Here is a 57,301-nt window from a genome sequence, read left to right as displayed (position 1 = left end):
AACAAAGGGCAACTTGAAAGATAACAGGTATACACAGCTTTTATTTTTCCTGGGTAGGAATACCGAGATTTTATTACAGGGCTATATAGCCCTGATTATATTATTATGATTTCTCCGGTAGTTGCACGCGAATATTGATTACTCTTCCGTCTGGAATATCGCATGGTTCACCATCATTGTAATAAATGACTTCTCCTGTGGCAGTTACGCTTTTGACACGCTTATTTTGAGCAAATTCTGGCGCGTCGGTATTTTGACGGTGGTAACATTCGACGGTTATATCACCGTTGGATGTGTCTACTGATTCACGAACCCAAATAAGATTTAACCCGTTACTGTCGGCTGGAATGACAGTGCCACCGTGAATTCCCCATGCTCCATCTTTGGCGAAACCGTTGCAGCCGCTGATACGATATTTTCCGGTATCTACACGCTTAACAATTATTCCCTCAGCTTCACTGGTTAACTCGTAAGTTCCGTCTGGATGAATATCTACAACTGGACTGGCTCTTCTAAGAATGCCGTTAGCGTCGGGGTGTGCATTTTTATCTGTCCAAAGTTGGCTAACTTTTGTATTTCCGCCCCCATCATTTCCGTGGATAAAGCTAATACCGGAATAGTTATAATTCGCGACAAATCCTGCCCATATATCATGCATTCTTGTTATATAGCCGCCTGACCAGGGATAGCCAATACCACCATGATTATCGCTAAATCTGAATGCATGACCGCCCTGCGGCAATGATTTTATCCATGCTGTAAAATCAGTTATATTCTCTTGAGTCACATATTTTGGCTGGATAAATTCAGATCCTTCAGTTTTTGTATATGCTCCGATATCCGCCGCAGTCGGTTTATGTTTTGTTGTGTAAATATAAGTCCAATCCTCCTCAAAACCATAACTATCACGGGCAGAGCGATAAGCAATCCCTCCATTTCTGTATTGCACTTTCAATTGAAAAGCCGGGCAACTTCCAATGCCATTATTGAAATGAGCGATATGCGAAGAATCTATTCCAGGGTTGAGCAAATCATATAACCCTGTGTTTGCGTTCCAGGGAACTTGATTATTAACAGTGTATCTTTCTGTTAATCCGAGCTTAAATGCTCCCACATCCCCGGCATTCAGAATGACATCCCCGGTCAATGCCTTACCGTTAATTTTTCTACTATTCGGCACGGCATTAACGGCCTCAACTAGACCGAGGTTTTTCACAAATGCATTTTTATCAGGAATGTCTGCGCCATTTTGGTTTTTTGCTAGTCTGTTGTTAGCATTATCATTGACATCAGAAACAAGTTTCTGAGTGACTGCAAGTGAATTACTGTTGCCTAATTTGTCTGTGAGTTGAATTCTTCCTTTCTGAGTTAATGAAGCACTGGGAACTTCTGTTGTAATCTTTTGTTCTAAGGCTTTATTTAATTGAGTGGTGAGCTTGGCTATATTTCCATCATCTAAAACATCGTTGCCAGATTGTGTCTCTATAAAACTAGCCACGACAGATGATATGGTTGACGATTGACGTAATGCTTTATTTAACACATGAGTGGTAATATGCTCTGGGGGAAACCCAGTTTTCAAACTTTGCTCTTCTTCATATCTTTCCTGGCTTACTACGTTAGCATTATTGCTAATAGAAAACGCCTTAAAATCATTTTTAGTACTCATATATTCTCCTCAAATTAAATAATGCCGTTTTATATTAGATTATTATAAAGATAACTCTCTGAGATTCACATTAATTACAGTTTAGTTCGAGGTGAAAATAATGAAATGTTCTTATAACTTAGATGGATAACTATTTTTGTATAATTGGTGGAAATAAATAATTTCATATTTTCAACCAGGAATATATCAAAGCTATTTATATTTTTCATGGATATTTAGTAAGAGAAAATATATTTCATTTGTTCTAAGTAATACGTTTTTTATATCATTGAGTTCTGCTCTATGCGAATTTCTATAATTTCCTGTTACCAGGAATTAAAGTGACAGTAATGATGGATAATAGTGTCGTCCATGGTCAGTAGCATGGCAATGATTGGTGGGCCGGTGAGATAATGGCTTATATACCCAGCGGGTGATATTGCTAATTATTCGCCGTTCTCTTGTACCGGAATAGGCATGATTTTGAGGTCATGAGCAATGCTAAATTCAGCGTCGGTTTTTTCCCGCAGAACCTCTAGTGTGACGTTTGGCGCATGTTCTTTCAGGATTAATTGGCCTTGTTCAAAGTAGAAGACGCCCAGTTCAGTGACAATCATGCTGACTTTGTTGATGGCGGTAAGTGGCAGCGTACACTGCTTGAGGATCTTTGCAGAACCATCTTTGGTACAGTGTTCCATTGCAATGATGACTTTACGGGCGCCAGTGACAAGATCCATTGCGCCTCCCATTCCTAATACCATCTTCCCCGGTATCATCCAGCTGGCCAGATTGGCATGTTGGTCAACTTGAAGACCACCCAGAACACAGGTGTTTATGTGACCACCGCGGATCATGGCAAAAGAAAGGGCACTGTCAAATATGGCACCGCCGGGCAGGATACCACAAGGTTTTCCGCCAGCGTTGACTAGATTGGGATGTATTTCTGTCATGGGTCCAAGTCCCAAAATACCGTTTTCTGACTGGAGAGTAATGTGAATGTGATCAGGCAGGTAGTTAGGGACTTGCGTGGGAATGCCGATGCCAAGGTTGACAACGTCGCCGTCTTGTAGTTCGAGAGCAATGCGGTGAGCAATAAGTTGTTTAGCATTCATTATGGTTTTCTCCCGGATAAACGATGTAGTCGATTAATGCGCCAGGTGTTATAACGCAGTCTGGTGCAATCTCACCGATTTCAACCAGCGTGTCTGGTTCGGCAATCGTGATGTCTGCTGCCAGGGCAATCAGCGGGTTAAAATTTCGGGCGCTTAACTGGTAGGTCAGGTTTCCTTGATAATCGGCAAGATGAGCTTGAATTAACGCAAGATCAGCGCGTAGCGGAAGTTCCAGCAAATAATCTGTTCCGTTGAGGGTGATTTTTTGTTTTCCCTCTTCGACAATAGTACCCACTCCGGTTGGTGTCAGGAATCCACCCAGACCGGCTCCTCCGCAGCGAATACGTTCAATTAATGTACCCAAAGGAACCAGTTCTACTTCTATTTCTCCAGCAAGTAGTTGGCGCCCAGTTTCTGGATTAGTGCCAATATGTGAGGTGATGACTTTTTTCACTCTGTTATTAGTCACAAGAGGGCCAATGCCGATATCAATACGGCCAGTATCGTTGGCAATCACGGTCAGATTTTTTACACCGGAGTTTAGTAATGTGGTGATTAAGTGGGGAGGTGTGCCTACGCCCATAAAACCGCCCACCATGATTGTCATTCCATCATAAAAAAGCTTTGCGGCTTGCTGAATGCTAATGCATTTGTTTTTCATATTTATTCCTTTATATGATGCACAGAAGCTGACTTATATCAGGAATAGCAATGGTTATGCCAGTCGTCGTAACACGTTGGATTTAAATGAAATATTTTTTTAATTGATTGAAATTTAATGAATTGTATTTCTCTGACTGAAGGACAACTCTGTGAGTTATATGAGCAATAGGGAAGAGATGTGCAAAATTTTGCACAGGTGTGCACGTTTTGTTTCATCTTTTTTTGGCATGATAGAAATGTCATTGCCTGATAATCAGCTTTTCTGCTCAATCAGCGTTTGGCCTTAATCGGTGTTAAGGCCATTTATTCTGGGGTCGATACGGTATTCCTGAAGTTTATACATCAGCGCCCGGCGACTTATCCCTAGCATCCGAGCGGTCTGTGACCGATTACCTTGATTGTTTGCTAACGCAGCACTAATCAGTTTGCGTTCATAGGCTTTAATGCTTTCTTTCAGACTGTGACCGTGTTCCAGTGTATGTTGGTGTTCAGAACTTAAACTTAGAGATAAAGGTGGTTTGAATAACAGATGTTCTGGCAGATCGTCGGGGAAAATAACGGATCCCGTACTCATAATGACGGCACGTTCAAGAGCATTAGAGAGTTCCCGAACATTACCCGGCCAGTGATACGCCGCCAGGATTAACAGGGTACCGGCATCTAATTCGATGGTCTCTTTATTGTTTTCTGCACTGAATTTTTGCAGGAAATAATGAGCCAGCAGGGCGATATCCTCAGGACGTTCCCGTAGTGGTGGGAGTGAAAGATGAATGACGTTAAGGCGGTAAAAAAGATCCTGACGAAATTCTCCTCGTTCCACCATGGCAGCGAGATCACGGTTGGTCGCTGCAATCAAACGAATGTCGGTTTTAATGGTTTGGTTACCTCCAAGGCGTTCAAATTCTTTTTCTTGTAAAACGCGTAGCAGTTTGGCCTGTAGATTGAGGGACATTTCTCCCACTTCATCAAGTAGCAGGGTGCCCTGATTGGCGCGTTCAAATAGCCCCTGACGTTGTATTTGTGCGCCAGTAAACGCCCCTTTTTCATGGCCGAACAACTCACTTTCCAGTAAGGACTCGGGTAAAGCGCCACAGTTAATTTTGATGAACGGCCCCTTAGCCCGCGGACTGTTATCATGAATGGCTTTAGCGATGAGTTCCTTACCGGTACCGCTTTCGCCGGTAATCAATACCCTGGCGTGGCTACGGGCAATTTTCGCTGTATCATGGCACAGGGCCATCATTTTCGGACTGTTAGTTAAGATCCGATCCCAGCCGTAGCTGTCGGATGAGGCATGGTGTCGTTGATTGACTTCCTGCTTCATCAATTAGCCTCCGAAAAACCTCACCGTTTAGTTTAGGATAGGGGAAAGCGGTGATTGGGAGTATAGAAAGCGTTGCCGAATGGGGGCAAGGGCGAAAATGGGTAAGTGTGAGGGGCTTCTAATGGGTTTGGTTCACTTTAGCCTTATAGGTGTATACCTGTTATCTTTCAAGTTGCCTCTTTTTTGGCTGCACTCACTCACCCCGGTCACATAATTCTCTATGTGCCCGGGGATTCGCTCCCTTGCCGTCGCGATCCATCTTGAAATCTATTGGGTATATAACGTAGTGATGACCTGTTGGTACTGAGAAGTACGGCATTGTATTTAATGCCGTACCTTGAGTCTATTTGCTAAGATAATTTTAGGAGAGGATTTCTAAGAGAAATAGTTATTGTTCCGACTTGATTACCATTGCGGGTATCTTGTCCATAACTAAAATCAAAATATTTCATCTGGTCTCCGGTTTCTACCATTGTTCCATTAATTGCCGTGAAATTTTTGCGGAGCATTGTATTAAGTCCATAGGCATTAGCATCTTTTAGTGCAACATCAATGACGACTTTTCCTGTATTCTTTTTTCCTTCAGCTATGAAATTGAGCACACCTTTAGGATAATCTTCTCTGTGAATATCTAATGGGAAGTAGATACCATCCAGGGAGTTGAGATTTAATGAAGTCGTTCCGGCTTTTAGGATGAAATTTGTGTTAGATAAAGGGTCACCTTTTTCATCCAAATCAGTTTTTATCTCTAATCTTTGAGCACTTATAAACACCTGTGCATTATCTTGTAAAATAATACTGCCACCATCTATATGAATATGATGACTTTTAAGCATAGCTATCGAGGATTCAGTAGTAGAGAAATAACAATTTAGTGAAATAATACCTTCTGTCTCTCCACTTTTTTGTTCTTTCTTTTCTGTATCGATAGTAAAACGGCTCTTTCCTGACAGAGTTACTGCGGGTTCTTCTGGTTTTTTGATGCCTGCTATTCTTACAGTGTTTGCCTTCATTATTTCAAAGGTGCTTGAGTTTTGTAAATTTATTCTATATTTATTGAAAGTATTATAATTTAAATAAAAATTAACGTATTTTTCTTTGTTTCCTTGTATTTTAAAATTACCTGACGATATGTTTATTATTTTACCCAAGGTTTTCTCTGTATTTTCTTGAGCAGTCAATTGTTGAATAGGCCAGAAAATTTTGTAGTAGTCAGGATTATCGTTTTCATTAAAACACAGTGTTAATGTATTTTCTCCTGCATCCATTGTAAATATGGAATGAAAAGATTTATTGAATGAGTTTATTGGGTTAATAGCCTGGGTGCCATGTTTATGACTGTATGATTGATCTTCATCAGGGGCCCAGATAAATTTTTCGTTCATTGTTCTATCCTTTTGGTTATTGATATTAATTTGTAATTAAACAAATGTGAGTTAATGTAAATATAGTTTAAAATTGGTGGGTTTCAAGATAATTTCAGCCTATTTTGTTGAGGTTTTTTTATTTCTGAATGAAACTTGATATCAGCATTTTTTCCTGTTTTTGATAAAAATATTTCAATTATTTCTTTATATATACCCAATAGATTTCAAATTGCAGCGCGGCGGCAATAGAACGCATCCCCGGGAGCATAGATAACTCTGTGACTGGGGTGAGTGAGTGTAGCTAACAAAGAGGCAACTTGAAAGATAACAGGTATATATCGTTTTATTATCTTCTGCCAAAGATCTTCATTGGAAGTTTAATTTGTTTGTTTTATTGGATAAGTCTGTGCTAAGTAGGCTTACTGTGCATTTCAGTAGTCTGTTATTATCTTATTGCTTGTTATATAGACAATTAAGATAGCTGATTGAACTAATCGGTTTGCCTGTATGTGATTTAAATCTCAAAAAAGAAAATTTCTAATTCACATGTGATTTATTATCAATTGTCAAATGAAGTGATTCTCCGAAGGGGATTTTATTATGGAATCATATGCTGAGTATTATAATGCATTGTAAATACTGCAATAATCTCAAAATTAATTGCGAATACACCTGAGTGTGATGATTTTAGGATGGTTAATTCTCTTATGAAATAATAATAAACATGAGCATGATATTATTCTGTCTTATATTGTTTGTTGGCATTCAGATAGGAATAATTAACTGATTTTGTTTTTTGATGTAAATTATTTTGTGGTTTTTAATGTTTTAGTGTGAAAATGGGTAAGATGTCATGAAATAATTTTAAAATTTAGTGGAAAGGCGTAGAACTTTGGCTATATTTAATTAACAACGTAACATGATAAATAAAAATGGTAACGCTTTAGTGGGATAGAAGAGAAAGTTTATTACTAGAAATAAAATTAAAATTCAAGGAGGTGCTCAGAGATTAGTTCATCGATTTAATTAATTTTGAATTTATATTGTGTTTTTGAATGCAAAGATTGGTGTTATTCAAAATCTTATTATACCTTTTAATTTATTAATAATATAGGTGAATGAAATGAGAGAAGAAATAGGTAATGTTGACGCTCAGAAAATTCTTGACTCGATAAAATCAACAACTGTTAGAGAGATCAACAATGCTCTATCATGTGATATGCAAGCGAGCATTGGAGGCAATGTCATACCACCAGATATTAATCAAAGCATTAATTACCGAAATACATTAATTCCATTTGCAAATAGCACCACTCATCATAATGATATACTTTTATATACTACTCAGCCAGATGATGAAAGTGATTCTCAAAACATCTGGGTGTTTCAGGATACAGGGAGTGATGGAAATTTAGTCAAATATTACGTTGGTTCTTCATTTAGTTACAAAAATGCAGTATTGGCTAGAGGTGATAATGGTGGTGGTGGGAATAAGGTATTGATGTTTACCCCAGATCCTTCAGGAGATAAACCTATTGCTCTGACAATATACAAATATAAATAAATATAAAGTTAGATGATTTTTAATCTTTTGTCAAAGGTACGCTTCATGAATTGATTCCAAAAACTTGGGAAATTTAAATTTAAGCGGCCATTAAAGTCTGAGTTTTATACTTGGATAGGGCTCAGACTTTTCATTTTTCTCTAATCAAATTGTGATTTAATAAAGAATTTTTTCATAATAGTATTATCTAGGCAGGCTTTGAGTTATTTGATTGATGTTGATATCTCCCTATTTTGGATTGTCAATTTTATATACTTTTTGAAAAGTTGATTCATTTATTATCCTTGATAAAATAATTGTAAATTTAGGTTATCTAATATAACGATTAGATTTATATGTTAATATATCTAATTCGTGATGTTCATGTGTAACTACTCAACAGAGGATTCTTGGCTCTTTGCCAATTGAATTTTCCAGTCGTAGTCTTTTTTTGCCACGGTCATCCAGATAATAATGTACATTAACTAATTTACAACAACTCTTCTATAAAAATAGTTTCTTTGTGTGAGTTCTTTCTAACATTTTGGGATAAATTCACAATATTTTTAATCTATCAAAATGAGTAGTAAAAATAATTTGATAAGAAGGGAAGATGTTTGGCATTAATAGATGTCACTGGGAGTCTGTTTTGGTATAATATCAGTATTATTAATGGGGGTAGAATATTATAAATTTACATTATTTATGTTGAACGGTACAATACCTTATTCGATATTGTACCATAAATATGAAAATCAATTCTGAGTTACTACGCATTTTTTATATTTACTTTATGAGGTGATTGATATTCTGATTTGAGTGATATTTTTATAGTTGTAATTTGATTACCTTGACGGATTACAGTTCCATAGCTAATGTTAAAATATTCTTTACTGCTTGTTTTCTCATTGAGGGCTATAAGATTTTCACTAAATATCTTATCTACAAATTTAGTATCCTTAGTGTCCGGACTTGGGATGTCAATTATAATCTGGCCTTTATTTTCTCCTTCTGTAGTAACGAAATGGAATAAACCTTCAGGATATTTTACATTATCAAGATCAATTGGAAAATTTATTCCATTAAGAGATGATATATTTAATAATGGAGCGCCAGCATTGAGATTGAATTTTGTCTTTTCTCTGTCTATGCCATTTCTTAACATTATACCGTCATTAAATAAATGTACTTTTGAGTCATTATATATGTTTATATTACAATAATTGAAATTTCCATCTCCCAAGTAGAGATCACTACTTTCAAGAATAAATTCAGATGACCCATGAAGAAAAATATCACCAGCCAAAAAAATAAACGCAGGAGAGTTTGGCTGTATTTTCTTTATTTGTCTTATTTCAAACTGGCTGTTTCCTGACATAGTTAATTTAGGATACTTGTTTTTATCTAGAGTGACATAATCGATAAATATAAATACAGTTCCTGGATTTATGATTTTTAATATACCTGAATCTTTGAGATTAAAACTAGCGTTTTCAGCACAACCTAAATAAGCAACTGTATGATTCCTATTCTCTGATGTATAGTCTACTTTTAATGTTCCTGCGGATATATCCAGGTTGAATATTTTACCGTTGTCAGATTCATTTTTATGAAATATTGGCCAATAGATAGATATTTTATCAGAGTCATTTTGTAACGTTAATATTTCATCTAGAGCTTCCATTGTGAAATTAGTATCATCCTCTTTATCAAAGGAGTTGGATGGTGGTAGTTTTATGGTTTGTGTTCCGTATTTTTTAGTGTATGTTTGGGATATATTAGGGTTCCAAGTGAAATTTTCGATCATTTTTAACTCCTCATAAAATTAAATTTTTTCATAATTAAAAGCAGCTAAAATAAATATAGTTCAAAACGGCTGAATTTCAAGGTAATGAATAACTCATGTTCATATTTTATTGATTTATTTCTCATTAAAAGAATGCAATTTTAGGGAATGGTTTAGTTACTTTTACTATTAATGAGTTTGTTTGAAGCATAATATTTTTGTAATTAGGTTACTGTTTAATGCTGGAATTAATTATTATGACTTTTAAATTTATTCTATAAGATCAAATTGAATTAATAGTTACTTTCAGTAATAATTAATAAGAATAACATTTTATCTTTGAACCTAAATGTTAATCACAATTAACTTTAATATTTTATTCTTTGAATGGTTTAGTTTTATATCTTGAATTATTTAGATTTTAGAATATGTTGATTTGATTGAAAAATAAATTTCTATGTCGTTTGAACGGTAATTATGCATATTAATCTATCTGGTTAATATTTAATTAAATTCATATTTAATTCATTGTGATATTGTAGGGTAAATAATATCACGCTATTGCGCAGTGGGGTATATCTGGTGCTTCCCAGACTTGTGATGTATTCATCGCGAAAATCGGAGATGGTTTTTGCTCTATTTCAGCACAATGTCGTGCTATTAAAGGAAAAGTTATCAATAACGGTACTCAGTTTTTCCCGTATTCTAAGGTATTACAGCTCGTTAACTGCGATGGTTATTTAAAGACTTATGGATGTTGACTTTGTTTTCATTAATTTCAGGCTATGAATTGTAGCCTGATTAGGGCGTGGGGGGAAATTTTTAAATTCAAATCAGTGCCGTAATCCCGGCAAATAGAGATTGTGGATAAAAACTTTTATAATGAGTTAGTTATGGTAAAGCATGTAATATTGGTAAAGCCGAAATTTAGGATAAAGGGGAACACCCACCAGGAAAAAATAAATGAAATTAAGATTTGCTAATAACCAATCAATGTGATTTAATAGCGCCACTGGTTTGGAAGTACAGACCTATTTATGAAAAAGAAAGTTAAAGCAGTTCACCATTTAGCGTTATCCCTGATACCACTTCATTGCGAATTCCTTCTAATTAGTACCCATAAGTAAAACTGAAAAACAGACCTCATATGCCTTATGGCAACTTAATAAAATTAAAGGAAAATTCTATGTCTAATACAATGACTGGTTCAGTAAAATGGTTTAATAACGATAAAGGTTTTGGATTTATTGCTCCCAAAAATGGTAGCAAGGATGTTTTTGTCCATTATTCTGCAATTCAGAGCAATAATTTCAAAACATTGGAAGAAGGTCAGGAAGTCTCATTCTCTGTTGAGAATGGTGCTAAAGGTCCATCAGCAGTAAATGTTATTGTATTATCCTGATTTAACTGAATTGCTTAAATCTATACCCAATAGATTTCAAGATGCATCGCGACGGCAAGGGAGCGAATCCCTGGGAGCATAGATAACTATGTGACCGGGGTGAGTGAGTGCCTCCAACAAAGAAGCAACTTGAAAGATAACAGGTATATTAGCGACTTTACGATAGCGATGAAGATAATATTCTGAGTAGTTAAAGTTGTTAATAAGTAAAAAACCCGCGCTTAGTTGCGGGTTTTTTGTATTTCATTAACTTTTCCATTTGCTATTAATCGCGGACATAAGTGCGTCGAGTTGGCTATCTAAGCTGGCATCAATGATTCCGACTTCTGTTTCCAGAATACAACCGCCCTGATCAAGGCGAGCATCAGCAGTAACTTCCAAATAGCCGATTTCAGGAAAGTCTTTATGTACTCGAGATATCTGTTCGCGCACTGTTGCGGCCTGTTCAGGATTGACTCGCAGGATGACCTGTTTTTGGTTGCTGACTAATGAAAGTGCTTCTCGAACTACCTGTAAGGTAAGGGAAATCTGATCGTAATTCTTCAGAATTTTTCGTACAGCCTGTAATACCACGTTGGTCATTTGTTGTTCTACTTGTCGGTAATATTGCTGGCATTGCAACTGAGTTTGATGAATCAGGCTGGCTTGTTCTGCACGAGCGGCATCAATACCTGCCTGCCAACCCAATTCTTTTTGTTGCTCATAAACTGTTTGAGCTTCTCGTTCAATTTCCTTCGCCTGGGCTCGAGCGGCATCAAGCAGTGATTCAGCACTGAGACAGGTTTGATAGTCTGCTTTACGTAGTATCAGAAGTTCAGGAGACAGTTGAAGGTGTTCTTTTGTTATTTTAATAAAAGGTAACATTCTATATTCACCTGTTTAGCTAATTTGAGACACAATGCTTGTGCCAATAGTCGTTCTGTCTGGCTGACAGGCCAATCTGGGTGGTTTTCATGGGGAGGAAGTCGCAGGCGCAAACGCTTAGCGAAATCGACCGGAAAGGGGTTTATCGCCATTAGCCAAAATTGTAATGCGCTGGTACGAAAATAGTTCGCAGTAATCGTAGGTGGTAATGGACGTTGCCAACCAGTCGGCCAATTGCCGATGATGATATCGAGGTACTTTAAGCAGAAGCGATGTCCCTCTTTCCCAAGCGAGTTGTGCAAATGGCGCAACTCTGCTGCCAGCAGGCAATGGCGAATAGCTTGTCCATGAAGTAAGGCGCCCAGCCAGGTCAGAATCTGCTCTAAACAGGATTGCTCTAATAGGGCGATGTTTCCCAACCCGGTTGGCAGTTCATAGTCTACGTTTAGACTAAATTGCGTTAACAGTAGCCTGTTGATCCTGGGAGAGCTACGCCATTCAGGAAGGCATGACAGGACTGAAAGCCATTCTGGTGGCAGATGGTCAGAATGGATATAACTGGCAGGGCAGAATTTGAACTGGTAGGGCGTTAATCCTGTTGACATTACTGCACCTTGCTTCGGTGCCACAGGAACTGAGCCAGGTTGCTGATAAATAGCAAGGCTAATAATAGAACCAAAAGTCCAACCAGACGGCCTTGTGATTCTTCAGTGACCTGGATAGAGAATAAAGTCGTGTACCTTGGTGCTAATGGCACCTGGCGCACGCCAGCTGCGGGAACTAATACAACGCTGATACGATCATAGCTCAGCCCTTCGATACTGTTATTGACTAATTGCTTTATCTGCGGGATGTAGGTATCCAATTGAACGTCAGCAGCGTGTTTGATAAACACGGAAGAAGAAGCTGGCGATAATTTTTTACCCAGTCTGTCTTGCTCTTCCGGTAAGACCACATGTACTCGTGCCACGAGTACTCCGTCGATCTCAGAAAGCGTTCGGGCGATCTCTTGCGCTTTGGCGAAGTTGAGTCGCGCACGTTCTTCCACCGGGGAGGAGATAAGTCCATCTTTGGGGAAGACATCTTGTAGCGAAGAGAAGTTTTCTCGTGGATACCCTTTACTTTTGAGTATCTCAACAGCTTGTGCGACATCAGATTCTTCTACCAGCAACTTGATATTGCCATCTTTATCTGGCTGCTTATCAGAGGAAATGCCCGCTTCCCTGAGCAAGGCTAACATTTCGTTGCCTTCTTTTTGGCTAACTCCGGTGTAGAGTTCGATTTTACAGCCAGTTAGCATCAGGACAGCGAGCAAAACGCAGATTATATAGGGCTTATTCACGACTCCTCACTGGGCTTTCATTAAAGTTTCAACGTTTTGATTGAGTCGTCCTACCGTTTTGGCAATCAGCTCTTCTTGCAGAGTGATGCGCATCAGGGACCACTGCATTTGCATCAGGCTATTGGGATCACTGCCAGGGACGGCTAGTTGTGTTTCCAACTCTTGTTTAGCCTGAGTGAGTTGTTGTCTGATCTGACCCAATTCATTGATTAGATCGTTTCCGAGTCCCTGCTCTTGATTGGACATAGCATGTTCAAAACGTGCAATATTTTCGGCACTGGCCTGGAGTTTGTTAAGTTCATCCAGGTTGGTTATCAGTGTTTCTCTTATCTGTGGTAGGTCCATTATTCCTCCAAATCGAGTTTGTGTGAGTTTCGTAATAGGTTATCTACCATACCGTTACGGGGGATCAATGTTTTCAACTCACGTCGAATCAGGTCACTCAGGTACTCATTGCCAGAAATAGGTTCAATCTTGCCAAGTACCTTAAGTAGTACGGTTTCTTGTTGTCGGCCTGTAGGGGCGAATTCACGGACAATTGCTCTAAGCTCAGGTAGATCCAGTTGGGGCTTGACTGGCAATGTCAGGCGACCAAACTGCGACCACAGATGCTCTTGTACGGGGGCAATAAGCCTGGTCTCTAACTGAGCACGTTGGGAAGCGGGGCTGTCAGATGATAATGTCTGATACCACTGCCAGAGCGTTTTGTGCTGTGTTGTTGGATCTAAGTCGCCTAAAACGTTTTCCAGAGGTTCTCCCTGTAGCCAACGTTGCTGTCGTTCTTTCAGCATTTGTTGATCGGGCAAGATTTCCAGTGCTTGCTCGAAGCTGTGCTGATGCCCAGAACTGACCGAAGGCTGTGCCGTTGGTTGCGACACAGTGTTATAGGTCGGTCCTTCAACCCTATTCATGAGACAGCTGTTCCCGCATGCCGTCAACAAAGGAGAGCAATTGTGGATCATCACTGCTTGCCATTCGCGTCAGTCTTTGCTCCAGAGCTGATGCTAGCCCCAGACGCCATTCGCACAAAGCTAACCAAGGTTCCAGATTAGGCCAGGGTAGATCTCTGCCAAAATCTAAAGCTTGTTGATATTTACCTTGATTTGTCAAAGAAGAGAGCCGAATCAGGTTTGCGGCTTCTTGCCCTTCGTCGCTTGACATCAGCCAATCAGCAATAATATTGGCTTCGTCATGGCAGTGATGGCCGCTTCCAACCAGAGCAATATCTGCCAGTAGCCCTTTGAGTGAACGAGTCATGATTAGATCTTCTGTAATATACCCTGCATCAGGTCTTTCATGGACCGGGTGACAGTAGAGTTAATGTTGTAAATGACTGACCACTTGTTAATCGTGTGTTGCAATTCAGCCAGTAATGCGGGGTTATCAGGACCATCTTTGAGAGCGACGATTGCATTATTGACGTTTTTGTTGGCTGCGTTAGCTTGTTCGCTTAATTGACCAGCAACCTTATCAAGTGTGTTTACTGTATCTGCGGAAGTAAAAATTTTAGTGCTAGCATCAGGTCCAGGCATGATTGTTTCCTTCTATTGTGTTAAGTATTGTCATTGCAGCTTGGATGGCTTCAGCTTCCAACTGCCACTGTTGGTATTCTTGTACCGAGCCGCCATGTCTCAAGCGTTGTTTGATATCGTTTAGCGCCTGAGAGAGGCGGTGTTGAAGTTCGTTGACATAATTGGGATCAGCACCGAACAGTCGGGCCTCCAGGGATGTCATCATAAAGCGGGGCTCCTGTTAAGTTTGATGATAAATTGTTGTTCACCTTTGATAATGACAATGGCATCCTTGCGGATTGCTTCGATCCTTAAACCATTTTCTGTTGTTGCTCCGACGGAGTAGCGCAGGTTGTTTTTTAGTACCACATAGGGTACACGCCCCAGGGAAACTGCCCGGACATCGAAATTGAGTTCATCATTATTGCGGGCTAGCCGGTTGTTGTTTAGCAGTACCAGTTCTGGTCGGTTGCCGAATTCTTGTTTAAATATTTGCTGTAAGCGGTAGAAGCTGTGAGTTTGGTGTTCATCCAGTTGGCCTGTGAACTCGATACGATCACTTTTATCCTGATAGGTCAGTGTGTGGGGTAAATCATGTTTAGCCAGTAGCATATCTAGTCTTTTGAGATGGCCACCGGTTTGCATTGTTTGGTTTTCTATACCCAGTAAGCCCGGAACGTCGCGTTTAAGTAATGATTCGATATCATTCCAGTTTTGGTCAGAATCAGTTAATTCTCCGGTAAGGCGGATCCAGCCAGGTTGTTTGCCATTGCTGCTTTGGATTTGGGTATAACCTAATTTCTGTAAGATAAAATCTACTCCCTGAAGGAGTTCCTCCATGGTACGCAACTCCAGGCGGTAATTAAGTGGGTGAGTATCAAGATATTGTTGTAGTACCAGCCGATGGTGGTTGCGATCCACATAACCCTTGATCAATAAAGGGCCATTATCAGGCATCATTTGCACACTAACCTGACGATAGGCTGAGTCGTCATTGATAAAACGGTGTAGCTCTTGCTCGGCCATACCATTGGACATGTTGCTTCTTTGCCATCCTTCATGTCCAAGTAACGCCAGAAAAACAAGTGCGACTACCAGACAAAATATTAACATCCAGCCAGCAACCCAGCTGCGATTTTGCCGGGCTGGGCGCTGGTGTGGTGTTATCACCGGCTCGGCAAGTTGGTCGGGGAAGGTATGTTGTTGGTCGCAGAAAGCCCATAGCAATGGACCGGCTTCCTGACGGGCCAGCGCTTGCAATAAGGCATTTGGCGACAGCAGTTCGCCATTCTGACTGGGTGCTGTTTCACCCGCCCATTCCAACAGGCGGACTGAGTCTGGTTCTACTTCTAAGATGAGGTGCACGGGGGCAACGCCTTCATCTACCAGAACGATGTCTGCTTGTAAGGGGTCTGAGCCGATGGTTAAACGCCCTTCAGCCAAATTGATCTCAATACTTTTATTGAGTCCGCGGTAAAAGCGAATTTTCCAACTCATTTGTTCGCCTTGTTTTGTGCACGAACACACCAGGTATCCTTAAGTGAACATTGCTGTTCGATGATTCGCCACCCATAAACGTTACCCATTCGGCATGAAGTCAGAAATGAGCTTTTACCCGCTTGCCGTAATGTTTCTTGCATTTGACGAGCTGAGGATAATGGTTGGCATTGTGCACTACTCAGTGCTTTACTCAGGGAAATGCTCTGATTAGAGATATCTTGTGTCGCCAGTAATCCGGTACGTAGATCTTGACCGTTCCCCAGAGCCAGATAATTGGCGATTCCACTATCAATTAGGCGTGGCTCAATAATGAACAGTCGTACTGATCGTCTAACTTGCTCAGTGGTAGTACGGAACAAGGCGCCTAGGTAAGGTATATCTCCTAAAAATGGCACCTTGCGTACAGTTTCACTCATCTCATCACGGTAGATGCCGCCGATCAGCAGGCTTTGACCATGCCCAACCCGGGCAACTGTATCGACGATGGTTCGGTTAATGGTAGGAATGCCACCTAAACCTGAACTGTTCGGCTTCTGATTACCATCCTCAATATGCAGGTTTAAACTGATTTCAGGGGTATCGCCTATTTTGATGACTCTGGGAGTCATGCGTAGCATGGTGCCATAGGTAAGACTCTTAAGCTCCGCAACCCGTTCACCTTCAATTTTTACGTAATAGGTTTCATTGTGGTCAATAACTGCCTGCGTGTTCTCCTGAGTGAGCAGTGTCGGGCGGGAGACTACCTGAGCACTACCTTTGCTTTCCAACAAGGTTATTTTGGCTAGCAGATAATCCAGACCACGGCGGTCAACTAAACTACCCAATGCAGTTGAACCGATGCTTTCGCCCTTTCCCCCGTTCTTCTCCTTTTCTCTGGCTGAGGTTGTAATATCAATGATATGACGTGGTCCGGTATTGATACCTACCTGCCAGTCAACACCCAACTCTGAAAGATTGTCAGCATTGATGTCAACGATGGAGAGGGCAACTTCAATACGCGCTGATGGCTTATCCAGGGCGTTGATCAAATGTGCATACATAGACATCCTTTCAGGATTATCCCGTACAATGATTGCATTTAGAGAGGGTTCTGCTTGTATGACAGCACGACTTGAGTGGCTTCCTCCCGCAGATGATGACGTTTCACCAGTGACAGTTGTCACGTTGGCATCACTAAGCAAACGGGAGAGGATAGTAGCGATGCCGGGTGCTTCGATATTAGTATCACGATACTGGATCTTGCGATCGACAACTGAGGCATATTTAAGTGGGAAAATTTCTATTGTTAATGCGCCGGTTTTTTCGCTACGGAGTAGTGACTGCTGCTCCAGTGCAGATGCGGTCTGATCGACCAGCTCGAGATAGCGCGGAGGACCAGATACATAAACCAGTTGGTTGTTTGAGTCAGGACGCCAGCCAAAACGTGACTCCCAGATGCCAGCACGTTTTAAAACCTGTTTTAACTCTGTTGCGTTGGTCTGCTCAAGCTTAAGGAGACGCGATTGTATTTCGCTATTTTTGAATACATAAAGCACACTTCCATCGTAGTACCAGACCAGATTATAGAGAGAGGATAAATGTTGCAGGAATTCCTGAGGCCCTTCATGTTCGAAATGGCCACTAACCTGATCAGTCACCTTATCACTGACAATCACTGATGCTTCGTAGTTAGCACCAAAATTAACCAGTACATCCCGTAAACTTTCTCCTTTAGCCAGATAGTCATAAGGCGTAGGCAACCAGTCTAGATCCTGGCTAAACGCAGAGGAGAGCATCATCGTGCTGATACTCAACGATAACAGTAAATAACGGCACAGCCGTTGGAACTGTTTCATGGCTGCCATATTACCTGTTTCCATTGCGGAGCCGATTGAGTTTCTGATAATAAAGTTATTACCTGTTCCAGGAGATCGATATGTATGCCTATCATCTGTTCCAGTATTTGAACATCCAGATTGTCGTGAGCAAGGCGTGCTTCCAGAATAAGATTCTCTGATTCATCCAGGACGATGGCTTGGGGCGCATAGCGTCCCCATCGAGTGACTTGTTGAAGCAATATTTTTAGTGATTCAGTACTTGACGGATCTTTTAGGTTATGACGCCAGTTTAGTGGGCTGGATAATACAAGTTCGGTCCCCTGTTGGCGCAGAAACAGGTTGTAGTTATCAATGTGCAGATGATAGTGCCCTTGTCTATCGGGAACAAAAGGTTTCCGGCCCAAGCGACTGGCCAAATAGTTGAGTAGAGTTTGCATGCTTCCTCTAAATGATTAGGCCATCGTCGATTGCCAGTGAAAACTATCCTGTGGTAGACATAAAGCCCGAGCACAGAGCCATTGTTGCAAATGGTTGGCCGCCCTGGAGTCATATTCTATGGCGGTTAACCAAGCCCAGCATGATGACAATGCTTCTGGAACGGGCATAAAAGCCATCAGGTTGCCTTCGGACTGGAGTGCATCTAGCCCAATAAACCAATTTGGCCACGCTTCGCGGGCATGAGTTTCAGTTGTAACCAGCTGTTTTTCTAACTGATGTTTGCGTTGGTTGAGCGCTGCTTGTAAGGATATAACCTCTTGCTGATGTTGTTCCCGGCATTGAGGCGGTACGTTTTCAGCTTGCTGCCAAAAGTGTGCTTTAGCATGTAATTGTCGTTCTTGAATCTGCAATTGTTCAAGTTCGGTGAACCAGAGTTCAATTTCTGGTTCTAACAGTCGTAACCACCAGTTAAACAGTGGCTGTAGTACCCAGTGTTGTAAGAGACACTTGTCTGCTAGATTAATGTGGTCACCCAGTACTAGATTCCAGTCACACTCTGGTTTTGCTGCTGTTCTGATTAGCTGTTGTAGTTCATCACGTCTTAAAGTTTGCCCACAATTTAATCGTCTGCGAAACCAGACCGATTTCATCAAGCTTTCCAAACGGCGTCTTGGTAAGAGACGTTGTAACAAAACAGACTGCTGGCTATTGATAATGCCTGTATTCTGATATTGGACTGACTGTGATTTTCCGAGCAACTGATCCCGGCGTGGAATCCCAGACTGCATGACAGAGATTTTGCGGCCAAGAAACATGCTGGTTCGAGTCTGATTATGGTCTTGCTGGCTCATGCTATGCTCATCTTGCTGCTAGTCACTCTTATCGATTAAATTAGAAATGGCTTTATTTTATCTGTCAGGCCACTTGTTAACTTGTAAAAAACGTCAGATTATTTTAGCCAATCGTTACTCTTTGCCATACCTGGCCCGACTGGGTGTGCAATCGAAACGTCGCCGGTAGCTTTGAGTAAAGTAGGATTGGCTGGAGAATCCAGCTTCCATAGAAATATCAACAATACTCATCTCGCTATTGAGTAGTAATTGGTGCGCATAGAGAATACGGCGTTCACTGATCCAGGCCCGTGGTGATATTCCGTATACCGAACGGAACAATTCCTTGAAAGTGGTTAGCCCCATGCCGAATTCCTTAGCGAATTCGCTGAGCTTCCACTCTTTGAGGTAGTGAGTTTCCATAAAGATCTGCAAACGTTCTACCTGACGATTGCTCAATTGTCGTAATACTGACATGAGCAATGCACCTTGCTCCCCGAATGCCATCAGCAATAGCAATTCTTCCATTCTTAGCTGACCCAAGGCGGCAGGGTAATCATGAGCTAATAAATCGACCAGTCCGTTAATACTTTGAGACAATAGAGGTGATGAGGTAAATGCAATCAATTCGGGTGCGGGTACATTGTGTCGCTCGACTTCACTAAGTAGAGTACCAAAACGTTGCAGAAAACCGTGAAGAAAAGGTGTACTTAGGGGCAACCAAAGTAGCTTACAAGTATCACTGCGAGTTTTTGCCACATAACTGCCACGACGAACAAAAAGCAGCTCGTTATGGGAGATATCGTAGCTATTGGTGTTGTCCTGCCATGTCATTTCACCTTCGAGCAGGATATATATTCCTTCCTGATGATGCTCTATAACGTTGAAGGCAGGCATGCTACTCTGGAATAGAGTGATGTCCATTCCTTTCCCTGATGTTGTGATGCCATTCATTTTATTGTCCTGGATCTATTGATGTTGTCTTAAAAAAATATAAATAACGTTATTCTTATTGATATTAAATATATGTTTTGTTTGGTTTTACTACCTGCAATAGACAGGAAGAATAATTTTACGTACTTAACTGGATGGTGAGTTGCAACGCTTTTTGATTAAAATGTTTTTCTTCTGGCAGGTACATTATCCCTGTCTGAATAATAGTATTATTTTCACGTTTTATAAACGACAGATGAGAAGTGATAAATTTTTTTCATAAAAACAAGTACCTGTCGGTTTTGTATTCTTAAAGCCTATCCCAGTATGTATAATTGTCGCAGGCTATTCTTGTGAATGACATGCCTATGAATAATAAGCACTATTCATATTCATGCTGTTATTACAAAATAGGCAGTGAGTCATGAACCAATCTTATTATCCAGACTTAAATTTTCTCCTTTATTATTCAAGTAATGTATGGGTGGTTCAGAATACGTCAATTATTGTAATGAACCACTGAATATTAATTGATTAAAAGTATATACCTGTTATTTTTCAAGTTGCTTTGTTGACTGCGTTCACTCACCCCGGTCACCTAGTTATCTATGCTCCTGGGGATGCGTTCTCTTGCCGCCGCGATACATCTTGAAATCCATAGGATATATTGCATTTACTACGTTAAACAAACATCATCTCTGAAGGTTTAGTGATATCGTCGTCAGGTGGATTTAGCATAGGACTTAGAGCTTGATGGCCGTCAAGTAATTTATAATAAGCAGAGTCACATTCGTCTTCTGTTGCTTCTGTGGAAAGCGGTAACCATAGCAGTAAATCCCCAGCAACATCAGCAGTTAGCCGTACAGGGTATAAAGCTGAAAAGGGATTATTCACTTGCAATAATTGCAGCATGACGCCTTGCAGAACTTTACCTGGATAATCACCCAATTTTACTGCCAGTAAATAATTCTCATCAAATCTTTCTAGCAAGACATCGGGACTTTGCTTGTTTTTGATGCGCAGTGTTTCTCCTGCTAAAGGCAACTCTAGCTGATATTTTTTTAACCATTCTTGTAACATATTCTATTCCTATACTGTTTTGATCATCCAAGCCTTAGCCAGTTCTACTGTTGTTGAAGAGAACGGTTTTTTCCAAGGTTTCATTCTTGCGCCATAATTATCCGCCAGCTCTGTCAGTGCCTGATTGACTTGCTCGGCAGTCGTTGCTCTGGCAAGGCTGTGTTCGACTTTACGTAGTAGTGCGATGTTAGAGGCAGGTTGTCCCATCCGGAATAATGATGGATAAACGACTTCACGTGTAATATTCAACGCAATATTGGCGATATCTCTGCGCCTTGCTTCTGTCTGGGCTTGTCCTAATACAGATGAGTCAATTTTTTTCCCGGCACTGGCACTGAGTAATCGCTGGAATATTGGGTTATCACTCTGATTCAATTCTCCTGCAATCCATGCTTTACGTTCAGGAGTTGTCGCTAAGGCATCCAACTTCTGTAATGCAGATTGCATGAATGGGGTTATGGTTAACTTGTGATCGTTCTCTTCACTGATAATCGCAGCAGCTAATTCAGACAATGCTTCCCGGGCTTCCGTACGGAATTGAGCAATGTTTGAGGTTGTCTCTCTGGATTGTGTCGCAACAGCAGAGAACATTTCATCATCCAGAGATAGCAATGCTTGTTCCAGGTTATCAAAACGGTGATGTTCTATTTGTTGTTGCCGATTCTGCAAGTGTTCTGTGACGGCGGAATCCAACTTTTCTTGTAGCTGGTTTTTGATTTCCCCGCTCATGGTGAAATTCAACGTACCGCTGAGCGTATCGCTGAAATCACCCATCTCTGTTTTTAGAGGAACTGTGATTGTTTGTTCTTTGTATGCTTTCAGCTCGTTGGCCTGTAGTGCGCTTCTGGCGGTGACTGGGGCACCTACGATCCAGTCCACTATTGTCGAACCAAGACTACCTTTGTCTGGTACCGCTACCTTCTCTCCTTCAAATTCCAGGATCAAGTTGTCATTTTGCCGAATAGGGGAGTGTTGATGATGTGGATTAATCATCTCAGGAACAGGTACGTTTAGCATCACTCCTCCGTCCTGGAATTGGGTAATTTCTTGTTCTGACTGGAAAGGTTGACTGTGTTCTTCAGGTTTGGAAAATACGATAGGGAAAGAGCCTGAAATGTGGGCAGCCCGCGCAATTTCCATGTAAGGAGTGAGTGTTGAGCTGAAAACGACCATTTGTGGTTTGCCATCAAACATTGCAGTTCCGGTAATGTTTAATGCTTTTATCTCGGGAATGTGTTTACTCAGAATATCTAAATCCTTAAATGTCACTCCACCTCCGTTGTTGAGTCGATCGCGGATGGACATAATGTCAGCTTTATTGGAAAGCTCTGGATGGGCAGCTATCTGTTTTAACATCGATTTAGCGGATTCCTGGCGGATAACTTTTTCCAGTGGTACAGCCTTGGACTGTATACGCGGAAGTAACTTATAAAGCAGGTCAACCAGTTTCCCTACTGCGCCAAAAGGACCCGCAAACTTTTTACCAGAGCGGGTGATGGGAGGCGGGTTTAATTGTGCTTTGCTGTTGGGTTTATCTAGCAAGGAAATGAGGTCCATGTCATCAGAGAGTTTTTTAAAGCCCGCAGCATCCATACCCGAAGCCAATAACGCGGCAGTGATTCCGCCCGCAGAAGAGCCTGACATAGTGCGGATGCCTTTTAACATTCCTTGTTCTTCTAATGCCTTGATAGCGCCGGGGTAGGCGGCGCCTTTAGCTCCTCCGCCACTGAGTACCAGGCTGGTTAAGGGGGGACGATTCAGTTCCAGGCTGACACTACCATTTTCAAATTGTTTTAATGTAATGTTTCGTTTTCCGGCACCTTCTGCCATAACGGTGGCATTGCCTGGTGTCTTTGGGGACTGGATTTGGTTACGAATGACCGGTTCTGTCGGTAGACGTAAAGCCGTCACTGCACTTTTCAAATTACTAGTGAGACTTTGAACTATGGTCTCTTTGGTGACGTTTGTTGGGGACGAATGACTTTTTGTTGCTTCATAATCAGGAGAAGAAATTTTTAAAGGATTAATGTGAATTTGCATTTTAAATATTCTCCGAAAGAATTTTAGGGAGATACTAATGCAAGGACACGCAAATCGTTTTACGTAATTAGTCGGGTTTTTATCAAGTTGTTTTGTTACTTAAAAGAAAGGTAGTCTAACAAGCAATAAGTTGAACAAACCTTAAATAAAGAGTTACCGGTGATGATTGAAACATAGTGAATGTTTGCCTGTGATGTTATCAATATGAAGAAGGTTATAATTCAGGAGAACGATCTTGCCATTGATCTAACCAGCGTAAAACCTCCGCGGTGGCTTGAATTAGATCAGCAGGAATATAGTGGTCGATGAGACCATCTTGATAAAGTGCTCTGGCGAGAGGAATTCGCTGTAACACCGGGATGCCTTCTTCTTCAGCAATGCGTCGAACCTGGAGGGCCTGCGCGTCGGTGAACTTAAGCGTGATAAGAGGCAGTGGGGTTTCGCCTTTCTTATAGCGGATACCAACGGCAATGTGGGTTGGATTGGCAACGATCACTGATGAATTCTTGACGCTGGCGCGCATATTGCTTGATTGTAATTCTTGATGGAATTGGCGTCGTTTACTTTTGATTTCTGGGCTGCCTTCACTTTCTTTATATTCCCGTTTTATTTCGTCTTTGCTCATCCTAAGCTGCTTGATATGTTGGTAGTGTTCAAAGGCATAATCGGCGATGGAAATGATAATAAATCCGATACCGCATACAGTCATTAGCTGGGTTAGCATGATACCAAGGACAGGAATAATACATCTTGAACCGCATTCTGGTAGGTTTAGTAGCCCCTGTAGATTGCCTTCCAGAGTAACCCAGATTAGGGTGCAGAGTAGACCTACCTTGAGTATTGATTTAATGAACTCCACTAAACTCTTAATAGAAAAAATTCTCTTAGCACCTTCAACCGGGTTGATTTTTTTAATATCAGGCTTGATGGAATGCCCACTCAGCAGGAAACCGTATTGAGCGAAGTGTGATGCCAGCGATAGTGAAACGGAAACGCTCAGAATTGGCAGGCAGAGGTAGACCAGTTCCTGCATCAGGTTTTCAATGACGTGATTGAGGGCTTGATGGAACGGTTTCTCCAGTAGATTCGCTGGGATCAACATCAATTTACTCAGATGTTCCAAATAGTAATCAGACATCACCATTATCGTACCAACCAGCCCCAGGATTAAGGAGGTAGAGACTATTTCAGTACTCTTAGTTACCTGACCCTTCTTGCGGGCATCTCTGAGTTTCTTAGGGGTAGGTTTTTCAGTCTTCTCTCCACTCATGGGGCCTCCAGGATAGGGGTTAACATGTGCAGAGGGGAGAATATTAACAATACCTTATCATAGGCATAGTGCATCAGTAACTGGATATAGATAACCAGTAATAGGCTGGCGATTGCGCTTTTGATCGGCATTGCTAACACGAAGACGTTAAGAGAGGGAGCAAAGCGGCTAATCAATGCTAATCCAAATTCTGCCAGAAACATGGCTATCAACAAGGGAGCAGCCATTAGGGCACATAGTTGCAATAAGTGGCTGAACTGACCATAGAAAAAACTGATCCATTGATGGGTAATTGTGGGGAAAAACTGAGTTACCGGCCAACTGTTATAACTCTGAAATAAGGCACCAAGTAAACTAAGAAAAGCGCCACCGGAGAAAAAAAGTGTTATCAGGGTTTGAGTTAATAACAACCCGGTAGGCGAGGTTTGGCTTCCCAGAGAAGGATTAAGTACTGAAGCCATTGTTGCTCCCCGCTGGTTATCCACGATAAAACCCGTTGCTTCCATGGCCCAAAATGGGATAGAAGCGATAAAGCCAATTAATAGACCAAGCAGAACTTCCTTACCTAGCAATAGCATCAATTCCAGACTGCCAAATGTGGGCAGCGGATTACTTGCTACTGTTGGGTAAGCATAAAGGGCTAACGAACAAGCCACACCGTTGCGAATCATTCCTCCTCCCAACATCTGTTTGCTGAGGACAGGAAATATCACAAAACAGCTCATAATGCGGGGTAACAGCAGGGTATAAGCAAGTATGTGTTGCTGTAGCTCTTGTAGCGTCATTTGATCAGAGGCACCTTGGAAAAGGCCATGTTGGCGAAACTATAGAGTTCGTTGCCAAGCCAGGTAGCAGTGGCAAACAGGGTGATGATAACCGCAATTAATTTGATGACAAAACCCAGCGTTTGTTCTTGTATTTGGGTGAGTGCCTGGATCAGAGAAACTAATGTTCCCACCACGGCAGCCATCAATACAGGTGGCAGGGAAAGGATTAACACCAACCAGAGGGATTGGCTGGTGAAATGTAAGATGTCGGCGTTACTCATGTTTAACTTCCATAACTGATGACAAGGCCATGTGTCAGGCGTGTCCAGCCATCAAGCAAGACAAATAGTAGTAACTTGAAAGGGAGAGAAATGGTCATAGGGGAGACCATCATCATCCCCATTGCGAGCAGAATGTTAGAAATAATGAGATCTATCGCAATAAACGGCAAATAAAGAAGAAACCCAATTTCAAATGCCCGGGTTAATTCACTGACTGTAAAGGCGGGTAGTAAGATTAACAGGCTATCTGGTTCCAGCCGGTCCGCATACTTGCTTGGCCAAATTTGTCGGGTACTATCGATAAAAAAAGTTCGTTCACTGGGCTTGATATGTTGTTTGAGAAAGTTCCGGTAAGGTGCCATGCCTTCCTCCAGGAATTTTTCTACTGATTGGGCATTGCTGAATGAAACTTCATTTTGGCGTAGGTAATCCTGAGTAGCGAAACCTACCGGAGCCATCACGTAGATAGTAAGGATGATTGCTAACCCATACATGGCCATGTTGGGTGGGATTTGTTGTACTCCCAAGGCGTTACGCAGTAAGGAAAATACTACAGCTAGTTTAAGAAAAGAGGTGGCCATTACTGCGATAAAGGGAAGCAGAGAGAGGAGAGCAAGCCCGATAATGAGGTCCAGCTCGTTCGGTAGCTGGATCATGACTCTTTCTCCATAGTAAGGCACTCAACTCTTACTCCCAGACGTCCCTGAATATCCACCAGCCGCCCTAAGCCGAGACATTTTTGATTGACGAGAATACGTACTTCACCATCTGGCGGGACGCCAAGATCGAGTAATGAACCGGGTTGTAGACTAGTGAGTGTATGTAAATCCAGAGTCTGGCGACCTACTTCAAAACTGACATGAATCTCTAAGCTGTTTAAGTCCGGTACGAGTGAAGTGTTGTTGGGACTGTCAGAAGAGAGAGTGTGCATAGTGATTAACTCCAGTTTATGTTCATGATATTTAAAGTAGGCCCAGAGGTGTCCTTCCAGATACCCTAACAGAGGAGTATCTGGTTGCTGTTGGGGAGACAATAGCAGTACATCCCCGGATTCCAGGGTACGAAATTCGTTCAAGGTCAGCTTTATTGATCCCCATTGCAGAGAAAGAAGTAATGGAATGGTCAGGTACTCTCTCGGTTGACGTTTGGGCAGTATAGCAAGCAGGGGATAGGGTTCCGTTAACCAGAGTGGTAATGTGGCACCTTGCCGCTCAAAGCGCAGTAGTAAGCAGGCTGACGAAGAGGGGGCTGATGTGGTACGCAATGCTGACCATGATAGATCGGATAGCATCTTACTCTGGTGCTCTAGCAGTGATAGCAATAGATCCTGAGGAAGTGAAGATAAGTCTGCTTGTTGCAGATCAGGAGCGAGCCATAGAGCTAGCTCAGTTGCATGGCAATAAAAAGAGAATGTATGTCCTTTCCAATGGGCGAGTAATACTCTGTCTAGCGTTTGGGGAGGAGAGATGACATCCAGGGAGAGGTGGCCACTAGCCCAGCTAAATTGTTGTTGATAACGACTTAGGGTTTGACGCAAGGTCAATTCTTCTAATGAGACTTTAGGTAAGGTCAGGCTATTCATACATCATCTTTCCATTCTTCATATATGCTGCGACGTTGGCGTGAACCATGTTCGCTATCCGTTTGAGACGGAAGAGAAAGATCGATAGTTTGTGTTGGGTAAAGATGTTGTAGACGTTCAAGTAGTTCAGAGCGTGTCTGCTTCAGTAGTTGTTGGGTTATCGGATTTGCCAAAATCTCTATTTGAAGTTTGCCATTCTCATTGGTGAGTTGGATCTCAAGAGCACCCAGATTAGGTAGTGTCAGATGCAATGTTGTCGGGCGCTGCTGTTGAGTTAATGTGATGCTGATCTCCACACTCAATTTATCGATTAGCGTAGCCACAAGAGAAGCAGTAGCTGAGGTGGTTTGCATCGTAGCCAGTATGCGCTCTCCTGGCAGAAGTTGTGCTTGTGGTAAGAAAACCCCTTTTCCGTCTGATTCATTAGGATAAGACGGTGGAATATCAGACTCTTTTGGCCCTGACGTTAACGAAGGATGTATCTTTGCTTCGGCAAGAGCCTTTCTTTCCCCAATTCTGATTTCGTTGGAATGGCGAACAGGCATTAAAGTTAAGTCTTCCTGTTCGTGAAGGGGTGTTCTTTGCTGTGTATTTTGATGGTATGCCAGCTCATTATCTGTGTTTTTTCGTACAGGAATAGATGTTATATCAGGATTAGGGGCTGCAAAAGACATAGCGTTAATTGACGTTAAGTCCAGGTGAAGCTCTGGGATACTTGGTGTCGCCAGAAAATTTGTTTGTTTATGCGCCAGTGATTCTTTTATCTCAGTAATGGCTTCAATGGGCCTGTGAGCAAATGTTGGTAAGGTTTCTCTCTGATTCGGATTAGCCGGGTTCTCTTCTCTGCTGTATGAAAAGGAAGGAATGCCAGGGGATGTCTGTGGTAAGGCATGTATATTAGGGTTATCAGTTGCCAGATGTATGGGATCGAATGAAGAAAGTTCCTCATTTGAGTCATCCGTGGAATACAAATTCGTTGTTTTGTCGTTTGCCTTTGGGTCATTTAACGGCTGTTCCATCCGCGGTGTTGTTAGCTGGTGTGTATTAGCGGTGTGAGAGGCGATAGCCTGTTCGAAACGGCGTTGCAAGTCTGCGTCTGCTGCCACAGGGGATTCTGGGGGGGAGGAAACGCCTTTGCCGATAGCTGTCAGTGGGTTCATACTCTTACCTGGCGATGGAATTCTTCTTGCTCCAGCTCTTCTTGGTATTCACCTTGGATACGGAGCGCCTCTTGCTCTTGGCGACCTAATTCATTAAATTTTTCTTGCTGTCGGCGTGCGTGGTGTAATACGCGTTGGCACTCTTGTAATTGATGGAGTTCTAGCTCTACTTGTTCGAGTATTTCAGCGGCTTTTCTCTCCAGTTGTGCTTCATTTTTGCGCAACAGAGCAACTTGTTGCTGCCAACGTTCAAGCCCTTTGCGGTCAATGGGCTGGCCTTGGCACAGTTTAAAAAGGCGCTGCTCTTCTTCTATTCGCCACTGACAGTAATTTTGCACATTTTGTAAGGCTTGTTGATGGTGCAGATGAGCCGTTTGAAGCTTCATTTTTTGTAATGACAAATGTTGTTCAGCGCGTTTAACGCGCAGTGCTTTTATACGTTGCAAACGGCTAATCATTGTTTTGTTATCTGCTGTAAGAGCGCCAGAGTTTGTTGCAGATCACTTGGCTCATGAGTGCCTTGACGCAACCAACCACGTATCGCTTCAATATGCGCAATAGCGTTGTCGGCAACAGGATCTTGCCCTTTTTGGTACTCTCCAATCTGCAACAGAAGTTCAACCTCTTCATACTTGGCCAGCCAGTGACGTAATAGGTTGGCCTGAGCTTGGTGTTCGGGGGTGATAATTTGATTCATTACCCTGCTAGCGGAACGTAACACATCAATGGCCGGGTAGTGATTTGCAGCGGCTAACTTGCGTGACAGAATAATATGGCCATCCAGGATAGAACGAGTCTCATCTGCTACGGGTTCAGTCATGTCATCTCCTTCTACTAATACGGTGTAGAGTGCAGTGATCGAACCCTTGTCAGATTGACCAGCACGCTCCATTAACCGCGGTAAGGCCGCGAAGACGGATGGAGGATATCCTCGTCGGGTCGGTGGTTCACCAGCCGCCAGACCTATTTCTCGTTGAGCCCGGGCGAAACGGGTCACGGAGTCCATCAGCAGTAGTACACGCTTGCCATGATCGCGGAAATATTCAGCTATTGAAGTGGCTACGAATCCTGCTTTAGCTCTCTCCATCGCTGGACGATCTGAAGTAGCGACCACTAATACTGAACGTTGCAGCCCCTCATCGCCCAGATCAGATTCGATGAATTCTCGCACTTCCCGTCCACGCTCACCGATGAGTGCCAGCACGGTAACATCGACTTCGGCATTACGAATCAATGTAGATAACAGCGTACTTTTTCCGCCACCTGCGGCGGCAAAAATCCCCATACGTTGCCCTTCACCACAGGTTAACAAGCCATCAATGGCTCTTACGCCAAGTGAGAGAGGGTGTTCAATCCGTTTACGACTCATGGGGGCTGGAGCATCTCGATAAACCGGATACCAGGCTTGTGGTTCCGGTAATTGGCCCCCAGAAAATGGGTTACCCAACCCGTCAAGGATTTGTCCTAATAGATAGTCACCTACACCAACCTGATGCATAGCACCGGTTGGACTCACTTCTGTATTCGAAGAGATACCAAACATCTCACCAAGTGGTGTCAACAGAGCTTGATGTTGTTGGAAGCCTATAACCTCCGCCAAAAGCGACAATGTGTTGTCAGGATTGCGCAAGTGGCAAAGTTCACCTATCCGTACACCAGGAATGACAGCCTTAAGTAGAGTACCTGTAACCTGGGTAACCCTGCCGCGAATCTGGATCAATCGACATTCACTAATAGCGTGGTGCATTTGGCCGGGAATATGGTCTAGGGAAAGCTTCATGATCGTTATATATAACCTCTGCTTTAAACACTATAAAACAGGGAATAGCAGAGAGATTGTAGTTTGAGTCGGGAGTTTTTAGAAAATGGTTGGAGTTTACGTGACTATTCTACACTCCCATTAGACGCAGTTTCCGGCGGATTTTGCTAAAAATTCACGACTGATTTTGGCATAGGCACCGGGATGGTATCTTTATAATTTGTCCATTATTAACTCTGATATGACAGGATAGACTATGGATATCATCCAGAATCATCTTCATTCGGTGACTTTGTCGGAACCTGGTGCCGAAATTACAGCACAACAGGAGCAGGCTAAGGTCGGTCAGTTTCAGGGAGAGAAAGTGGTGTTGGTTGCTGCATCCCAGTCTTTAGCTGACGCGGCTGAAGAGATGACCTTTGCATTTTCGGAACGTAAGGATATGCCGCTCTCCAAACGTAAAGTGAGCGATGGATATGCCAGGGTGCGAGAAATTGAGGCGCTGGTGGGTGAGTACTTACAGAAAGTGCCGGATCTTGAGCGTCAACAAAAGATTAAGGCATTGATCTCTCACTTAAATAGTAGCCAGTTGACTAATATCTCGCAGCTACAGGCTTATCTGGAAAGTTTCTCTGGAGAAGTGAGTGAACAATTCTATGCGCTGAGTCAGGCCCGTGATGCGTTGGCAGGCAGGCCAGAAGCCCGTGCTATGTTGACATTGATTGAGCAGGAGTTGTCACGCTTAGCACAAGAGCAGGGAATCGCTATCGAGTTGGGGGCTCGCATTACGCCTGATGCCACGGTAGCAGCCAGAAATGGGATTGGCAATTTGCAGGCATTGCGTAACATCTATCGTGATGCTGTTATGGATTATCAAGGGTTGTCAGCAGCCTGGCGAGATATCCAATCCAATTTCAAGAATAGCCCCCTGAAGGAAGTAACAGGATTCATCATGAAAGCCTTGGTTGCTGATCTGGAAAGCCAACCGCGAAATATTGAGTCTGCTAAGTTGCAATGTGTGATGGATGATATGAAGAAGCTACGTTTGGTTAACACTGTGTCGGCTAAGGTTGAGTTGTTATATAAAAATGTGGTGAAGGGGGAAAGCAAGTCATACGGGTCTTCTGACCTTATGAGGGATGTTATTTCCCTGATTGAGAAACGCTGGGCTAATGTACGGGATGTCGAAATGCTCGGTAATGCTTTGGAATTGCAGGATAGTGAAACTCAAATTTATTTTTTCCGGGAGTTGAAACAATTGATTCGACTGATTCCGGTGGAAGTGTTTAGTGATGAGGAGCAGCGCCAAAATCTGCTTAATTCCTGTCAACTGGTACTTGATACAGCCATTGAGAGAGAAGAAGACGAATTGTGGTCGGGAGAAGGAACATCATGAATTGGATAGAGCCACAATTGCTCCAGTTTTGTCAGGATTTGGGTATGGAAATGTCTGATGTTCCCAGCTCTTTGATTCAAATCGATTTTGAGTACTCTGGCATGTTACAGATTGAACGCTATGGCGGGTTATTAACGCTTTGGCTAGCCCGTGAAATTTCCTGGCATCAAAGGGGAGACGTGATGATTAAGGCAATGTCGCTTACTTTTAGCGGGTTGGGTCCTGAATTGCCTCTGCGCTGTGGTTGGTTGGGGGATGATCGTTTATTGTTGTTTGTGACATTAGATGAACGATGTGTAACGTTGCCTTTGTTGCATCAGGCATTTAGCTCTTTGCTGAGAGTACAGCGTGAGGTGCTCGCTTCGTGAGTAGAATTGCTTCCGCTCATATAGGAATTGAGCAACTGACGGCGATCAGCCAGGAAGAGATAGGGATTGGTTTGCCCGAGCGCTATGCGTTATTGCCTGATGGTCAATCTGTTGAGACGCATTCTGCACGTCTTTATCCGGCTAACAAAGCTGATCAGACTTTATTGGCCTTTGCTTGCCCAAAAGAGGGGTTTCATTCCCTGTTACGCCCGCATGACTTCCGTCAGGCTGTCAGTAGCTTGCGTGAAACTTTACAACAAGGTGATGACATTCGAGTACGGAGTGCCGTTTCCTTATTGGAAAATATGAATCAAGATGAACAGTTGTTGCAGATGGCTCTGCATCTGTTACACAAGGTATGACCATGACTCTTAGTTCTAAACAGCAGAGTGCTTTGCTGCTGCTCGGCTGGCTTCAACTCCAGTATGGTCACCCTGACCGAGCTCGTGTTTTATTAGATGCATTACTGGTCTTGCATCCTGAACACCAAGAGGGGCGTCGTGCCCTGGTGGTTTCGCTACTTAAGCTAAAACAGGGGGAAGTAGCGAGAGAACATTGTACGTTTTTACAGAAACAGGGAGATCAAAGTGCTGATCTTTGGCTTTGTGTCAGCCGAGCCTGCCAACAAGAGGGAAATTTAGAAGAAGCACGTAGTGCTTATCAGCGTTATCTTTCCCTGGGAACTCCACGATGAATCGCGGGTTTGAGTTATTACGTCTGATCGGCGAGCGCAAAGATATTATGCTGGCAATACTGTTGCTGGCCGTTGTCTTTATGATGGTTTTGCCGCTTCCTCCAGTCCTGCTTGACATTTTGATCGCCATTAATATGACTATCTCTGTCGTACTAATGATGATGGCGGTCTATATAAACTCCCCCTTGCAGTTCTCGGCTTTCCCTGCTGTCTTGTTGGTAACAACCCTATTTCGCCTGGCGCTTTCAGTGAGTACCACCCGAATGATCCTTTTGCAGGCAGACGCCGGGAAGATTGTTTATACCTTTGGTAATTTCGTTGTTGGTGGAAATCTGATAGTAGGGATAGTGATCTTCCTGATTATTACTATTGTGCAGTTCATCGTTATAACCAAAGGCTCGGAACGCGTGGCTGAGGTCAGCGCCCGTTTTTCCCTTGATGCGATGCCCGGTAAGCAGATGAGTATTGACGGAGATATGCGTGCTGGAGTTATTGACGTCAATGAAGCCAGAGAGAGACGCAGCATTATCGAAAAAGAGAGCCAGATGTTTGGTTCGATGGATGGTGCAATGAAATTTGTCAAGGGGGATGCCATTGCTAGTCTCCTCATCATCTTTGTCAACATCTTGGGGGGAATAACAATAGGTGTGACTCAGAAGGGGATGGCAGCTGCTGATGCATTGCAACTCTATGCCATTTTGACCGTTGGTGATGGCATGGTTGCTCAGGTTCCAGCACTGTTGATTGCTATCACGGCTGGTATCATTGTTACTCGGGTTTCATCAGAAGATTCTTTGGATCTGGGTAATGAGATTGGCGATCAGGTTGTTGCTCAACCTAAAGCGCTGCTAGTTGGTGGTGTTTTATTGGTGTTGTTTGGCCTTATTCCAGGGTTCCCGACATTAACCTTTTTAATGCTTGCACTGGTGGTCACTGGTGGCGGTTATTTTTTGTTCCAACGTCAGCGGCAAGCTAACGCTAACCAGCAAACTGACCTTCCCAGCTTATTAGCCCAAGGGGCGGGTGCCCCAGCAGCTAAACCTAAATCTAAGCCTAAAATTGGTAGTAAGGCCAAAGGTGGGAAACTTGGGGAAAAAGAGGAATTCGCTATGACGGTTCCTTTACTTATTGATGTGGATGCTGGGTTACAAGCTGAACTGGAAGCGATTTCGCTAAATGATGAGTTAATACGGGTACGACGCGCCCTCTATTTGGACTTGGGAGTCCCATTTCCGGGTATCCACTTACGCTTTAATGAGGGTATGAAGGAAGGGGAATACTTGATCCAACTGCAAGAGGTGCCTGTTGCCCGTGGTCGATTGCGTTCGGCACATTTGCTGGTACAGGAACCAGTCAGTCAGTTGGAATTGTTGGCTATTCCCTACGAGGAAGGTGAACCACTGTTACCGAATCAACCTACTTTGTGGGTAGCAGAAACACATCAAGAACGTTTATCTAAGTCCAGATTGGCCGTTTTATCAATGTCTCAAGTAATCACTTGGCATTTATCACATGTGTTGCGGGAATATTCGGAAGACTTTATTGGTGTTCAGGAAACCCGTTATCTTCTGGAGCAGATGGAAGGTAGCTATGGTGAGTTGGTCAAGGAGGCCATGCGCATAATCCCATTGCAGCGGATGACAGAGATACTGCAACGGCTGGTAGGAGAGGATATCTCTATTCGTAATACTCGTGCGATTCTTGAAGCCATGGTGGTATGGGGGCAGAAGGAGAAGGATGTGGTGCAGTTGACGGAATATATTCGTAGTAGTCTTAAGCGTTATATCTGCTACAAGTATGCTAATGGCAACAACATCTTGCCCGCTTATCTGTTAGATCAACAAGTAGAAGAGCAGATTCGTAGCGGTATTCGTCAGACAAGTGCTGGTAGCTATTTGGCACTTGACCCCGCGGTGACGCAAAATTTCCTTGAACAGATGCGAAAAACGGTGGGTGATTTAACACAGATGCAGAATAAACCGGTGCTGATCGTATCAATGGATATTCGTCGTTATGTACGTAAGTTAATTGAAGGTGATCATCATAGCTTACCAGTGCTTTCGTATCAGGAATTGACTCAACAGATCAATATCCAGCCTCTTGGTCGGGTTTGTCTATGAATCATGATCCGCTGACGTCTTGGTTTGAGGAACGGGGTTATCCGGTGCAGCTTCATTGTATGGGAAATAGCTCTATTCCTCTTGGTTGGCGTGTGTGGTGTGAAGGTTGTGAAATTGCCTGGCGCTATGATGCACCGCGAGTTTGAATCCCCAGGAACATAGCTAACTATGTGACTGGGGTGAGTGAGTGCAGCCAACAAAGAGGCAACTTGAAAGATAACAGGTATAGCCCGATTTTATCGCCGCTGGACAGGTGCGAGTGAAGTGGCGCTTGGCTGGTTCGAGTTAGAAGCCAATTGCGTTATATCGTTACATCAAATGAGAAAACAACAAAAAAAAGTCCAACGCTGACAGGAAGAATCAATATCTCTCTTTATTATAGGAGTCACTGATGCAAGAGAAACCTAATGCCAAAGTACTGCAAGCTGCTGAGGAGGCCATTAAGGACAGTGATCACAGACTGCAATTGTTACAGGAGATGTGGCAATCTCTTGGTATTCAGCCAAGTGTGGGAGCAGAACTTTTTGGCAATTCTGACCTTTCTCTAGTTCAAAATGCTGAACAGGAACTGCTGACAGAAATTAATCGCTTGCGAAGCAGCTATGTTCATTCTCTGGAAGAGGGAAAACGTCCCCGTCGCCCACCTGGTATGCGTGGCATTATTGTATAAAGGATTGAAAGGTGGAAATTAGGTCATATCACAACAACCCACAACATTTCCTGGAGGATCTGAAATCAGTTCAGCCGGAGCAACTACAGGGCTCTAAATCTTCAGAGCTTGATGGATTGGTTCAACTTATTCTTGATAAGGGGATTAAGATTGAAGCGAAATACGATCCAAGTAGGGATGATGGGCCAAGTTTTGATCCCAAGGTTATCACTGATGATAAAGAACTTCTGAAAAAGCTGATTGCCTATTTCCTGCCAGCGGATGCTGTCGTCAAGGATGGTCACTTAGATAGCCAAATAAAAAATGGGATCGAGAATCTTAAGTCCTTCTTGAATAATCACTCAGCAACAACTTGGACATTAAGAGATTTTCTGTCTCTGGTTCATTTTAATTTAACGCCAGATCGTCTTGATGATGATGTCATCGAAGTGTTTACTTCGGTCATGTTGCGTCATGATAAAAAACGACACCAGTTGCGTGATGAGCTGGCTGAATTGACAGCGGAGCTAAAGATTTACAGTGTTATTCAATCAGAGATTAACGCTAAATTGTCAGCTAAGGATGGTAAGCAGAAGCTTTCTATTGACAGTACATCTTTCAACTTGCGGGACCATAAGAAATATGGTTTTAGCGATGAAACTGCTTTTGCGGAGAGTGCAGAATATAAGTTGTTAAACAAGATATCCTCTGGCCATGGACCCATCTCTATTAAGGCATTTTTAGAAAGTCCTGATAAGCAGAGTGGAGCTATGAAAGGTCTGGAGAATTTGTATGAATATGACAAAGATAATAATCGCTTGGCCAACTTCTCTACTTCTGTCAATGATCGCGTAAATCCACTAAATAACTCTGTTCAGGAAAGAACGACTCGTTTAAATGACGTAAGTTCCCGTTTTAATGCCGCTATTGAAGCGTTAAACCGCTTTATCCAGAAGTACGACAGCATTATGCGCAATATTCTCGGCGCAATTTAAGGAATGATTATGGAGCACCAAGAAACATCCACCACTTCTGACCAGTATGCGCAAGAATTGGAGGCTTTTTTTCATGATGGTGGCACCCTTGCCATGTTAAGAGATGTCTCCAGTGATACGCTGGAGCAGCTTTATGCTTTAGCGTTCAACCAGTACCAGTCAGGTAAATGGCAGGATGCGCATAAGATATTCCAAGCTTTATGTATGTTGGATCACTATGATCCCCGATTCTTTCTTGGGTTGGGAGCATGCCGTCAGGCAATGGGGCAATTGGAACAGGCGATCCAAAGTTATAGTTACGGGGCAATGCTTGATGTTAATGAGCCTCGTTTTCCATTCCATGCTGCCGAATGTCTCATGCAATTAGGAGAGCTTGATGAAGCTGAGAGTGGCTTCTACTCGGCTAAACAACTTGCGGCAGCTTTGCCGGAACAGGCGGCTTTGGTTGCCAGTTCTAGTGCAATGTTAGAAGCCATTACGATAAAAAGAGCTCAGAAAGATGAATCTAATAACAAATGATCCACTACGGGGCGGTTTTCCAGTTGGTGATATTTCTGCGATTACACCTTTTGAAAGGGATGATCACTTTACACCTAGCCAGGCGGGTAATATACAACCTAACAATATAGTCGCGACATCAGGAGTGGTATTACCGCAACCATTGTCAGTCAGTAATACTCGTCTTGATGTTCAACAACAGAGGGAAGTAGAGCATCTGCTCGAATCAATTAAGCAAAAGACCGAGCAGGCAACAGGGCTAGTAGCAGAATTGGCAGCAAAGCTGACAGAAACTTCGCGGTTAGCCTCTTTGGCGATCTCCTCATTTGAGGAAATAGAAATTGAACTGGGCAAACTGACCAGTGAGCTTGAGCGTAATCAGACGAATCTCAAGCTTCAGGATATCCATCGGGCGCGCCAGCAAAGCTTGCAAAAAATGGATGAAAATCAGCAGAAGATTAAAGAAGCAGAAAATTCTGCCAAAGAGGCGCAGAAATCCGGGCTGTTCTCCAAAATCTTTGGGTGGCTCAGTGCGATTGCTTCGATTGTAATTGGGGCAATCATGGTTGCTACCGGGGTTGGCGCAGTAGCAGGTGCTTTGTTGATCGCTGGAGGCGTAATGGGTGTGGTTTCTCAGGGATTACAACAAGCGGCTCAAGACGGCTTAATCAGCAAGGAAACCATGAAATGGCTGGGGCCAGTTATAACCGCGATTGAGGTTACAATGGCTGTGGCTGCGGCGGCAGTCAGTTTTGGTGGTTCAGCCGCAGGTTTGATAGCTAAAATGGGCGCTAAGATTGGCGGTAAAGTGGCTGAAGTGACGGCTAAGGTGGCAGCAAAGGCGGTGGAGTTTTCTGCAAAAATGGCCGGTACAGCAGCTAATACAGCGGCTAGAGGGATGAAAGTGGCTACGCAGGTGAGTGACACTGCAGTTGATCTTGCTAATGGCGCTGCTCAAACTGCCAATGCGGCTTTCCAGAGTAAAGCGGCTAACAGGCAGGCCGATGTACAGCTTTCACGTAGCGAATTGACCACATTTCAGGCACTTATGGACAAGCTTAAAGGGGATTTGTTTCAAATGGTGGAGTCTTTTCAACATGTCATGGAATTGATTTTCCAGATGCTTAATGCCAAGGGAGACATGATAAATAACCTTGCCAGCCGCCCACAGGAAATTTAGGGAGTAATAAAGATGGGGATTAATGATAGTGCCAGTGCCAGTGCCAGTGCCAGAGGTCAAAAGGTCACTGCCAATCACATTGTTGGCGTTGAAACTGACGAAATTTCTATTTCGACACAGACAGCACATGAAGCCGCTATTCAACCGTCGGAAAAAACGGGGCAAATGAATCGGGTTGTATTGATTGCACCGAAACGGGAGCTCGATCTCAATCGCTTAGGGAATGCCGAACGAGAATTAAGTAACACTCTGGATATGATGTCGCTGATTTTTGAGATCGCCAAGAGGATGCGTGAACTGGGTATTTTACAGCGTGACATTGAGAATAAAGCGTCCATTGATGCTCAGAAGTCACTCGTGGATGAGATGCGACATGGAGCCAAGCTGATGATTGCTACGGCAGTGGTTTCCGGCTTGATGACTGTTGGTTCAGGGTTTATAGGTATCTTCTCTAGTGTTAAAAATAGTCAGACGGTTAAGCAGCAGAGGACGCTGGAAAATAATATTGCTGGTCGGAACGAATTGATTGATCTTAAGCTGCAACAGCTAGGTAAGAATGGCGATGTGGATCGTGCTGTGGTTGGTGAAGTATGGGCTAACGCTCAACTTCTTGATGAAAAGGCTTTGAAATCTCTTACCGTGGTTTTTGAAGATCGTAACAGCAAGCAGCAGTTCTTAAGTGCAGTGATGAAATCTTTAGAGAGCATGTCCAATAATTCAGTGCAAGTGGAGCAGGGGCTTTCTCAGGCTAAAGTTAAGGAACATGAAGTAGATGCATCTATTGCTCAACATGAAAAACAAAAGAGTGAAGATCAGATTTCATTAGATAACAATTTCATGAGAGATGTTTTGCAATTGATACAGCAAATTTATCAGAGCCATGTCCAGGCATTGCGTGCGGCGACTGGTGTCGTGTAATGCGGACAGAGATATAGTAGATTCAGTGTCATATAACAAACCTGAGCGCACCGAAAGGTGCGTTCTTATCGATAAATACCGTTATTTGCGAATCGACTAACACTGCCAAAGGTACAAGAAAGCCAAAATACCAAATGAAGGTTTCAGCCCTTAACCGACAGAATGTGTTGAGTGAAAAGAACTTTCCTATGCTCTGGTGTTTGGTTTTTAATAATTACCGAGGTGACCTTTTTATTAAAAGAACTGCCTTTGAGTGACAGAGGTATAAAAGATGGTGGTAGTAAACTAAATCCCTTTTATGCGGGAGTAACCCGTTTGTTTGACTGCGTGGTAACTTCAAGTTTGCCTGATTTCCTTCTCTGCGGGAGTAACCCATGGATGTGATAGTTATCATCAACCAAGTTTTAGCTGAATTTGCTGCCAAATTCGGCTTGCCACACTTAGCTTTAAATCATGAAGGTGTGGCTGCTCTCTGTTTTGATGAGCATCTTCACCTCTCTTTGATCTTAATTCCTGAACGTGACCAACTAGTTTTACAGGTAGATGTCGCTGATATTACCGAGGTTGGAGAAGGGATTTTCCGTCAATTAGCCAGTTTTAATCGTCATTGGTATCAGTTTGATCTTCACTTTGGTTTTGATGAGTCAACGCTAATGGTACAGCTTTATCGGCAAATGTCAGCCAGTCGGTTGAATCTGGTTGCTTTTGAGGAAAGCCTTTCGAGTATGCTAGATCATGCTGAGTTTTGGCAGGAGTTATTGCAGGCTCAACCTTCGACTGGTGCTCAACAAAATGAATCTTTGGGAATGCGAGTATGAAAATTGAAAATTCATTACCCATTCATTTAACAAATGTGTCTCATGAAAATGATAATCTTTGTTGTGGTTATCGGGTTACGTCAGGGCATATACCGCAAAATGCTCATGAACCACTTTCTGTTGTACTGAGTAGAGGGCTTGTAATAGAGCTTGAACATGAGGCAGCATTACAACGTTTGTTAGATGGGCAGCATACACTATTGTCACAACGTCGGATTAGCTTGTTATGACCAGAAAGGGGCTGGTGGTGTTGTGTTTGCTGATTGTCGGGTGTGTAAGTAGCGTAAAAGATAATGGGACATCACGGTTGATTGAGGGAGATGTGACCATGCCGGTTCCTCTATCTGAAACTGCAAATGTTGAACTATCGCTGCTTACTGTCGTTGATGGGAGAGTGTTGACTGTGGGTAAGATGCGTTATCGCCTGGGTATGTTACCTCTTACTTTTTCAATGCGTTTGGGGTCATTACAGTTTTCTCATGAAAATTTGTTCTTGCAAACTCATTTACGTTGGGATGGGAAACGAGCAATACAGGCAAAGAGTCAACAACGAATCATTGCAGGAAAAAGAGTCATAGTGCAATTATCTCCCTTGCCGTGTTATCCAGAATGTTTATAAGACTAAATAGCAAGGTTCCTCAGCATAAAAAATAATTTTTATTTACAAGTTTCTAAATGCTATTTAATTTTTTTACGTTATGTTTTATTATTCATATTATTTTAATATATAATATGGTTAATTTTAATATTAAATATCTATGGAGTTGATTTATTAAATATAAATTTATGATTTTATTTTTATAGTTTTTTTGATATTTTAACTTTGTTGTTGGAATATGATTATTATAAATTTACTTTTCTATGTTTATTGGTTTGATTTAAATGATGATAAATTTAATAAAATTAGTTGTGTAATTTATGTAATTATTGGGATTTAGAATAAAATTAAATATGAAAATATTTAATAAATTCAATTGATCGCTATAAAGTAAGATGATTTTCTATTTATCATAAGGAAAATATACAAGTTTTTGCCTTGAAGAAATTATTATGAAATATTTATTGCCTGGTGTGTATAATTGCTATTAACTATGGTTTATTATATCTTGTAATTTAAGGCTAGTATTAATGATAATTGTGTTCTGAGTGATTTGTTTTTATATCGTTCTATTATCTGATTTCTGTTTTATTATTTAAGTAATTAAAATTTGTTGAAGATATTTCATCTAAAATTTACTTTTAGTGCTATTCAGTGGTGGGAATTAATTAGGATATAGACAATAAAATCTTAATATGACAATTTATTGTAGATCTTAGGTTATCGTTATTCTTTCGTTGAGGATAGGACTATGAGTCAATTTTATTACAATGATATAAGAATAGATTACAATGATAGGGGTATTGGTCCAATCACATTACTACTTCTGCCTGGATGGTGTGAACCTAAAACAGTTTTTATGCCATTTGAAGCGTTGGCTTCGGAAACTTTCAGAATTATTAGTTTGGATTGGCGTAATCACGGATTATCTTCACAATCTGCACTACCATTGACTCCAGAGGTACTATTAAATGATGTTGTTTCATTGATTCATTCATTAGAAATAGAGCAATTTATACCAGTTTCAGTTGCACATGCTAGCTGGATTGCTACCGATATAGCAGATATCATGCCAGAGAAAGTTTCCGCGCTCGTATTTCTTGACTGGATTATGACTCATCCTGAACCTGCATTCTTTCAATCAATTAACTATATACAAGATCCTGAAAATTGGGTTTCGGCAAGGGATTCTTTATTTAATTCTTGGTTGGGAGGTGGAAATAATACGGTTATTAAGGAGCACTTGGTTAAAGAAATGTCACAAGCGGGTTTTACTGTGTGGGAAGCGGCGGGAAAGGCGATAGCGGGATCATATAGTAGATACGGTTCTCCTCTGGATAGATTGAAACTTTTATCTGAATATCATCAATGTATTCATATTTATTCTTTGGATAGAAGAGACGATTATTTATTTGAACAGCAAAAATTTTCTCATGAAAACTCTTTTTTCCGGGTTAAACGATTGGAAAATGCCAGAACACATTTGGGGATACTAGAACAACCTGAAGAGGTTTATCGTACTTTAAAAAGGTTTATATTAGGGGAATAAACGTGAGAGATCCATTTTTAGGTTTGTGTTCACTCTGTCATTCAAATGAAATGATAAAAATGAGTTTATTATAGCAATATAATAGCGCATTATAGAGTTTAAATTCAGCGCAGATAATAGCTACTGGAAAGATAACAGGTATAATCCAGTAATACGATATCAGGACATTAAAAATACATTTCAAACGGATTTTCACAAAAAAATCAGTGATATTTATCAAGAGAGATATTATTTTATTGTAATAATGAACGTTTAAACTAATTATATATCCATCTGTCATCCTAATTTTTTCATCCATAATGATGCATAACTGAGAGTTGTTGATGAATGCGGTATTATATTAAATGTAAGTAATCACCTGACAAAATTTAAGGCTGCGCTATGTGTGGCCTTTTCTTATTCTACTGATTTCGCAGTATTCCTATTAACTCAAATTTAAGGCTACACGGCAGCCTATGGATTCCCATTATACGAATGGGAGGAAAGGATGAAATACATGGATAAACAGCCTGACATCTGGATGCAGCTATGGTTATGGCTGCTGTCAGTCAAAGAGCAAGGTATAGGTGCGGCACTGGCTGCTGCAATGGCTTATCTCAGAGGTCGATATAACGGCGGTAAATTCTGGACGACAATTATGGACGCCATTATGTGTGCCATGATTGCCTGGTTTATCCGTGATGTGCTTGATTTTTTTGGTATGAGCACGGATTTGGCTTACATCGGTAGTGTGATTATTGGTTATCTGGGAACTGATTATTTTGGTCAGATCCTAAGAAAAGTTGTTAATAACAAAACGGGCAACAAGCAGTAGGAGCAAGTTATGAGCAGAGGTATTCGGAATAATAACCCCGGTAATATTCGCTGGGGTGATGATTGGTTAGGTTTGGTGCCTCAATCACAGCGTACTGATAAATCTTTCTGTCAGTTTATCAGTCCTGAATATGGTATCCGAGCAATGATTAAAATTTTACATAATTACAATCGGAAACATGGTCTTAAAACAGTGAAGGGGATCATTTCACGATGGGCCCCCCTCAATGAAAATAATACCGATACTTATGTAAGTCGGGTTTGTAAAGATACGGGCGTTACCTGTGATCAGGTTATTAATGTCTTTGATAAGACATTTATGACAAAGCTTCTTAAGTCGATTATTACCGTAGAAAATGGTAGCCAGCCTTATGGTAATGCGGTCATTGATAAAGCCTTTTCACTTTTGTAGAGCGATATTATGAAGTTTAACTCTTATGGTTATACTGTTGTTGCCCTGGCACTTATCTCGCTGCTGGCTTATCACTATTACGGTAAATATACCAAGCAGCTTGATACAACAGTTCAGCTACAGAGTCGGTTATTGGAGCAGCAGAATGAAATAGTCAGCCAGCAGGAGCGGATAAAACTCCTGTCTGCGCTGGATGATAAACATACAAAGGAGCTTGCTAATGCTAAATCTGAAATTGATGCTCTTCGTGGTGATGTTGCCGCTGGTCGTCTCAGGTTGCGCATCGCGGCAACCTGTAGTCAGGGCGCAGCCGGTTCCTCCGGCAGCGTGGGCCATGCAGGAACCCCACGATTTAACCCGGCAGCTGAACAAGATTATTTCGATCTCCGAAGAATGATTGTTGAGAACGAGAGGCAAACGAAATACTTGCAAGAATACATCAAAACTCAGTGTCAGTAGCTGAGTTTTGATGGTGTTGTTGCACAATATGAAATAATGCAGATATGGGGTGGTTATCAGGAAAGTCGGCTGAAAGTCAATTTATAATCAAACAGTGGATACTGTGTTTTGTAGCACAACCCGATAACCGTCAATATCTTCAAATGTTTTACCTTTGACATCCCAGTATGGGTTGTAAGAAGAGACGTTAATGAAACCAGCGGTTTTCATTAATGATATTTGATGTAACCATTCTGAATGGTCTGGTATATAGAAGGCCAGTAAATTATCTTGTGTCGGAGCTTTACCTGCCGTTGTGCCGCGATGATGTGTAAATTCGAGGTGCCAGAGATGATCTGGATGCCCTAGCATAATGCCATCGAAGTTTTGGTGATTTTCAAATTTCGCTAAAACAGTAAATCCTAAACCTTGACAGTACATTTCGGCAATCTGATTTAGATTATCTGTTGGTCTGGCTATCCTTAGGATAGTTGATTTGTTCATAATATTTCCAGTTGATAATGATGGTTTGGTAAATTTGTTGTCTACCTTTAGGCTGATTACTATTGTATAAATTACAAAATCACTTACTAAATTAAGCATTAAGTTTCAATAAATTATGGTGAAATTTTCTCTTTCTTGTATCAAGAGTATTCAGTCCTTACTTTCTATTTGCAATAATATTTTGTGCAATACATTTTATAATAAAATAGTTCGTGATTATATTATTTGTCTGATTTATTTTTATTTGGTAGCTTGAACTTATCAAAGATATTAAGCTGGTTTTTATTGTTTTTACAAAATGATACGATCAATGACTCATATAGCTCATGATACTTAAACAAAATTTTTATATTATATTATATCTTATTATATTATAATCTTCTTTTCTTAAGGAGATTATAATTAATACTATTGTGTTTTTTGCCTATTGTTTTTAAGGATAAAATTCTGATGAATATAAAGGAATTAATTATAGTTCAAGTATTGTCTTGTTCTATGTTATTAGGTGGTTGTACGGTTGCTCCCGGGAGCAGCCTTCCTGTTTATAATAAAGAAATAATCAATGATAATGATAGTAACTATGATATTAATAATTTGGTAAATGTTTATCCGGTGACACCACAGTTAATTGAAAAATTGCGAGTTAATTCTGCTATTGCTCGTCCAAATCCTGAATTAGATAAAGAATTACAGCAATATGAGTATCGTATCGGTGTGGGTGATGTAATTATGGTTACCGTCTGGGATCATCCTGAATTAACAACACCTGCGGGACAATATCGCAGTGCCAGTGATACTGGCAACTGGGTACATTCTGATGGCACGATTTTTTACCCATATATTGGCAGGCTGTATGTGAAAGGAAAAACAGTGACTCAGGTGCGTACTATGATTACGAATCAGTTATCAAAGTATATCGAATCACCTCAGGTTGATGTCAATATTGCTGCTTTCCGTTCACAAAAAGCTTATGTAACAGGTGAAGTTGTTAGATCTGATCAACAACCTATCACTAATGTTCCTTTAACTGTGATTGATGCGATTAACCATGCTGGTGGCTTGACAGAAAATGCAGACTGGAAAAGAGCGATTTTAACTCATAAAGGAAAAGAAACAGTTATTTCTCTTCAGGATCTAATGCAAAACGGGGATCTAAAGCAGAATCGTCTGCTCTATTCTGGTGATATTTTATATATTCCTCGCAATGATGATTTGAAAGTGTTTGTTATGGGCGAAGTCAAAAAGCAAAGCACTCTACGTATGGATCGTAGTGGAATGACCTTAACCGAAGCATTAGGTAATGCTGAAGGTATAGATCAATTATCAAGCGATGCTAGTGGAATCTTTGTGATTCGCTCACTGCGCAATGAACCTGATAAGAGTGGGAAAATAGCAAATATCTATCAACTCAATGCCAAGGATGCGACAACGCTAATCTTGGGAACCGAGTTTAATTTGCAACCTTATGATATTGTTTATGTTACCAGTGCACCAATTGTTCGCTGGAATCGGGTTATTAGTCAACTGGTGCCAACAATATCAAGTATTAATAGTCTGACTGAGACAACCAAGTGGATTCGTAAGTGGCCTAATTGATGTTTAATTCTATTTTGATTGTTTGTGTGGGTAACATTTGTCGATCTCCAACAGGAGAGCGTTTATTACGGCAGCTATTCCCTCAGAAAGAAATTTATTCTGCGGGAATATCAGCTCTGATTGGTAAGCCTGCACATGAGTTTTCTAGTAGAGTTGCGGCTAGACATGGGTTGTCTCTGGAAGGTCATACCGCTCGTCAATTAACCAGAGAGTTATGTCAGCAGTCAAATCTGATTTTGGTTATGGAAAAAAAACATATTGAGGCTGTAAACCGAGTTAACTTGGGAGCAAGAGGGAAAACAATGCTCTTAGGCCATTGGCTAAATGAAACGGAGATTCCTGATCCTTATAAATCTGATACTGAGGTTTATGAATATGTATATCAATTGTTATTTAAAAGTGTTAATAGTTGGTTAGGTAAATTATAACTTATAAAGATTCTTTGATTTTGTTTTTTATTTTTCATTACTGCTTAAATAAGTAATTATAGGCTTTTTATGACTACATCAGATAAATCAAGTCACACTCATACGGATAGTGATGAAATTGATTTAGGCCGTCTTTTTAGTGCCTTATTCGATTATCGCTGGGTTATTGGCGGAGTCACTTTATTCTTCACTGTTATTGGTCTTTGTTATGCCTTGATTGCTACACCTGTATACAAAGCGAATGCTTTATTGCAGGTTGAAAAGAAAAGTAGCGCGTTGTCTTTGGTCGGGGATGTGACGGATATGCTGTCTGGAAAACCGTCAGATATATCAGCAGAATTGGAGCTACTGGTTTCCCGTATGATAATAGGAAAAACAGTAAGAGACCTGAATCTGGATGTTCAGGTTGAAGCTGATTATTTTCCTGTGGTAGGTAAAGGAATTGCCCGTCTTCGTGGTATGCCAGAGCCTAAAATTGTTATTAAAAATTTCACCATATCTTCACATGGTATTAATAATCCCGTAAAAATATATGTTGATGACTCTGAACATTATCGATTGGAATTCGATGGTCAAGTTTTTAATGGGCAAGTTAATAAAGTATTTGATGCTGATGGCATAAATTTGCTCATATCAAATATCTCGGCCTTACCAGGGCAAAGTTTTACATTGGTTAAGAAGGCGCAGTTAGACGTCATTCGCCGGTTGCAACAATCCTTGAGGGTAAAGGAGAAAGGAAGTAATACCGGTATTATTTCGCTTGAAATAGAAGGTGATGATCGTACAAAGATAAAGTTGATACTTGATAGTATCAGTGAAAATTACTTGCGACAGAATGTGACAAGAAAGACCGAAGAGGCTGAGAGTAGCCTTAATTTCTTAAAAAGTCATTTGCCTAAAGTTAAAATGGAGCTAAATCGCTCCGAAGAGTTGCTCAATCAATATCGTCAAGCTAATGAATCTATTGATTTATCGCTTGAAGCAAAATCCGCTCTGGAGACATTGGTCCAGGTTGAGAAACAGCTTAACGAACTGACTTTTAAAGAGGCTGAGTTACAGCAATTATATACCAAACAACATCCTGCTTATGTTGCATTGCTTGATAAACGTAAGACTCTGGCTGATACCAAAAAGGAGCTGAATCAGTCGATTAAACGGTTACCTAAAACCCAGCAGGAAATTTTACGTTTGACCAGGGATGTCCAGGTTGGGCAAGAAATTTATGTTCAGTTACTTAATAAACAGCAAGAGCTGAACATTCTAAAAGCCGGGACGGTTGGTAATGTACGTATTATTGATGAAGCTGTTGTAGAATCTTCAGCTATAAAACCGAAAAAGTCTTTGATCATTGCTATTATGATGATGTTAGGGCTTATATTATCGATGGGATTAGTTTTAATACGCGTATTGTTCCGCAAAGGAATTGAAAGTCCCGAACAATTGGAAGAAATAGGGATTTCTGTTTATGCGACTATTCCATTATCGGAGACTCAAACTAAGCTTGAGCAGCAACAGAAAAAGAGATCTTATCATCAGAGATTACGGTTATTAGCTATTCATGACCCTGCTGACTTGGCGATTGAAGCATTACGTAGTCTTAGAACAACTTTGCATTTTTCAATGATGGAATCTGAAAATAAAATTATTCTCCTTTCCGGCCCTGCTCCAGAATTGGGAAAATCTTTTATTTCAGTAAACCTTGCAGCAATATTGGCATTAGGTAATAAACGAGTTCTTTTAATAGATGCAGATATGAGAAGAGGGCATTTACATAAGGTGTTAGAAAGTCCTCAGTCTCCAGGACTTTCAGAATATCTGGCTGGTCAAAACCAGATAAAAGAGACTATTACCAGGACTTATCTTACTGAGCTTGATTTTATTAGTCGAGGCACTATTCCGCCTAATCCGTCAGAGCTGCTTATGCATAACAGATTTAAGGAGTTATTATCCTGGGCAGAAGAGCATTATGATTATATCTTGGTAGATACTCCTCCTATTTTGGCTGTAACTGATGCTGCAATCATTGGAAGATATGCAGGAACTTCGTTACTGATTGCCCGTTATTATAAAACACGAGTTAGAGAAGTTGATGTTGCTATTCGCCGTTTCGAGCAAAATGGTACTCATATTAAAGGGGTCTTGTTAAACGCTGTAGAGAATAATTCGAGTCTCTATTATGGCGGGCATTATCAATACAGTTATAAGGATTGATCTGGCTTTCTCCGACCTTCAGTTGCTGGTCGGAGAAATTTTATCGATGAAATCTTGTTTTTTCTACTTTCTGACAGTAGTGAGTTTGCTTAAGTAAGAGGAAAATTGACCATTTTTCCTTTTATTTTGAAGGTCTAACCTACAGAACTTTTCCTATTTTTGCTTTATACCTTTACAGTTGCTAAATGTGATTATAAGATGCATTTATTATGTAACTTATGTCCGGGGAAATCCAATGAGCGACCTTGTTTGCTATAAACGAATGCCAATCTGGCAAAAAAACACAATTCCTGAAGTGTTCACTGAAAGACACAACACCAAAGAGGGCACTTATGCCTGTCTTGAAATCTTTGAAGGTGAACTGGAATTTGTGATTTTCAATGATGAACAAGAAGAAATCTCATACTTTAATGTGCAAAATCAGCCTCCTGTCATTCAGCCACAAGTTTGGCATAAAATTAAATGGGTAAGTGATGATATCAAATGTCGGCTCTCTTTTTTGTGTGAATCACAATATCTGTTTTATAAACAAAATAACCTGTCGTTGCCTCATTCTGAAATTAGAGATTTGGTAGATATTATTTCTCCTTGTAAGACATTAGATTTGGGATCGGGTCGTGGCCGGAATAGTTTCTATCTGGCCGAAAAAGGTTATGATGTTATGGCAATGGATATTAGCCAACAGCATATTGATGCAATTAATCTTATTAAAGATAAAGAACAGCTGAAAAATATTCGTACTACTGTTTATGATATCAATTTGCACAATATTAAAGAGAAATATGATTTAATTATTTCAACTGTGGTGCTGATGTTCCTGCAAAGAGAAAAGATCGCTGATATTATTCTCAATATGCAGGAACAAACAAATGAAAGTGGTGTTAATCTGATTGTGTGTCCGATTAAAACAGATTCTGCACCATATTCATTACTACCATTTAAATATTTTCTGGAATCAGGCGAATTGAAAGGTTATTATTCTGACTGGGAAATTATTAAATATAATGAAAACCCAGGATATCTTCATAAAACTGATGAAAATGGAAACAGAATAAGATTAAACTTTGCTACGCTTATTGCCAGGAAGAAGTAAAATATTTTAGATGGGATATTAATACTATGTTAACTGCGCCAGGAAGCTCAAGGGGTTATTAATTTATTTTCTGAGTTGTAATTTAGGATATATGTTCTATCCTATTGATGTTCTGATTCTCATTATTAAAAGCTAATAATAGGTTTGCATAGTTTCGTTATATTTCTGCTGGTTTTGGTACATGGTCGAAAACTGCGGTACGGACACTCGCTGAGCCAACATTAACACCAATGAAATATTGTTGTTCTACCATGTGATCCTTCGCTCATTTGTTAACTTGAACAGACAAAATGAGTTGAACAGAACAATAAGACAATGGGGTTGTTTAATTATTGTGAAGCTGCTCGAGAAAGATTTAGTAATTTTATAATTATAAAAGAATATTAAATAATATTTTTCTATTGTTCCCCAGATTGGCGTAGTGAAATCTGTTTTAGGTAAAAGCCTGTTTAAGAGAGAAAAAATGATAGTTAGAGCAAGGAAGGTGCCTTAGGAAAAATTGTTTATAATTTCTATTTGGCTATTAGTCTTTTTAAGAAGAGAGTTGATTAACAGAGAAATTAAATATGAATCATGGTGTTTTATTTCAATTAGTTGAAAATGTTAATTCTATTAATAAATTATTTATACCCAATAGATTTCAAGATGCATCGCGGCGGCAAGGGAGCGAATCCCCGGGAGCATAGATAACTATGTGATTGGGGTGAGTGAGTGCAGCCAACAAAGAGGCAACTTGAAAGATAACAGGTATATACTCAAGACACTTCAAAGTGCATGTTTGAAAAACGATTATGTTGTTGAATTTAAATGTTTTTATATCTGACAACTCAAGCATCTTGAAGTTCATTCGGTATATATGCAAAAGAGTGACTTAGGCGTCAGTATTTTGTGATGAGTTTGGGGTAATGAATTTTGAGTATTCTATCCTAAAATTGTATTGAGTGATGTCACTCACAAGTATCAAATCTTTTTACATTCTTACGAAATTTTTCCTCGCATATTTTCTATAAATATTCTTTATTTAAGTTGCTGCATATATGTTGCTGTTTTGTTGCAAAATGTCGGGGAAATATATGGAATTAATTACAGAATGGCTGGGTGCTATTAACGGGGTGGTGTTGGGAGTACCGATGCTGGTTGGTCTTCTGGGGGTTGGCATCTTTATGCAGATCCGTCTCTCTTTTCTGCCCATACGTAAATTGGGAACGGGTTTTAAGTTACTGTTTGAGCGTAATCATCAGCGAGGAGAAGGGCAGATATCGCCGTTTAACGCACTGATGACTGCGCTTTCTGCCACCATTGGTACAGGTAATATAGCCGGTGTTGCTACCGCAGTTGTATTAGGTGGACCTGGTGCGTTGTTCTGGATGTGGATCACTGCATTAGTCGGTATGGCGACTAAGTACTCAGAGGCGGTGCTGGCAGTTCGTTTCCGCGAGGTTGATAAAAATGGTCACTATGTTGGTGGCCCTATGTATTACATAAAAAACGGTTTGGGTGAAAAATGGATCTGGCTGGGAACGTTATTTGCGATATTTGGTAGCCTTGCTTGCTTCGGTATTGGTAATACCGTACAAGCAAATTCTGTTGCTGATGTACTGCAAAGCAGTTTCGGTATTCCAACTATGGTAACTGCCGTAATACTGGCGTTTCTGGTTGGTGCAGTACTTATTGGTGGTATTAAACGTATTGCTGATGTGGCAGGTAAATTAGTGCCGTTTATGACAGTTGCCTACTTGGTTGCTGGGATTGTTGTTTTGGGAGTGAATTTCAGTGAAATTCCTGCTGCGTTTGCCCTGATTGTTAAATCTGCATTTACACCTGTTGCAGCTCAAGGTGGTTTTGCTGGTGCAGCAGTATGGGCAGCGATTCGTTTTGGTGTGGCTCGCGGAATTTTTTCTAATGAAGCGGGATTGGGAAGTGCGCCAATTGCTCATGCCGCAGCAAAGACGCAAAATCCGGTTCGTCAGGGATTGATAGCGATGCTCGGTACCTTTATCGACACTATTATTGTCTGTTCTATCACTGGATTAACTATCGTTATTACGGGCGGTTGGCTGAATGGTCAGACCGGTGCGACACTTACAGCAACTTCTTTTTCAGCAGCGATTCCTGGCGGTAACTATATCGTTGCGGGGGCACTGGTAATATTTGCCTTTACCACTATTCTTGGCTGGAGTTTCTATGGCGAAAAATGTATTCAGTATTTGTTTGGACAAAAAGCAATTACCCCTTTCCGTGTGGTATGGATTGTAGCTCTGATAGTAGGTGCTACTCAGTCGTTGGATTTTGTTTGGTTGCTGGCCGATACATTAAATGCAATGATGGCGATACCAAATCTGATTGCATTAGCATTATTAAGCCCGGTTGTTTACCGGCTGACAAAAGAACATATTAAAGATGTGAATTCGGATAGTATTGATATTAGAGAAAAAAGTTGAATAAAAGCCTTCCGAATGGAAGGCTTTCAGACCGCTGACAAACCTCATTATTTTTAACGAGGTCTGTTCCTTTCATTATGAATCATAATGCCATCCATTTTCCTCATTAACCCGGTTTAATCCCACGCCAGGGCGCTATTTTCGCTTCTCCTGCAATAAAATACTCGCTCTCCAGAGATAAAAACAACACAGCATTGCGACCAGCAAGGCTATCTTCTTGATATTTTGGGCTGTTGCTGCCAGGAGACACTGTATTTGCACTTTCTGCAACCCACGAAAACGGGCATAGCGGTGCCCGTGATGCTGCTTCGCATCCGCAAAACTACGCTCTATCGTCTCCTTTCTTCGTTTGTAGAGCTTTTTCCCCCACGGGGTTAATCGGTTTTCTCTGGCCTGCTCTTTACTGGCCTCCCAGACATGGCGGGTTAGCATTTTTCCCATCAGAGTCTCCAGACGCTTGATGTCAGCATCCCTATCCAACTCTTTACCCTGCGCTATCGACTCAAATTTGTGAACTGGTGTCCTGGTATGCAGGAAATCTCTCAGGAGTTTCTTCCTCTTGCCGGGAGGCAATTTAGCAACGGCCATCACATGACCCAAGGTGATTTTGCGAGGGTTTCTGAGCCAGAGGGTAAGCTCTTCCTCCGATAAAGAACCGGCGCGTTTGAGGTGCGTAACTGTATAGACCTTCTCAATACCCAGCTCTTCTCTAATCTGGCTGTTTGAATGCCCCTCTCCGCTTAGGAACGCGACTACATAAGCCCTTTCTGCATCTGTCATATCTGGATGTGGTGGTAGTAGTCAATGGCTTCTTTTGCATCAATCAGCAGAGGGAGGTTGTTCATTCAGGACACCTTTTAGTCACATGACTAAAGTCCTCCTCTATCCATACGCTAAAAGTCCATATAATGGCCAAATATGGACTTTTATGTTGACTTGATTTATCCTTTGGTTGGTAACTGTATTTCATTATTGGAGTTAACCATGACCTTATCTACTTCACTGCGTATCACAACGGTATCAGCCTTCAAGAAGGAACTGGCTTCTATGGATGTATCTGATCCCGTAGTAGTAACCCAGAATGGGGAACCTTTATATGTAGTTCAAGATCCTGCTCAGTTTGAAATGCAACAGGAACAAATGGCTCTGCTACGACTACTGTCTTTTGCCGAAAAGGACGTTCAGGCAGGCCGAACCGTATCATCTTCCGACCTTCGGGCTGGATTGAAAGGACTTGTTGATGAAGTTTGAGTATTCCCTAGCTTTCCAAGACCAGCTTTATGACAGGTTCTACTATTTAGCTAGACACATCGGGCAGGTGGCAGCTCAAGAGCTTCTTGATGGCTTCATTATTGGATTTGAAAAAAGAGTAAATGAACATCCAGGTAGCGCTCCATTGTGTATAGAGGCGGCGGATCTTGGGTTTACAACCTATCACGACTATGTTGATTCAAAACTCCAGTTGCGAACAATCTATCGTTTTTCTGAGGTAGAAGGCGTTGTTTACCCATTATTATTTTTAAGCACAAGGCAAAGCATCCGGCAGGCTTTGATTCAATATTGTTTGCGTCACTAACACCCCATTTTGGGGTGTTAGTGACGCAGACAAACCTCATTATTTTTAACGAGGTTTGTTCCTTTCATTATGAATCAGCTCGTCAAGCGAGAGCGTTTCGGGCGGGAAAGTCTGGGGAGGGGGTGTTCTTAACATGGTGGAAAGCTCCGTTGAGTGAACGGAACTTAATTAAAACAAAGTGTCGGATAAAAAACCAGCACTTTGTCAATAATCTGAAAGCCTTCCGAATGGAAGGCTTTCTTAATCACTAAATAAAACTAATTTTATTTTTCACTTGTTTTAAGGTAGATGTTTTTGACTTGAGTATAAGCATCCAACATCATTTTGTGTGTTTCTCTTCCAAGGCCAGATTTTTTGTAACCGCCAAATGGTGCATGAGCGGGTAGTTCATGGTAAGTATTGATCCACATGCGTCCAGTTCTGACCGCTTTGGCGACACGTAATGCGCGGTCGATATCCTGTGTCCAAACCGCACCACCAAGTCCATAATCAGAATCGTTTGCCATGCTGATTACGTCTTCTTCTGTGTTGAATGGAATAACTGTTAATACAGGACCAAAGATTTCTTCGCGTGCGACTCGCATTTCATTAGTCGCATTGATAATAATGGTTGGTTGAATAAAGAAGCCATCATCATAACCTTCACCAGTAATCCGTTTTCCACCGGTCAAGATAGTTGCGCCCTCTTTTTTGGCAATATCGATATATGAGAGAATTTTTTCCATTTGTTCTTGGCTGATTTGGCTTCCCATCTGTGTTTCTTTTTCCAATGGATCACCAACCCGGACAGATTCAAATTCTGTTTTCAGGGATTTAAGGAACTCATCATGAATATCTTTATGCAGGAATAACCGAGAACCTGATTCACATGCCTGACCTTGATTCAATAGGATAGCTTTGGCAGCATATTTTACTGCTTTCTTCATATTGGCATCAGGGAAGATGATATTGGCTGATTTACCGCCAAGTTCCAGTGTTGCAGGGATAAGCTTTTTAGCTGCGGCTTCGGCTACGGTATAGCCAACTCCGGTGGAACCTGTGAACGCTACTTTCTCGACATCTTTATGGTCCAGAATCGCTTGACCTACTACTGAACCACGACCTGTAACAATATTAACTACCCCGACTGGCAGGACTTGATTCAATATTCGACCTAATTCAAGCAGTGTGATTGGAGTTAATGTTGCAGGATTAATAACAATCGTGTTACCCGCGGCAAGAGCAGGAGCCAGTTTCCATGCTGCCATCAGTAACGGGAAATTCCAGGGAATTACCTGTCCGACAACCCCAATGGGTTCACGGATCACCAGGCTAAGTGCATTGGTATCCAGAACTGAAGCTTCATCGGAATGGGCTCGGATTACTCCTGCAAAGTAGCGGAAATGGTCAATGCAAGCGGGCAGATCCATATCCCGGGATTCATTTAATGGTTTGCCGTTATCCAGTGATTCAAGCATAGCAAAACGTTCTAGTTCTGCTTCCAGTAAGTCAGCAATTTTCAGCAAAGCTGATTGCCTTTCTATTGGGGAGGTTTGACTCCATGCAGGGAAGGCTTTTTTCGCAGCACTGACAGCAAGATCAACATCTTCGGCATTACCGGATGCATATTCGGTCAGTAATTCTCCCGTCGTCGGGTTATAACTTTTGGTTGTTTCTTTGGATACACTATCTACCCATTGTCCACCGATAAGCATTTTGTAGGATTTAATGGGTAACATCTCTTCAGCAATATCATGTAATCGTTTCATTAACATACTCCGGGTACTTTGGTTTAAGAATAGTTACGTTTACTGCTTTGCATCAATTATGTCTATTTGGAAAGGCCATTAATTAATGGCCTTAATATAGTTTCAATGAGTTAATATTTCTTTGATTTATAGTTTATTGCTTGGTCAAATGTTTCTTGTTATGTTTCGTTATTTTTTAGTACCAACATAGTAGAGTACAAAATAATAGATGTCTATTAGCGTGTTATATAAAATATTATGTATATTAACGAACATAAATTATGAATAAATGTGAAATAAATATCCGCTGGAATATTCCAACGGACTGAAAGAAAATATTATTTTGCTGTAACCCAGAATACCCCGTTACCATCAAGAGCAGTGAAAGTTTTGTGCAGATATATGCTGTCGGTTTGCGGATCGATATCTTCGAACAGCTCTGGATGTAGGAATTTAGCGATAACTTCAACAGCAATGATGTTAAATGGTGTATCGTAATATTGGTGATACAGGGCTATTACCCGTTTTTCACGGAATGCTCTTAATATGCTCAATTTTGGTCGTGTTAGCAGTTTTTCCAGTCGTTCCTGTGACTGTTTGAGATTGCTGGTATAACCCAATGGAACAGAAAAGCTTTCAGATCGAACTTTATCCCAATCAGCAGCAGTCATCAGATAAAATTCAGGATTACTGACAATTAATTGTTCTTCATTTACTTCACCTTCCGTACCTGAGAACCAGCGAGCTCCCAGGTTATCACCTCCAGCAGCAGTAACAAATTCACCAAAATTTCCACTACCGAAAGTTTTACAGCATTGTTCTGCGCCAAATATTCCTGCATGGCGTTCAATAAATACCGGTGGACGCTGTTCTTTGCCTAGTGTACCGATTCGTTTATTAATGGTTTGCATTCTGTCTTGATAAAACTTAATGAATTTCTGGGCATTTTCTTCTTCGCCGAATACTTTCCCAAGTAAAATCATACTCGGAACAGTATTTGTCAGCGGATATTGACGGAAATCGATAAAAATAACTGGGATACCTGCTTTCTCAAGTAGAACCATGGTTCCGTTATCATTGAGTTTGGTTTGGAGGCCAATATCAAAAATAACTAAATCGGGTTTATGAATTAGCGCTTTTTCAACACTGAAATCATTTTGATAAGGGTTAGGAAATACAGGAATATTCCGTAACTGCGGGAAGTTTTGCTCGTAAGCTGTTGCCAGGTCCGGGGACTTTATTTCCAATGCATTATCCCAGGCAACAATGCCTTTAAGTGGATTATTAGGATGAAGAATATTTAGCGCGATTAATACCCGACTGTCAGCCAGCATGACCCGGCTGGCTGGAGCATCAACTTTAACTTTCCGGCCAGCAATATCCCTGACCATAATTTCTTTTGCCTGAGTAACGGCAGGCAATAATATCAATATGGTAGTCAGAAAATATTTTATAGTGCGGTAGATCGCTGGCATTATTTCTCCTTTTTTTAAGTTTTATATCCAGGTTTTCAAAGTAATATTCTGTACCAGAAATTCATGAATGCAGGAATATAGAGCGTTCTTGGTTGATCCCTTAGAATAATTAAGCGAGTCGGTCAGCGTCGATATGATCACATCTGATAGGGTCGACATCTGTTTACGATAAGCATAAGATGATAATGATAACGATTTATATTAATCAAATAGTTTTAGTGGTTTTAGTAAATAATATTTTAATTTTTCACTATTTTTAAATGATAACAATGAGTTAAGTAATAATTGTATCTAAATGCCTGATATCTGCTCCACGTGCATTTTTTTTCCACACTGACCAATGTTAACTTCGATTCTCAGAGGATTGTCAGAAGCTATTGATTTCCGGGAATCTTTGGCAAGTCGCTGTTGTCAGGCAAGTTCCTCAATGAATGTCGATCATCCCATGGCTGAGTTGCAACTGGTAGGAGAAGATATTTCATCTTTACAGACAGGGTGGGATTCCACTTTGTATTTAATTTAATCAAAGATAAGTTGACTACGGAATTCCCCTGACCAAATGGCTCTTCGACGTTTAGCCGCCTGACTGTCTTTTATACTGGTATTCTGTTTAATCACATTTAATGCAATTCGGTTAAAAAGCGCCATTTGTGCAGCCCCATCAGGATCTTTGAGTGAGATAGCATCTTCTCGAAAAGTGACATCTAATACCCAATGCAGCTCGTTTTCTACCGACCAGTGCCTTCTTATTGCCTTAGCCACGATTTCCGCCTCCAACGGTAGCG

Annotated in this window: 60 protein-coding genes and 3 pseudogenes; 29 read left to right on the top strand and 34 right to left on the bottom strand. The window is 41.3% G+C overall.

Annotated elements, in window-relative coordinates; translation table 11 throughout:
* Positions 1-103 precede the first annotated feature (103 nt).
* From BO26_RS10835 to BO26_RS10815, 5 genes and pseudogenes are all read right to left on the bottom strand, one after another.
* Positions 104-1,669: a phage tail protein gene (locus tag BO26_RS10835; protein WP_036771297.1), complete on the bottom strand. Its 1,566-nt coding sequence runs from the start codon at positions 1,667-1,669 to the stop codon at positions 104-106.
* Between the two features lie 425 nt (positions 1,670-2,094).
* The gene (locus tag BO26_RS10830) at positions 2,095-2,760 is read right to left on the bottom strand and encodes a CoA transferase subunit B (RefSeq protein WP_036771295.1); all 666 of its coding nucleotides are present in this window, start codon (positions 2,758-2,760) and stop codon (positions 2,095-2,097) included.
* The gene (gene atoD, locus BO26_RS10825; protein WP_036771294.1) at positions 2,750-3,421 is read right to left on the bottom strand and encodes an acetate CoA-transferase subunit alpha; all 672 of its coding nucleotides are present in this window, start codon (positions 3,419-3,421) and stop codon (positions 2,750-2,752) included. Before atoD ends, BO26_RS10830 begins: the two co-directional genes overlap by 11 nt.
* Positions 3,422-3,706: 285 nt before the next feature.
* A pseudogene (locus BO26_RS10820) lies at positions 3,707-4,747 on the bottom strand (sigma 54-interacting transcriptional regulator); the annotation flags it as partial.
* A gap of 350 nt (positions 4,748-5,097) precedes the next feature.
* Positions 5,098-6,132: a hypothetical protein gene (locus BO26_RS10815; RefSeq protein ID WP_036771290.1), complete on the bottom strand. Its 1,035-nt coding sequence runs from the start codon at positions 6,130-6,132 to the stop codon at positions 5,098-5,100.
* A 1,105-nt stretch (positions 6,133-7,237) separates the two neighbouring features.
* Between BO26_RS10815 and BO26_RS10810 the strand changes: the two genes are divergently transcribed.
* Entirely contained in the window at positions 7,238-7,678 is a 441-nt protein-coding gene (locus BO26_RS10810; protein ID WP_036771288.1) for a hypothetical protein, read from the top strand.
* Positions 7,679-8,426: 748 nt separating this feature from the next.
* Here the strand turns inward: BO26_RS10810 and BO26_RS10805 are convergent.
* A complete protein-coding gene (locus BO26_RS10805) occupies positions 8,427-9,464 on the bottom strand; it encodes a hypothetical protein (RefSeq protein ID WP_051690948.1) in 1,038 nt (345 codons plus the stop codon).
* Positions 9,465-10,629: 1,165 nt separating this feature from the next.
* On the opposite strand from BO26_RS10805, the gene cspE reads away from it, so the two are divergent.
* A complete protein-coding gene (cspE, locus tag BO26_RS10800) occupies positions 10,630-10,845 on the top strand; it encodes a transcription antiterminator/RNA stability regulator CspE (RefSeq protein WP_036771287.1) in 216 nt (71 codons plus the stop codon).
* Between the two features lie 246 nt (positions 10,846-11,091).
* Here cspE and BO26_RS10795 read toward each other — a convergent pair whose 3' ends face one another.
* The 23 genes from BO26_RS10795 to sctN form a co-directional block, all read right to left on the bottom strand.
* Positions 11,092-11,709, bottom strand: a complete 618-nt coding sequence (locus BO26_RS10795) for an HrpE/YscL family type III secretion apparatus protein (protein ID WP_036771286.1) — start codon at positions 11,707-11,709, stop codon at positions 11,092-11,094.
* Entirely contained in the window at positions 11,688-12,314 is a 627-nt protein-coding gene (locus BO26_RS10790; protein WP_036771285.1) for a Yop proteins translocation protein K, read from the bottom strand. The genes BO26_RS10795 and BO26_RS10790 overlap by 22 nt, the downstream gene beginning before the upstream one ends.
* A complete protein-coding gene (sctJ, locus tag BO26_RS10785; RefSeq protein ID WP_081861891.1) occupies positions 12,314-13,051 on the bottom strand; it encodes a type III secretion system inner membrane ring lipoprotein SctJ in 738 nt (245 codons plus the stop codon). The genes BO26_RS10790 and sctJ overlap by 1 nt, the downstream gene beginning before the upstream one ends.
* A 6-nt stretch (positions 13,052-13,057) precedes the next feature.
* On the bottom strand, positions 13,058-13,396 hold the full coding sequence (sctI, locus tag BO26_RS10780) for a type III secretion system inner rod subunit SctI (protein WP_036771284.1): 339 nt from the start codon (positions 13,394-13,396) through the stop codon (positions 13,058-13,060).
* On the bottom strand, positions 13,396-13,962 hold the full coding sequence (locus BO26_RS10775) for a YopR family T3SS polymerization control protein (RefSeq protein ID WP_036771283.1): 567 nt from the start codon (positions 13,960-13,962) through the stop codon (positions 13,396-13,398). Before BO26_RS10775 ends, sctI begins: the two co-directional genes overlap by 1 nt.
* Complete coding sequence (locus tag BO26_RS10770; RefSeq protein WP_081861890.1) at positions 13,955-14,308, bottom strand: YscG family type III secretion system chaperone; 354 nt, start codon at positions 14,306-14,308, stop codon at positions 13,955-13,957. The genes BO26_RS10775 and BO26_RS10770 overlap by 8 nt, the downstream gene beginning before the upstream one ends.
* Positions 14,309-14,310: 2 nt before the next feature.
* The gene (sctF, locus tag BO26_RS10765; RefSeq protein WP_051690947.1) at positions 14,311-14,583 is read right to left on the bottom strand and encodes a type III secretion system needle filament subunit SctF; all 273 of its coding nucleotides are present in this window, start codon (positions 14,581-14,583) and stop codon (positions 14,311-14,313) included.
* Positions 14,570-14,788, bottom strand: coding sequence for an EscE/YscE/SsaE family type III secretion system needle protein co-chaperone (locus BO26_RS10760; protein WP_036771281.1), 219 nt, complete (start codon positions 14,786-14,788; stop codon positions 14,570-14,572). The genes sctF and BO26_RS10760 overlap by 14 nt, the downstream gene beginning before the upstream one ends.
* The gene (gene sctD / locus BO26_RS10755) at positions 14,785-16,059 is read right to left on the bottom strand and encodes a type III secretion system inner membrane ring subunit SctD (protein ID WP_036771280.1); all 1,275 of its coding nucleotides are present in this window, start codon (positions 16,057-16,059) and stop codon (positions 14,785-14,787) included. The genes BO26_RS10760 and sctD overlap by 4 nt, the downstream gene beginning before the upstream one ends.
* Entirely contained in the window at positions 16,056-17,906 is a 1,851-nt protein-coding gene (sctC, locus tag BO26_RS10750; protein WP_036771278.1) for a type III secretion system outer membrane ring subunit SctC, read from the bottom strand. The genes sctD and sctC overlap by 4 nt, the downstream gene beginning before the upstream one ends.
* Complete coding sequence (locus BO26_RS10745) at positions 17,894-18,316, bottom strand: YscB family type III secretion system chaperone (protein WP_036771277.1); 423 nt, start codon at positions 18,314-18,316, stop codon at positions 17,894-17,896. The genes sctC and BO26_RS10745 overlap by 13 nt, the downstream gene beginning before the upstream one ends.
* A gap of 15 nt (positions 18,317-18,331) precedes the next feature.
* Positions 18,332-19,168: a T3SS regulon anti-activator ExsD domain-containing protein gene (locus BO26_RS10740; protein WP_036771276.1), complete on the bottom strand. Its 837-nt coding sequence runs from the start codon at positions 19,166-19,168 to the stop codon at positions 18,332-18,334.
* Between the two features lie 114 nt (positions 19,169-19,282).
* Positions 19,283-20,101, bottom strand: coding sequence for a helix-turn-helix transcriptional regulator (locus BO26_RS10735; protein ID WP_036771275.1), 819 nt, complete (start codon positions 20,099-20,101; stop codon positions 19,283-19,285).
* A 660-nt stretch (positions 20,102-20,761) separates the two neighbouring features.
* On the bottom strand, positions 20,762-21,160 hold the full coding sequence (locus BO26_RS10730) for a type III secretion system chaperone family protein (RefSeq protein WP_036771274.1): 399 nt from the start codon (positions 21,158-21,160) through the stop codon (positions 20,762-20,764).
* Positions 21,161-21,169: 9 nt separating this feature from the next.
* A complete protein-coding gene (locus BO26_RS10725) occupies positions 21,170-23,200 on the bottom strand; it encodes a patatin-like phospholipase family protein (RefSeq protein WP_036771273.1) in 2,031 nt (676 codons plus the stop codon).
* Between the two features lie 214 nt (positions 23,201-23,414).
* The gene (sctU, locus tag BO26_RS10720; RefSeq protein ID WP_036771272.1) at positions 23,415-24,470 is read right to left on the bottom strand and encodes a type III secretion system export apparatus subunit SctU; all 1,056 of its coding nucleotides are present in this window, start codon (positions 24,468-24,470) and stop codon (positions 23,415-23,417) included.
* Positions 24,467-25,255, bottom strand: a complete 789-nt coding sequence (gene sctT / locus BO26_RS10715; RefSeq protein WP_036771271.1) for a type III secretion system export apparatus subunit SctT — start codon at positions 25,253-25,255, stop codon at positions 24,467-24,469. The genes sctU and sctT overlap by 4 nt, the downstream gene beginning before the upstream one ends.
* Positions 25,252-25,518 (bottom strand): type III secretion system export apparatus subunit SctS, encoded by a 267-nt coding sequence (gene sctS, locus BO26_RS10710; RefSeq protein ID WP_012777222.1) that lies wholly within the window; start codon positions 25,516-25,518, stop codon positions 25,252-25,254. The genes sctT and sctS overlap by 4 nt, the downstream gene beginning before the upstream one ends.
* 2 nt (positions 25,519-25,520) lie before the next feature.
* Entirely contained in the window at positions 25,521-26,174 is a 654-nt protein-coding gene (gene sctR / locus BO26_RS10705) for a type III secretion system export apparatus subunit SctR (protein ID WP_036771270.1), read from the bottom strand.
* Positions 26,171-27,100 carry a type III secretion system cytoplasmic ring protein SctQ gene (gene sctQ / locus BO26_RS10700; RefSeq protein ID WP_036771269.1) on the bottom strand — a complete coding sequence of 310 codons (930 nt, stop codon included), beginning with the start codon at positions 27,098-27,100 and terminating at the stop codon, positions 26,171-26,173. The genes sctR and sctQ overlap by 4 nt, the downstream gene beginning before the upstream one ends.
* On the bottom strand, positions 27,097-28,260 hold the full coding sequence (locus BO26_RS22740; RefSeq protein ID WP_051690946.1) for a type III secretion system needle length determinant: 1,164 nt from the start codon (positions 28,258-28,260) through the stop codon (positions 27,097-27,099). The genes sctQ and BO26_RS22740 overlap by 4 nt, the downstream gene beginning before the upstream one ends.
* A complete protein-coding gene (locus tag BO26_RS10690) occupies positions 28,257-28,718 on the bottom strand; it encodes a type III secretion protein (RefSeq protein WP_036771268.1) in 462 nt (153 codons plus the stop codon). The genes BO26_RS22740 and BO26_RS10690 overlap by 4 nt, the downstream gene beginning before the upstream one ends.
* The gene (gene sctN, locus BO26_RS10685; RefSeq protein WP_036771267.1) at positions 28,715-30,040 is read right to left on the bottom strand and encodes a type III secretion system ATPase SctN; all 1,326 of its coding nucleotides are present in this window, start codon (positions 30,038-30,040) and stop codon (positions 28,715-28,717) included. The genes BO26_RS10690 and sctN overlap by 4 nt, the downstream gene beginning before the upstream one ends.
* Before the next feature lie 235 nt (positions 30,041-30,275).
* Here sctN and sctW point away from each other — a divergent pair, with 235 nt between their 5' ends.
* From sctW to BO26_RS22735, 19 genes are all read left to right on the top strand, one after another.
* Positions 30,276-31,415 carry a type III secretion system gatekeeper subunit SctW gene (gene sctW / locus BO26_RS10680; protein WP_036771266.1) on the top strand — a complete coding sequence of 380 codons (1,140 nt, stop codon included), beginning with the start codon at positions 30,276-30,278 and terminating at the stop codon, positions 31,413-31,415.
* Positions 31,412-31,783: a type III secretion chaperone SycN gene (gene sycN / locus BO26_RS10675; protein WP_036771265.1), complete on the top strand. Its 372-nt coding sequence runs from the start codon at positions 31,412-31,414 to the stop codon at positions 31,781-31,783. Before sctW ends, sycN begins: the two co-directional genes overlap by 4 nt.
* A complete protein-coding gene (gene sctX, locus BO26_RS10670; RefSeq protein ID WP_036771264.1) occupies positions 31,780-32,145 on the top strand; it encodes a YscX family type III secretion system protein SctX in 366 nt (121 codons plus the stop codon). Before sycN ends, sctX begins: the two co-directional genes overlap by 4 nt.
* Before the next feature lie 2 nt (positions 32,146-32,147).
* Positions 32,148-32,477 carry a type III secretion system chaperone SctY gene (sctY, locus tag BO26_RS10665; protein ID WP_036771263.1) on the top strand — a complete coding sequence of 110 codons (330 nt, stop codon included), beginning with the start codon at positions 32,148-32,150 and terminating at the stop codon, positions 32,475-32,477.
* On the top strand, positions 32,474-34,597 hold the full coding sequence (gene sctV / locus BO26_RS10660; protein WP_036771262.1) for a type III secretion system export apparatus subunit SctV: 2,124 nt from the start codon (positions 32,474-32,476) through the stop codon (positions 34,595-34,597). The genes sctY and sctV overlap by 4 nt, the downstream gene beginning before the upstream one ends.
* Positions 34,594-34,743, top strand: a complete 150-nt coding sequence (locus BO26_RS24030; RefSeq protein ID WP_236637428.1) for a hypothetical protein — start codon at positions 34,594-34,596, stop codon at positions 34,741-34,743. Before sctV ends, BO26_RS24030 begins: the two co-directional genes overlap by 4 nt.
* Before the next feature lie 118 nt (positions 34,744-34,861).
* Positions 34,862-34,948, top strand: a complete 87-nt coding sequence (locus tag BO26_RS24630) for a hypothetical protein (protein WP_420864699.1) — start codon at positions 34,862-34,864, stop codon at positions 34,946-34,948.
* A 40-nt stretch (positions 34,949-34,988) separates the two neighbouring features.
* Entirely contained in the window at positions 34,989-35,267 is a 279-nt protein-coding gene (locus BO26_RS10650; RefSeq protein ID WP_036771261.1) for an LcrG family type III secretion system chaperone, read from the top strand.
* Positions 35,268-35,278: 11 nt separating this feature from the next.
* On the top strand, positions 35,279-36,241 hold the full coding sequence (locus BO26_RS10645) for a virulence-associated V antigen (protein WP_036771260.1): 963 nt from the start codon (positions 35,279-35,281) through the stop codon (positions 36,239-36,241).
* Between the two features lie 9 nt (positions 36,242-36,250).
* Positions 36,251-36,760, top strand: coding sequence for a SycD/LcrH family type III secretion system chaperone (locus BO26_RS10640; protein WP_036771259.1), 510 nt, complete (start codon positions 36,251-36,253; stop codon positions 36,758-36,760).
* Positions 36,741-37,919: a type III secretion system translocon subunit SseC family protein gene (sctE, locus tag BO26_RS10635; RefSeq protein ID WP_036771258.1), complete on the top strand. Its 1,179-nt coding sequence runs from the start codon at positions 36,741-36,743 to the stop codon at positions 37,917-37,919. The genes BO26_RS10640 and sctE overlap by 20 nt, the downstream gene beginning before the upstream one ends.
* 12 nt (positions 37,920-37,931) lie before the next feature.
* The gene (locus tag BO26_RS10630; RefSeq protein WP_036771257.1) at positions 37,932-38,837 is read left to right on the top strand and encodes a YopD family type III secretion system translocon subunit; all 906 of its coding nucleotides are present in this window, start codon (positions 37,932-37,934) and stop codon (positions 38,835-38,837) included.
* A 374-nt stretch (positions 38,838-39,211) separates the two neighbouring features.
* Positions 39,212-39,655 carry a type III secretion system chaperone gene (locus tag BO26_RS10625; protein ID WP_036771256.1) on the top strand — a complete coding sequence of 148 codons (444 nt, stop codon included), beginning with the start codon at positions 39,212-39,214 and terminating at the stop codon, positions 39,653-39,655.
* 35 nt (positions 39,656-39,690) lie between these two features.
* The gene (locus BO26_RS10620) at positions 39,691-39,885 is read left to right on the top strand and encodes a T3SS regulon translocated regulator ExsE family protein (RefSeq protein WP_477707022.1); all 195 of its coding nucleotides are present in this window, start codon (positions 39,691-39,693) and stop codon (positions 39,883-39,885) included.
* Entirely contained in the window at positions 39,882-40,274 is a 393-nt protein-coding gene (locus BO26_RS10615; RefSeq protein ID WP_036771254.1) for a YscW family type III secretion system pilotin, read from the top strand. The genes BO26_RS10620 and BO26_RS10615 overlap by 4 nt, the downstream gene beginning before the upstream one ends.
* 730 nt (positions 40,275-41,004) lie before the next feature.
* On the top strand, positions 41,005-41,802 hold the full coding sequence (locus tag BO26_RS10610) for an alpha/beta fold hydrolase (RefSeq protein WP_036771253.1): 798 nt from the start codon (positions 41,005-41,007) through the stop codon (positions 41,800-41,802).
* Between the two features lie 487 nt (positions 41,803-42,289).
* Positions 42,290-42,616: a phage holin, lambda family gene (locus BO26_RS10605; protein ID WP_012777244.1), complete on the top strand. Its 327-nt coding sequence runs from the start codon at positions 42,290-42,292 to the stop codon at positions 42,614-42,616.
* A 9-nt stretch (positions 42,617-42,625) separates the two neighbouring features.
* Positions 42,626-43,027 (top strand): structural protein, encoded by a 402-nt coding sequence (locus BO26_RS10600; RefSeq protein WP_036771252.1) that lies wholly within the window; start codon positions 42,626-42,628, stop codon positions 43,025-43,027.
* Between the two features lie 9 nt (positions 43,028-43,036).
* Positions 43,037-43,486 (top strand): lysis protein, encoded by a 450-nt coding sequence (locus BO26_RS22735; RefSeq protein WP_051690945.1) that lies wholly within the window; start codon positions 43,037-43,039, stop codon positions 43,484-43,486.
* Positions 43,487-43,573: 87 nt separating this feature from the next.
* On the opposite strand, the gene BO26_RS10595 is transcribed toward BO26_RS22735, so the two are convergent.
* Complete coding sequence (locus BO26_RS10595) at positions 43,574-43,969, bottom strand: VOC family protein (RefSeq protein ID WP_036771251.1); 396 nt, start codon at positions 43,967-43,969, stop codon at positions 43,574-43,576.
* Positions 43,970-44,419: 450 nt separating this feature from the next.
* Here BO26_RS10595 and BO26_RS10590 point away from each other — a divergent pair, with 450 nt between their 5' ends.
* The 5 genes from BO26_RS10590 to BO26_RS10570 all read left to right on the top strand — a co-directional run bounded on the left by BO26_RS10590 (position 44,420) and on the right by BO26_RS10570 (position 51,738).
* Positions 44,420-45,565, top strand: coding sequence for a polysaccharide export protein (locus BO26_RS10590; protein WP_036771250.1), 1,146 nt, complete (start codon positions 44,420-44,422; stop codon positions 45,563-45,565).
* Complete coding sequence (locus tag BO26_RS10585; protein WP_036771249.1) at positions 45,565-45,993, top strand: low molecular weight protein-tyrosine-phosphatase; 429 nt, start codon at positions 45,565-45,567, stop codon at positions 45,991-45,993. Before BO26_RS10590 ends, BO26_RS10585 begins: the two co-directional genes overlap by 1 nt.
* Before the next feature lie 69 nt (positions 45,994-46,062).
* The gene (locus BO26_RS10580; protein WP_036771248.1) at positions 46,063-48,204 is read left to right on the top strand and encodes a polysaccharide biosynthesis tyrosine autokinase; all 2,142 of its coding nucleotides are present in this window, start codon (positions 46,063-46,065) and stop codon (positions 48,202-48,204) included.
* Between the two features lie 235 nt (positions 48,205-48,439).
* The gene (tehB, locus tag BO26_RS10575) at positions 48,440-49,297 is read left to right on the top strand and encodes an SAM-dependent methyltransferase TehB (protein ID WP_036771247.1); all 858 of its coding nucleotides are present in this window, start codon (positions 48,440-48,442) and stop codon (positions 49,295-49,297) included.
* Positions 49,298-50,370: 1,073 nt separating this feature from the next.
* Positions 50,371-51,738, top strand: a complete 1,368-nt coding sequence (locus BO26_RS10570; RefSeq protein WP_036771246.1) for an alanine/glycine:cation symporter family protein — start codon at positions 50,371-50,373, stop codon at positions 51,736-51,738.
* Between the two features lie 135 nt (positions 51,739-51,873).
* On the opposite strand, the pseudogene BO26_RS22730 reads toward BO26_RS10570, so the two are convergent.
* Positions 51,874-52,173, bottom strand: a pseudogene (locus BO26_RS22730) (transposase); the annotation flags it as partial.
* 483 nt (positions 52,174-52,656) lie between these two features.
* Between BO26_RS22730 and BO26_RS10560 the strand changes: the two are divergent.
* On the top strand, positions 52,657-52,989 hold the full coding sequence (locus tag BO26_RS10560) for a type II toxin-antitoxin system Phd/YefM family antitoxin (RefSeq protein WP_036771245.1): 333 nt from the start codon (positions 52,657-52,659) through the stop codon (positions 52,987-52,989).
* Positions 52,979-53,314: a hypothetical protein gene (locus BO26_RS10555; protein WP_036771244.1), complete on the top strand. Its 336-nt coding sequence runs from the start codon at positions 52,979-52,981 to the stop codon at positions 53,312-53,314. The genes BO26_RS10560 and BO26_RS10555 overlap by 11 nt, the downstream gene beginning before the upstream one ends.
* 263 nt (positions 53,315-53,577) lie before the next feature.
* Here BO26_RS10555 and BO26_RS10545 read toward each other — a convergent pair whose 3' ends face one another.
* Both BO26_RS10545 and BO26_RS10540 read right to left on the bottom strand, forming a co-directional pair.
* Complete coding sequence (locus tag BO26_RS10545; RefSeq protein WP_036771242.1) at positions 53,578-55,062, bottom strand: aldehyde dehydrogenase family protein; 1,485 nt, start codon at positions 55,060-55,062, stop codon at positions 53,578-53,580.
* Between the two features lie 317 nt (positions 55,063-55,379).
* Positions 55,380-56,516, bottom strand: coding sequence for an ABC transporter substrate-binding protein (locus BO26_RS10540; protein ID WP_036771241.1), 1,137 nt, complete (start codon positions 56,514-56,516; stop codon positions 55,380-55,382).
* Positions 56,517-56,837: 321 nt separating this feature from the next.
* Between BO26_RS10540 and BO26_RS23115 the strand changes: the two are divergent.
* Positions 56,838-57,003: pseudogene (locus tag BO26_RS23115) on the top strand (hydroxylamine reductase); the annotation flags it as partial.
* A 32-nt stretch (positions 57,004-57,035) separates the two neighbouring features.
* Here the strand turns inward: BO26_RS23115 and BO26_RS10535 are convergent.
* Positions 57,036-57,301 (bottom strand): ISAs1 family transposase (locus BO26_RS10535; protein ID WP_036771240.1); only part of this gene is annotated, 266 nt, incomplete at its 5' end.

This window comes from Photorhabdus australis DSM 17609, assembly GCF_000711895.1.
GTDB lineage: Bacteria > Pseudomonadota > Gammaproteobacteria > Enterobacterales > Enterobacteriaceae > Photorhabdus > Photorhabdus australis.
The sequence above is the reverse complement of the archived record's forward strand: the minus strand, read 5'-3'. Positions and strand labels throughout refer to the sequence as shown.

What these genes read in the sequence shown, in the direction of transcription:
- BO26_RS10690 (WP_036771268.1), bottom strand. Translation starts at nt 28,718, where the DNA reads ATGATTAGCCGTTTGCAACGTATAAAAGCACTGCGCGTTAAACGCGCT.
- BO26_RS10770 (WP_081861890.1), bottom strand. Translation starts at nt 14,308, where the DNA reads ATGACTCGTTCACTCAAAGGGCTACTGGCAGATATTGCTCTGGTTGGA.
- cspE (WP_036771287.1), top strand. Translation starts at nt 10,630, where the DNA reads ATGTCTAATACAATGACTGGTTCAGTAAAATGGTTTAATAACGATAAA.
- sctT (WP_036771271.1), bottom strand. Translation starts at nt 25,255, where the DNA reads ATGACGCTACAAGAGCTACAGCAACACATACTTGCTTATACCCTGCTG.
- BO26_RS10830 (WP_036771295.1), bottom strand. Translation starts at nt 2,760, where the DNA reads ATGAATGCTAAACAACTTATTGCTCACCGCATTGCTCTCGAACTACAA.
- BO26_RS10640 (WP_036771259.1), top strand. Translation starts at nt 36,251, where the DNA reads ATGGAGCACCAAGAAACATCCACCACTTCTGACCAGTATGCGCAAGAA.
- BO26_RS10585 (WP_036771249.1), top strand. Translation starts at nt 45,565, where the DNA reads ATGTTTAATTCTATTTTGATTGTTTGTGTGGGTAACATTTGTCGATCT.
- BO26_RS10735 (WP_036771275.1), bottom strand. Translation starts at nt 20,101, where the DNA reads ATGAATGGCATCACAACATCAGGGAAAGGAATGGACATCACTCTATTC.
- BO26_RS10760 (WP_036771281.1), bottom strand. Translation starts at nt 14,788, where the DNA reads ATGATGACATCCCTGGAGGCCCGACTGTTCGGTGCTGATCCCAATTAT.
- sctI (WP_036771284.1), bottom strand. Translation starts at nt 13,396, where the DNA reads ATGGACCTACCACAGATAAGAGAAACACTGATAACCAACCTGGATGAA.
- BO26_RS10625 (WP_036771256.1), top strand. Translation starts at nt 39,212, where the DNA reads ATGGATGTGATAGTTATCATCAACCAAGTTTTAGCTGAATTTGCTGCC.
- sctS (WP_012777222.1), bottom strand. Translation starts at nt 25,518, where the DNA reads ATGAGTAACGCCGACATCTTACATTTCACCAGCCAATCCCTCTGGTTG.
- BO26_RS10725 (WP_036771273.1), bottom strand. Translation starts at nt 23,200, where the DNA reads ATGCAAATTCACATTAATCCTTTAAAAATTTCTTCTCCTGATTATGAA.
- BO26_RS10600 (WP_036771252.1), top strand. Translation starts at nt 42,626, where the DNA reads ATGAGCAGAGGTATTCGGAATAATAACCCCGGTAATATTCGCTGGGGT.
- BO26_RS10740 (WP_036771276.1), bottom strand. Translation starts at nt 19,168, where the DNA reads ATGAGCCAGCAAGACCATAATCAGACTCGAACCAGCATGTTTCTTGGC.
- BO26_RS10610 (WP_036771253.1), top strand. Translation starts at nt 41,005, where the DNA reads ATGAGTCAATTTTATTACAATGATATAAGAATAGATTACAATGATAGG.
- BO26_RS10570 (WP_036771246.1), top strand. Translation starts at nt 50,371, where the DNA reads ATGGAATTAATTACAGAATGGCTGGGTGCTATTAACGGGGTGGTGTTG.
- BO26_RS10775 (WP_036771283.1), bottom strand. Translation starts at nt 13,962, where the DNA reads ATGAATAGGGTTGAAGGACCGACCTATAACACTGTGTCGCAACCAACG.
- BO26_RS10545 (WP_036771242.1), bottom strand. Translation starts at nt 55,062, where the DNA reads ATGAAACGATTACATGATATTGCTGAAGAGATGTTACCCATTAAATCC.
- BO26_RS24030 (WP_236637428.1), top strand. Translation starts at nt 34,594, where the DNA reads ATGAATCATGATCCGCTGACGTCTTGGTTTGAGGAACGGGGTTATCCG.
- BO26_RS10555 (WP_036771244.1), top strand. Translation starts at nt 52,979, where the DNA reads ATGAAGTTTGAGTATTCCCTAGCTTTCCAAGACCAGCTTTATGACAGG.
- BO26_RS10615 (WP_036771254.1), top strand. Translation starts at nt 39,882, where the DNA reads ATGACCAGAAAGGGGCTGGTGGTGTTGTGTTTGCTGATTGTCGGGTGT.
- sctR (WP_036771270.1), bottom strand. Translation starts at nt 26,174, where the DNA reads ATGATCCAGCTACCGAACGAGCTGGACCTCATTATCGGGCTTGCTCTC.
- BO26_RS22740 (WP_051690946.1), bottom strand. Translation starts at nt 28,260, where the DNA reads ATGAACCCACTGACAGCTATCGGCAAAGGCGTTTCCTCCCCCCCAGAA.
- sctW (WP_036771266.1), top strand. Translation starts at nt 30,276, where the DNA reads ATGGATATCATCCAGAATCATCTTCATTCGGTGACTTTGTCGGAACCT.
- atoD (WP_036771294.1), bottom strand. Translation starts at nt 3,421, where the DNA reads ATGAAAAACAAATGCATTAGCATTCAGCAAGCCGCAAAGCTTTTTTAT.
- BO26_RS10580 (WP_036771248.1), top strand. Translation starts at nt 46,063, where the DNA reads ATGACTACATCAGATAAATCAAGTCACACTCATACGGATAGTGATGAA.
- sctU (WP_036771272.1), bottom strand. Translation starts at nt 24,470, where the DNA reads ATGAGTGGAGAGAAGACTGAAAAACCTACCCCTAAGAAACTCAGAGAT.
- BO26_RS10790 (WP_036771285.1), bottom strand. Translation starts at nt 12,314, where the DNA reads ATGTCAACAGGATTAACGCCCTACCAGTTCAAATTCTGCCCTGCCAGT.
- BO26_RS10815 (WP_036771290.1), bottom strand. Translation starts at nt 6,132, where the DNA reads ATGAACGAAAAATTTATCTGGGCCCCTGATGAAGATCAATCATACAGT.
- BO26_RS10730 (WP_036771274.1), bottom strand. Translation starts at nt 21,160, where the DNA reads ATGTTACAAGAATGGTTAAAAAAATATCAGCTAGAGTTGCCTTTAGCA.
- BO26_RS10805 (WP_051690948.1), bottom strand. Translation starts at nt 9,464, where the DNA reads ATGATCGAAAATTTCACTTGGAACCCTAATATATCCCAAACATACACT.
- BO26_RS10560 (WP_036771245.1), top strand. Translation starts at nt 52,657, where the DNA reads ATGGACTTTTATGTTGACTTGATTTATCCTTTGGTTGGTAACTGTATT.
- BO26_RS10810 (WP_036771288.1), top strand. Translation starts at nt 7,238, where the DNA reads ATGAGAGAAGAAATAGGTAATGTTGACGCTCAGAAAATTCTTGACTCG.
- sctN (WP_036771267.1), bottom strand. Translation starts at nt 30,040, where the DNA reads ATGAAGCTTTCCCTAGACCATATTCCCGGCCAAATGCACCACGCTATT.
- sctD (WP_036771280.1), bottom strand. Translation starts at nt 16,059, where the DNA reads ATGAGTTGGAAAATTCGCTTTTACCGCGGACTCAATAAAAGTATTGAG.
- BO26_RS10590 (WP_036771250.1), top strand. Translation starts at nt 44,420, where the DNA reads ATGAATATAAAGGAATTAATTATAGTTCAAGTATTGTCTTGTTCTATG.
- BO26_RS10630 (WP_036771257.1), top strand. Translation starts at nt 37,932, where the DNA reads ATGGGGATTAATGATAGTGCCAGTGCCAGTGCCAGTGCCAGAGGTCAA.
- BO26_RS10605 (WP_012777244.1), top strand. Translation starts at nt 42,290, where the DNA reads ATGAAATACATGGATAAACAGCCTGACATCTGGATGCAGCTATGGTTA.
- BO26_RS22735 (WP_051690945.1), top strand. Translation starts at nt 43,037, where the DNA reads ATGAAGTTTAACTCTTATGGTTATACTGTTGTTGCCCTGGCACTTATC.
- sctE (WP_036771258.1), top strand. Translation starts at nt 36,741, where the DNA reads ATGAATCTAATAACAAATGATCCACTACGGGGCGGTTTTCCAGTTGGT.
- tehB (WP_036771247.1), top strand. Translation starts at nt 48,440, where the DNA reads ATGAGCGACCTTGTTTGCTATAAACGAATGCCAATCTGGCAAAAAAAC.
- sctY (WP_036771263.1), top strand. Translation starts at nt 32,148, where the DNA reads ATGACTCTTAGTTCTAAACAGCAGAGTGCTTTGCTGCTGCTCGGCTGG.
- sctV (WP_036771262.1), top strand. Translation starts at nt 32,474, where the DNA reads ATGAATCGCGGGTTTGAGTTATTACGTCTGATCGGCGAGCGCAAAGAT.
- sctF (WP_051690947.1), bottom strand. Translation starts at nt 14,583, where the DNA reads ATGCCTGGACCTGATGCTAGCACTAAAATTTTTACTTCCGCAGATACA.
- BO26_RS10745 (WP_036771277.1), bottom strand. Translation starts at nt 18,316, where the DNA reads ATGCAAACTCTACTCAACTATTTGGCCAGTCGCTTGGGCCGGAAACCT.
- BO26_RS10540 (WP_036771241.1), bottom strand. Translation starts at nt 56,516, where the DNA reads ATGCCAGCGATCTACCGCACTATAAAATATTTTCTGACTACCATATTG.
- sctQ (WP_036771269.1), bottom strand. Translation starts at nt 27,100, where the DNA reads ATGAATAGCCTGACCTTACCTAAAGTCTCATTAGAAGAATTGACCTTG.
- BO26_RS10595 (WP_036771251.1), bottom strand. Translation starts at nt 43,969, where the DNA reads ATGAACAAATCAACTATCCTAAGGATAGCCAGACCAACAGATAATCTA.
- sycN (WP_036771265.1), top strand. Translation starts at nt 31,412, where the DNA reads ATGAATTGGATAGAGCCACAATTGCTCCAGTTTTGTCAGGATTTGGGT.
- BO26_RS10650 (WP_036771261.1), top strand. Translation starts at nt 34,989, where the DNA reads ATGCAAGAGAAACCTAATGCCAAAGTACTGCAAGCTGCTGAGGAGGCC.
- sctC (WP_036771278.1), bottom strand. Translation starts at nt 17,906, where the DNA reads ATGGCAGCCATGAAACAGTTCCAACGGCTGTGCCGTTATTTACTGTTA.
- BO26_RS10795 (WP_036771286.1), bottom strand. Translation starts at nt 11,709, where the DNA reads ATGTTACCTTTTATTAAAATAACAAAAGAACACCTTCAACTGTCTCCT.
- BO26_RS10835 (WP_036771297.1), bottom strand. Translation starts at nt 1,669, where the DNA reads ATGAGTACTAAAAATGATTTTAAGGCGTTTTCTATTAGCAATAATGCT.